This window comes from Phaeobacter sp. PT47_59 (assembly GCF_028890025.1).
Taxonomy (GTDB): Bacteria; Pseudomonadota; Alphaproteobacteria; order Rhodobacterales; family Rhodobacteraceae; genus Phycobacter.
In genome coordinates, this window is sequence record NZ_JARCJL010000024.1 from 1 (window position 1) to 57671 (window position 57671).

53 protein-coding genes (1 of these 53 running past the window's edge) are annotated in these 57671 nt (G+C 60.4%); 34 read left to right on the forward strand and 19 right to left on the reverse strand.

Annotated elements, in window-relative coordinates; all coding sequences use genetic code 11:
• Positions 1–113: 113 nt before the first annotated feature.
• The 9 genes from PXK01_RS17530 to PXK01_RS17570 all read right to left on the reverse strand — a co-directional run bounded on the left by PXK01_RS17530 (position 114) and on the right by PXK01_RS17570 (position 10167).
• A complete protein-coding gene (locus tag PXK01_RS17530; protein WP_028288548.1) occupies positions 114–932 on the reverse strand; it encodes an MBL fold metallo-hydrolase in 819 nt (272 codons plus the stop codon).
• A gap of 201 nt (positions 933–1133) precedes the next feature.
• Positions 1134–1700 carry a biotin transporter BioY gene (locus PXK01_RS17535; protein ID WP_043753595.1) on the reverse strand — a complete coding sequence of 189 codons (567 nt, stop codon included), beginning with the start codon at positions 1698–1700 and terminating at the stop codon, positions 1134–1136.
• A gap of 48 nt (positions 1701–1748) precedes the next feature.
• A complete protein-coding gene (locus PXK01_RS17540) occupies positions 1749–2915 on the reverse strand; it encodes an acyl-CoA dehydrogenase family protein (protein ID WP_036540250.1) in 1167 nt (388 codons plus the stop codon).
• Positions 2912–4927: an acetyl/propionyl/methylcrotonyl-CoA carboxylase subunit alpha gene (locus PXK01_RS17545; protein WP_204114558.1), complete on the reverse strand. Its 2016-nt coding sequence runs from the start codon at positions 4925–4927 to the stop codon at positions 2912–2914. The genes PXK01_RS17540 and PXK01_RS17545 overlap by 4 nt, the downstream gene beginning before the upstream one ends.
• A complete protein-coding gene (locus PXK01_RS17550; protein WP_138424255.1) occupies positions 4912–5706 on the reverse strand; it encodes a crotonase/enoyl-CoA hydratase family protein in 795 nt (264 codons plus the stop codon). Before PXK01_RS17550 ends, PXK01_RS17545 begins: the two co-directional genes overlap by 16 nt.
• Positions 5707–5715: 9 nt before the next feature.
• The gene (locus PXK01_RS17555; protein WP_204114559.1) at positions 5716–7314 is read right to left on the reverse strand and encodes an acyl-CoA carboxylase subunit beta; all 1599 of its coding nucleotides are present in this window, start codon (positions 7312–7314) and stop codon (positions 5716–5718) included.
• Positions 7315–7318: 4 nt separating this feature from the next.
• The gene (locus PXK01_RS17560; protein ID WP_057817049.1) at positions 7319–7948 is read right to left on the reverse strand and encodes a TetR/AcrR family transcriptional regulator; all 630 of its coding nucleotides are present in this window, start codon (positions 7946–7948) and stop codon (positions 7319–7321) included.
• 179 nt (positions 7949–8127) lie between these two features.
• Positions 8128–8958 carry an SDR family NAD(P)-dependent oxidoreductase gene (locus tag PXK01_RS17565; RefSeq protein WP_204114560.1) on the reverse strand — a complete coding sequence of 277 codons (831 nt, stop codon included), beginning with the start codon at positions 8956–8958 and terminating at the stop codon, positions 8128–8130.
• Positions 8959–8982: 24 nt separating this feature from the next.
• Positions 8983–10167, reverse strand: coding sequence for a lipid-transfer protein (locus PXK01_RS17570; RefSeq protein WP_204114561.1), 1185 nt, complete (start codon positions 10165–10167; stop codon positions 8983–8985).
• Between the two features lie 253 nt (positions 10168–10420).
• Here PXK01_RS17570 and PXK01_RS17575 point away from each other — a divergent pair, with 253 nt between their 5' ends.
• On the forward strand, positions 10421–11032 hold the full coding sequence (locus PXK01_RS17575) for an acyltransferase (protein WP_204114562.1): 612 nt from the start codon (positions 10421–10423) through the stop codon (positions 11030–11032).
• Between the two features lie 111 nt (positions 11033–11143).
• Here the strand turns inward: PXK01_RS17575 and PXK01_RS17580 are convergent, their stop codons facing one another.
• Genes PXK01_RS17580 through PXK01_RS17600 form a run of 5 tightly spaced genes read right to left on the reverse strand, consistent with a single transcriptional unit; the run spans position 11144 to position 17345 of the window.
• Complete coding sequence (locus PXK01_RS17580; protein WP_138424259.1) at positions 11144–12751, reverse strand: acyl-CoA carboxylase subunit beta; 1608 nt, start codon at positions 12749–12751, stop codon at positions 11144–11146.
• A 2-nt stretch (positions 12752–12753) separates the two neighbouring features.
• A complete protein-coding gene (locus PXK01_RS17585) occupies positions 12754–13257 on the reverse strand; it encodes an acetyl-CoA carboxylase biotin carboxyl carrier protein subunit (RefSeq protein ID WP_233145717.1) in 504 nt (167 codons plus the stop codon).
• Positions 13257–14726: an acetyl-CoA carboxylase biotin carboxylase subunit gene (locus tag PXK01_RS17590; RefSeq protein WP_043753624.1), complete on the reverse strand. Its 1470-nt coding sequence runs from the start codon at positions 14724–14726 to the stop codon at positions 13257–13259. The genes PXK01_RS17585 and PXK01_RS17590 overlap by 1 nt, the downstream gene beginning before the upstream one ends.
• Before the next feature lie 12 nt (positions 14727–14738).
• Entirely contained in the window at positions 14739–16538 is a 1800-nt protein-coding gene (locus PXK01_RS17595; protein ID WP_043753627.1) for an acyclic terpene utilization AtuA family protein, read from the reverse strand.
• 21 nt (positions 16539–16559) lie between these two features.
• Positions 16560–17345: an enoyl-CoA hydratase-related protein gene (locus tag PXK01_RS17600; RefSeq protein WP_204114563.1), complete on the reverse strand. Its 786-nt coding sequence runs from the start codon at positions 17343–17345 to the stop codon at positions 16560–16562.
• A 134-nt stretch (positions 17346–17479) separates the two neighbouring features.
• Here PXK01_RS17600 and PXK01_RS17605 point away from each other — a divergent pair, with 134 nt between their 5' ends.
• The 6 genes from PXK01_RS17605 to PXK01_RS17630 are packed head-to-tail and all read left to right on the forward strand — an operon-like array spanning position 17480 to position 22463.
• Positions 17480–18694, forward strand: coding sequence for an acyl-CoA dehydrogenase family protein (locus tag PXK01_RS17605; protein ID WP_204114564.1), 1215 nt, complete (start codon positions 17480–17482; stop codon positions 18692–18694).
• A 13-nt stretch (positions 18695–18707) separates the two neighbouring features.
• Positions 18708–19907: an acyl-CoA dehydrogenase family protein gene (locus tag PXK01_RS17610; protein ID WP_204114565.1), complete on the forward strand. Its 1200-nt coding sequence runs from the start codon at positions 18708–18710 to the stop codon at positions 19905–19907.
• A gap of 9 nt (positions 19908–19916) precedes the next feature.
• A complete protein-coding gene (locus PXK01_RS17615) occupies positions 19917–20771 on the forward strand; it encodes an SDR family NAD(P)-dependent oxidoreductase (RefSeq protein ID WP_057796873.1) in 855 nt (284 codons plus the stop codon).
• Positions 20764–21567: an enoyl-CoA hydratase-related protein gene (locus PXK01_RS17620; RefSeq protein ID WP_204114566.1), complete on the forward strand. Its 804-nt coding sequence runs from the start codon at positions 20764–20766 to the stop codon at positions 21565–21567. Before PXK01_RS17615 ends, PXK01_RS17620 begins: the two co-directional genes overlap by 8 nt.
• Before the next feature lie 12 nt (positions 21568–21579).
• A complete protein-coding gene (locus PXK01_RS17625; RefSeq protein ID WP_204114567.1) occupies positions 21580–22062 on the forward strand; it encodes a PaaI family thioesterase in 483 nt (160 codons plus the stop codon).
• A complete protein-coding gene (locus tag PXK01_RS17630; protein WP_204114568.1) occupies positions 22062–22463 on the forward strand; it encodes a PaaI family thioesterase in 402 nt (133 codons plus the stop codon). The genes PXK01_RS17625 and PXK01_RS17630 overlap by 1 nt, the downstream gene beginning before the upstream one ends.
• Here PXK01_RS17630 and PXK01_RS17635 read toward each other — a convergent pair.
• Positions 22445–23845, reverse strand: a complete 1401-nt coding sequence (locus PXK01_RS17635; RefSeq protein WP_274861124.1) for a TetR/AcrR family transcriptional regulator — start codon at positions 23843–23845, stop codon at positions 22445–22447. The genes PXK01_RS17630 and PXK01_RS17635 overlap by 19 nt on opposite strands.
• Positions 23846–23934: 89 nt before the next feature.
• On the opposite strand from PXK01_RS17635, the gene PXK01_RS17640 reads away from it, so the two are divergent.
• The 6 genes from PXK01_RS17640 to PXK01_RS17665 all read left to right on the forward strand — a co-directional run bounded on the left by PXK01_RS17640 (position 23935) and on the right by PXK01_RS17665 (position 29590).
• The gene (locus tag PXK01_RS17640) at positions 23935–24696 is read left to right on the forward strand and encodes a glucose 1-dehydrogenase (RefSeq protein WP_204114570.1); all 762 of its coding nucleotides are present in this window, start codon (positions 23935–23937) and stop codon (positions 24694–24696) included.
• Between the two features lie 113 nt (positions 24697–24809).
• A complete protein-coding gene (locus PXK01_RS17645) occupies positions 24810–26747 on the forward strand; it encodes an AMP-binding protein (RefSeq protein ID WP_204114571.1) in 1938 nt (645 codons plus the stop codon).
• Positions 26744–27598 (forward strand): SDR family oxidoreductase, encoded by an 855-nt coding sequence (locus PXK01_RS17650; RefSeq protein WP_218394044.1) that lies wholly within the window; start codon positions 26744–26746, stop codon positions 27596–27598. The genes PXK01_RS17645 and PXK01_RS17650 overlap by 4 nt, the downstream gene beginning before the upstream one ends.
• Positions 27582–28307 carry an AraC family transcriptional regulator gene (locus PXK01_RS17655; protein WP_028288568.1) on the forward strand — a complete coding sequence of 242 codons (726 nt, stop codon included), beginning with the start codon at positions 27582–27584 and terminating at the stop codon, positions 28305–28307. Before PXK01_RS17650 ends, PXK01_RS17655 begins: the two co-directional genes overlap by 17 nt.
• Positions 28308–28328: 21 nt before the next feature.
• Entirely contained in the window at positions 28329–28784 is a 456-nt protein-coding gene (locus PXK01_RS17660; RefSeq protein ID WP_027264411.1) for a PaaI family thioesterase, read from the forward strand.
• 305 nt (positions 28785–29089) lie between these two features.
• Positions 29090–29590, forward strand: coding sequence for a DNA-3-methyladenine glycosylase I (locus PXK01_RS17665; protein WP_204114573.1), 501 nt, complete (start codon positions 29090–29092; stop codon positions 29588–29590).
• Between the two features lie 87 nt (positions 29591–29677).
• Here the strand turns inward: PXK01_RS17665 and PXK01_RS17670 are convergent, their stop codons facing one another.
• Positions 29678–30106, reverse strand: coding sequence for a MarR family winged helix-turn-helix transcriptional regulator (locus tag PXK01_RS17670; RefSeq protein ID WP_043753647.1), 429 nt, complete (start codon positions 30104–30106; stop codon positions 29678–29680).
• Positions 30107–30204: 98 nt separating this feature from the next.
• Here PXK01_RS17670 and PXK01_RS17675 point away from each other — a divergent pair, with 98 nt between their 5' ends.
• Together PXK01_RS17675 and PXK01_RS17680 are read left to right on the forward strand one after the other, a co-directional pair.
• The gene (locus PXK01_RS17675; protein WP_028288569.1) at positions 30205–30639 is read left to right on the forward strand and encodes a DoxX family protein; all 435 of its coding nucleotides are present in this window, start codon (positions 30205–30207) and stop codon (positions 30637–30639) included.
• Entirely contained in the window at positions 30636–31340 is a 705-nt protein-coding gene (locus PXK01_RS17680) for a glutathione S-transferase family protein (RefSeq protein ID WP_204114574.1), read from the forward strand. Before PXK01_RS17675 ends, PXK01_RS17680 begins: the two co-directional genes overlap by 4 nt.
• A gap of 461 nt (positions 31341–31801) precedes the next feature.
• Here the strand turns inward: PXK01_RS17680 and PXK01_RS17685 are convergent, their stop codons facing one another.
• Positions 31802–33322 carry a class I adenylate-forming enzyme family protein gene (locus PXK01_RS17685; protein ID WP_028288571.1) on the reverse strand — a complete coding sequence of 507 codons (1521 nt, stop codon included), beginning with the start codon at positions 33320–33322 and terminating at the stop codon, positions 31802–31804.
• Between the two features lie 26 nt (positions 33323–33348).
• Complete coding sequence (locus PXK01_RS17690; RefSeq protein ID WP_142494838.1) at positions 33349–35349, reverse strand: NADPH-dependent 2,4-dienoyl-CoA reductase; 2001 nt, start codon at positions 35347–35349, stop codon at positions 33349–33351.
• A gap of 126 nt (positions 35350–35475) precedes the next feature.
• On the opposite strand from PXK01_RS17690, the gene PXK01_RS17695 reads away from it, so the two are divergent.
• From PXK01_RS17695 to PXK01_RS17780, 18 genes are all read left to right on the forward strand, one after another.
• Entirely contained in the window at positions 35476–36657 is a 1182-nt protein-coding gene (locus PXK01_RS17695) for an acyl-CoA dehydrogenase family protein (RefSeq protein WP_028288573.1), read from the forward strand.
• A complete protein-coding gene (locus PXK01_RS17700) occupies positions 36654–37433 on the forward strand; it encodes an enoyl-CoA hydratase/isomerase family protein (RefSeq protein ID WP_028288574.1) in 780 nt (259 codons plus the stop codon). The genes PXK01_RS17695 and PXK01_RS17700 overlap by 4 nt, the downstream gene beginning before the upstream one ends.
• Positions 37434–37442: 9 nt before the next feature.
• Complete coding sequence (locus PXK01_RS17705; RefSeq protein WP_028288575.1) at positions 37443–38603, forward strand: acyl-CoA dehydrogenase family protein; 1161 nt, start codon at positions 37443–37445, stop codon at positions 38601–38603.
• Between the two features lie 39 nt (positions 38604–38642).
• Complete coding sequence (locus PXK01_RS17710; RefSeq protein ID WP_274861125.1) at positions 38643–40022, forward strand: phenylacetate--CoA ligase family protein; 1380 nt, start codon at positions 38643–38645, stop codon at positions 40020–40022.
• Complete coding sequence (locus tag PXK01_RS17715; protein WP_028288577.1) at positions 40019–41626, forward strand: acyl-CoA carboxylase subunit beta; 1608 nt, start codon at positions 40019–40021, stop codon at positions 41624–41626. Before PXK01_RS17710 ends, PXK01_RS17715 begins: the two co-directional genes overlap by 4 nt.
• A 10-nt stretch (positions 41627–41636) precedes the next feature.
• Positions 41637–43643 (forward strand): acetyl/propionyl/methylcrotonyl-CoA carboxylase subunit alpha, encoded by a 2007-nt coding sequence (locus PXK01_RS17720; protein WP_142494836.1) that lies wholly within the window; start codon positions 41637–41639, stop codon positions 43641–43643.
• 4 nt (positions 43644–43647) lie between these two features.
• Positions 43648–44607, forward strand: a complete 960-nt coding sequence (locus PXK01_RS17725) for a hydroxymethylglutaryl-CoA lyase (protein WP_028288579.1) — start codon at positions 43648–43650, stop codon at positions 44605–44607.
• A gap of 12 nt (positions 44608–44619) precedes the next feature.
• Positions 44620–45534, forward strand: a complete 915-nt coding sequence (locus tag PXK01_RS17730; protein ID WP_028288580.1) for an SDR family NAD(P)-dependent oxidoreductase — start codon at positions 44620–44622, stop codon at positions 45532–45534.
• The gene (locus PXK01_RS17735; protein ID WP_100160969.1) at positions 45534–46328 is read left to right on the forward strand and encodes a citryl-CoA lyase; all 795 of its coding nucleotides are present in this window, start codon (positions 45534–45536) and stop codon (positions 46326–46328) included. Before PXK01_RS17730 ends, PXK01_RS17735 begins: the two co-directional genes overlap by 1 nt.
• Positions 46329–46331: 3 nt before the next feature.
• The gene (locus PXK01_RS17740; RefSeq protein WP_028288582.1) at positions 46332–47495 is read left to right on the forward strand and encodes an acyl-CoA dehydrogenase family protein; all 1164 of its coding nucleotides are present in this window, start codon (positions 46332–46334) and stop codon (positions 47493–47495) included.
• A 10-nt stretch (positions 47496–47505) separates the two neighbouring features.
• Complete coding sequence (locus PXK01_RS17745) at positions 47506–48345, forward strand: FAS1-like dehydratase domain-containing protein (protein WP_028288583.1); 840 nt, start codon at positions 47506–47508, stop codon at positions 48343–48345.
• 211 nt (positions 48346–48556) lie between these two features.
• Positions 48557–49336, forward strand: a complete 780-nt coding sequence (locus PXK01_RS17750) for an ABC transporter ATP-binding protein (protein WP_028288584.1) — start codon at positions 48557–48559, stop codon at positions 49334–49336.
• Between the two features lie 46 nt (positions 49337–49382).
• Positions 49383–51338 (forward strand): AMP-binding protein, encoded by a 1956-nt coding sequence (locus PXK01_RS17755; RefSeq protein WP_233145719.1) that lies wholly within the window; start codon positions 49383–49385, stop codon positions 51336–51338.
• Between the two features lie 15 nt (positions 51339–51353).
• Entirely contained in the window at positions 51354–52238 is an 885-nt protein-coding gene (locus PXK01_RS17760) for a branched-chain amino acid ABC transporter permease (RefSeq protein WP_028288586.1), read from the forward strand.
• Between the two features lie 93 nt (positions 52239–52331).
• Positions 52332–53294 (forward strand): branched-chain amino acid ABC transporter permease, encoded by a 963-nt coding sequence (locus tag PXK01_RS17765; protein WP_202076295.1) that lies wholly within the window; start codon positions 52332–52334, stop codon positions 53292–53294.
• 34 nt (positions 53295–53328) lie between these two features.
• The gene (locus PXK01_RS17770) at positions 53329–54567 is read left to right on the forward strand and encodes an ABC transporter substrate-binding protein (RefSeq protein WP_051630972.1); all 1239 of its coding nucleotides are present in this window, start codon (positions 53329–53331) and stop codon (positions 54565–54567) included.
• Positions 54568–54628: 61 nt separating this feature from the next.
• Positions 54629–55420 carry an ABC transporter ATP-binding protein gene (locus PXK01_RS17775; protein ID WP_028288589.1) on the forward strand — a complete coding sequence of 264 codons (792 nt, stop codon included), beginning with the start codon at positions 54629–54631 and terminating at the stop codon, positions 55418–55420.
• A gap of 13 nt (positions 55421–55433) precedes the next feature.
• On the forward strand, positions 55434–56222 hold the full coding sequence (locus tag PXK01_RS17780) for an SDR family NAD(P)-dependent oxidoreductase (protein ID WP_028288590.1): 789 nt from the start codon (positions 55434–55436) through the stop codon (positions 56220–56222).
• A gap of 25 nt (positions 56223–56247) precedes the next feature.
• Here the strand turns inward: PXK01_RS17780 and PXK01_RS17785 are convergent, their stop codons facing one another.
• Positions 56248–57351, reverse strand: a complete 1104-nt coding sequence (locus tag PXK01_RS17785) for a CaiB/BaiF CoA transferase family protein (protein ID WP_036540260.1) — start codon at positions 57349–57351, stop codon at positions 56248–56250.
• A 113-nt stretch (positions 57352–57464) separates the two neighbouring features.
• Here PXK01_RS17785 and PXK01_RS17790 point away from each other — a divergent pair, with 113 nt between their 5' ends.
• Positions 57465–57671: the 5' portion of an enoyl-CoA hydratase/isomerase family protein gene (locus tag PXK01_RS17790; RefSeq protein ID WP_028288592.1), read on the forward strand. 582 nt of this gene lie beyond the right edge of the window; only the first 207 of its 789 coding nucleotides appear in the window; its start codon is at positions 57465–57467; its stop codon lies beyond the right edge, outside the window.

Consider the following 57671-nt stretch of genomic DNA (forward strand, 5'->3'; position numbering starts at 1 on the left):
AGGCTCGGCGCCCGCCAACCGGGCGCAACCCTCGAACGGAGAATGCCGCGGGAGAGGCCACAGACCCAGTCAGTTCAGGGCCCGATCATGGGGTCTAAAGCCGGTAATCTGTCTTATGTTAATTTCCAGACCCCGCCATCTTGTACCACCCGCGACTCAGACAACAGCTTCTCCAGATGCGCCGCAACGTTTCGTCCTGCGGCCATTGCGATTTGTGGGTCGGTTTTCTTGTAGACGGAAGCGGCGATATTCTGGACCGAATCCGGGGTGTTTGAGAGGTGGGCGAGGATCTCCGCCTCGCGACGCATGCGGTTGGAAAGCAACCGTTTGACGTAAGGTTGCGGATCCCGGAGTATAGGTCCGTGCCCCGGAAAGTAGATCCTATCGTCGCGCTCAATCAGCCGCTGTAGCTGCGCGCAGTAGTCGTGCATGTTTCCGTCAGGGGGGCTGACGATCGAACTGTTCCAACTCATAACGTGGTCGCCCGTGAAGAGCACTCCGTCAGGTCTCGCGAAACAAAGGTGGTCGCTCGCGTGACCAGGTGTGTGCAGGACGGTAAGACCGGCAATGACCTGTCCGTCCTCCAGAAACCGGTCAGGTCGAAATGCATCGTCAGGGAATGCCCGTGAGGCATAAACAGGTGCGTCTGTCCGTGCTCGCAGGGCTGGGACGACTCCAAAATGATCAGAATGGTGGTGTGTGAGCAGAATCCCAGATGGTTTGGCCCCCAAATTTTCGATGATTGCCCCGAAATGTGTACTGTCTTCTGCTGGGCCGGGGTCGATTATGAACCGACCATCAGGCGTATCAATGATGTAGCTATTTGTCCCGTGGTAGGTCATCTTTCCGGGATTGTTCGCGACGATCCTCAGAATTCCAGGGGCCAATTCGACTCCCTTCGCGCGGCAAGGCTCCGGCTCTGAGAAAAACATGCTGCTTCTTTTCATTGTGTGCGACCAGGTATTGATTGCGAACAATTTGGTTCGCACAGTTTTGCGCATTGCTCTCGCATGGCGCCGGAAACCTCAGGCTGGCGTCCGATGCCTGTCAAATCCGGCATCGGACTATTTCAACTTACATTGGACCAGGCCCGTATGAGACTGAAACAGTCTGATACAGTCTTGGGCTGGCAGTCACACAGCGCGGCGATTATGGTAAGCAGTATACAGAACTACAGCAATTGTCGCCTTCGTCAGATCCCCGAGAAGGAACGGGTAAAGACCGGCGTTCAGCAACTTTTCGCCATAGCCGACAAAGCCACCCAACCAGAGCAGCCCTGCGCAATACATGACTATCGAACCCAAAAAGACCGCGACAGATGCTCTGAACGCAGGCCGAAGTCCTTGCAGTGCTTGAACAATCCACCCGGCGGCGGCCGCCGCAAGTGCGAAGCCTACCAAGTATCCGCCTGTGGGACCCGCAATATACGCCGGTCCGGCCAGAGCCGGAGGCGTGCCTGCGAAGACCGGCAGGCCAAGCAGACCTTCAAAAAGGTAGGTCACAACAACAAGACTACTGCGCACCGGCCCCAGGAAAAGGCCCAGACCCAAGACAACCAGGGTTTGTGTAGACATGGGAACCGGGTAGAACGGCACCACGATTTTGGCGGATAGTGTCAGAAGAATTGTGCCGACGAGAATTATCGAGATCTCTTGGGTAAGTTTTGCGAGTGTTTGGCTTTGAGTGGTTTCCAGATTCATCTTTTTCGTCCTTGTTTCTGTAGATTGTTAATTTTTTGGATAGTAAGCTCACATGCGCTTGGCGACTTCTTCCAACATGACTTCGCTCGCCCCGCCGCCGATGGCCTGCACACGGGCATCGCGTGACATGCGTTCCACCGGTGTTTCGCGCATATAACCCATACCGCCGTGAAACTGGACGCAGTCATAAAGCACGCTGTTCACCAGTTCGCCGCAATAGGCTTTGACCATCGAGACCTCTTTCACGCAGTCACCGCCCGCGGCATCCAGACCGGCGGCGTGATAGACCAGCTGACGTCCTGCAGCGATCCGCGTCTGACAGTCGGCCAGCCGTTGGCGCACGGCCTGCTTGTCCCACAGAACGCCGCCAAAGGCCCTGCGCTGCTTGACATAATCCACGGTCATGTCCAGCGCGGTTTGCGCTTCGGCACAGGCCATCGCACCCAGCACAATGCGTTCGTTCTGGAAGTTCTTCATTACCGAATAGAAACCGCGGTTGACCTCGCCCAAGACGTTTTCGGCCGGGATACGGACATCTTCGAAGATCAGTTCGGCAGTGTCCGAGCACAGCCAGCCGGTCTTGTTCAACGCCCGTCCGACCGAAAAGCCCGGCGTGCCTTTTTCGACCGCAAATATGGTGATCCCGCGCGACCCCTTGGCATCGGGATCGGTCTTGGCACCGACAAAGTAGAGATCGCCATGCACGCCGTTGGTGATGAACATCTTGGTGCCGTTCAGCACCCAATCCGACCCGTCCCGCACCGCGCGGGAGCGCATGCCCGCCACGTCCGAGCCCGCGCCCGGTTCGGTCACAGCAACGGCGGTGATCATTTCGCCCGAGACGATCGACGGCATCCAGCGCGCCTTCTGTTCGGGCGTGCCGGCGTTTTCCAGATGCGGCGAGGCCATGTCGGTGTGGACCAGAACGGTGGCCGAGAACCCGCCGAAAGTGGATCGCCCGACCTCTTCGGCCAAAACCACGCTGGACATCACGTCCAGCCCCGCGCCGCCATACTGTTCGTCATAGCGCATCCCCAGCACGCCGAGATCACCCATCCGGCGCAGCACGTCGCGGGGTACCTTGCCCTCCTCCTCCCAAGGCTCGGCCTTGGCGGTCACCTCGGCTTCAATGAACCGGCGCAACTGGTTGCGGATCATCTCGAGGTCTTCGTTGAACGGGCCGGTGACCTGAGTAATGCTGTCTTGTCTGGTCATGTGTTTTCCTCTGGATCGAGTTTGATAAGTGGGGCGTGCCCGGCGACCGTATCGCCGGGTGCACAATAGATTTCAGTCACCACGCCCGCGACCGGCGCGGGCAGGCTTTGCAACAGCTTCATGGCCTCAAGCACCACCAGCGTGTCACCGGCTTTGACGCGGTCGCCGAGTGCGACGCGCACCTCGGCCACGGCGCCGGGCATGGGTGCGGACAACAGGTCAGCGACGCCAGACCCGCCGGTGGCACGTTGCAGATGCTGGTCTTCCAGCGTACGCAGGTCTGTCGCGGTCATTCCAGCAGGGGTTTGCAGGTGCACTCGCCAGTGACTCGGCGCGCGCACGACGTAAGCGATGCGCGAAAACGGAACCCCGTCGATGCGTCCGCTCAGACGGCATCCTGTTAAAACGGCACTCTCGACCGTGATGGTCTGGCCGTCCGGTTGAATGGCAGTCAACCCCGACCCGGAGCCGTACATGCGGATCGGTTCGTCTTTGGTTGTGTCCCAATAGAAGGCCGCGCCGGACTGTCCCGCAGGGGCTGTGAGTCGCCATGACCCTAGGCTTTCCCAGGGCGACGCGCCCGCCGGCACGAGACGCAGATGCAGCGCCATCGCGGCAAAGGCCATGTCCCGGGGATCAGCGGACGGTTCAGTCCAGCCGCCTGGAAACATCTCGGGCAGGCCCGAGGTATGGTGACGGAACGCCGCAAAATCCGGGTGTGCCAGTAACGCGCGTTGATAGGCCAGGTTCAGGCCGACGCCGCCGACGGCAAAAGCATCGATCGCGGTGATCGCCCGGCGGATCGCCCCGGTCCGATCCGGCGCGTGGACGATCAGCTTGGCAATCATGGAATCGTAGTGGTGGCCGACGACCGAACCGCACTCTACCCCAGTGTCCAGCCGCACATCCGCAGGCGGCGCCCAAAGGGTGATCTCGCCCGTTTCGGGGTGAAAATTCTCGGCCGGGTTTTCGGCGGCGATGCGGATTTCAATGGCGTGCCCGTCAAACTGCACATCGCCTTGCGTCAGCGCCAGCGGCTCGCCCCGCGCGATGCGCAACTGCCATTCGACCAGATCGATGCCGGTGATCGCCTCGGTCACGGGGTGTTCCACCTGCAACCGGGTATTCATTTCCAGAAAGTAGTATTCACCGCGCCCGGGGTCATAGAGGTATTCCACCGTTCCGGCGGAGCGATAGCCGATCGCCTGCGCCAACCGCACCGCTGCCGCACGCATGCGGTCGCGCACAGCCTCGGGAAGATCGGCGGCGGGGGCTTCTTCGATCAGCTTTTGGTGGTTGCGTTGCAGCGAACAATCGCGGTCGCCCAGATGCAGCACGGTGCCGTGAGTGTCGCCCAGAACCTGCACTTCGACGTGGCGGGCACGGGGCGCATAGCGTTCGAGGAACACCGCCGGATCGCCGAAGGCGCTCTGCGCTTCGGCCCGGGCAGATGCAATCGCTTCGGGTGCGTCGCCCAGATCGGAGACAAGCCGCATCCCGCGTCCGCCGCCGCCGGCGCTGGCCTTGACCAGAAAGGGGGTGCCAAGCGCCTCGGCCTCTTGTAGCAGGCGCGCATCGGACTGATCCTCGCCGCGATAGCCGGGCAGGACGGGCACGCCTGCGGCTTCGGCGGCAGCCTTGGCCTCGATCTTGGAGCCCATCCGCGCGATAGCGTCGGGTTCCGGCCCGATGAACACAAGGCCCGCCGCCTCGACCGCCGCCGCGAAACCGGCATTCTCAGACAGAAAACCATATCCCGGGTGCACCGCACCCGCGCCCGTCGCCCGCGCGGCCTCAAGGATGGCCTCGACGTTCAAATAACTGTCTGACGGGGCGGCCCCACCGATGCAGACGGCATGATCGGCCTCGGCCACGAAGGGCGCGTCGCGGTCCGCGTCCGAAAACACCGCTACGCTTTCCAGCCCCAGTTTGCGGCACCCGCGCTGGATGCGCCGGGCAATCTCGCCCCGGTTGGCGATCAGAACGCGGGTGAAGCTCATTTCACCCGCCATGACGGAACGCCCTTGTTGATGAAGCTGTTGATGCCTTCGATACCTTCCTCCGTCTCCCACGCATCGGCCAGCCGGTCGGCGGTGTAGATCATGTTGGTCTCCAGATCGTGGGACGCGACATAGGCGATCAGCGCCTTGGTATCGGCCACGGCACCCGGCGCGGCCTGAAGGTGATCATGCACCACCCGGTTCACCGTGGCGTCCAAGTCGCCCGGCGCGACAACCTCGGTCAACAGACCGATCCGCTCGGCGCGGGCCGTGTCGAACAACGCCCCCGACAGCATGGTTTCACGCGAATGCACCTTGCCGATGCGGGCCACCACATAAGGCGATATATTCGCGGGCAGAAGGCCCAGTTTGACCTCGGTCAGACCGAAGCGCGCGCCTTCGGCGCCGATGGTGTAGTCGCAGACGGAGATCATGCCGACACCGCCACCGTAGGCCGGGCCGTTGATCCGCCCGATCAAGGGCTTGGGCAGCGTGTCAAGGCGGCGCAACAGCCGCGCCAGCGTGGCGCTTTGTGCGACCCTTTCACTACGGGTTTTCTCGACATTAGAGGCGAACCAGTTGAAATCGCCGCCCGCGCAGAAGCTCTTGCCCGCGCCGGTCAGGACCACAATACGCACATCGTCATCTGCAGCCAGCTTTTCGGCGGCATCGTATAGCTCTGCGATCAATTCGCCATTCAGCGCATTGTGTTTGTCGGGGCGGTTGAGCGTCAGCCTGGCGACGCCACGCGCATCGGTTTCGATAAGGATCGTGTTGTAGGTATTGGTCAACTTGAAGCCTCACATTCTGAATACAGGCGTATGGCGACCGGCTTCGGGCACCGATGTCACGATGGCCAGACACAGGCCAAGGATATCGCGGGTTTGCGCGGGTTCGATCAGCCCGTCATCCCAAAGCCGCGAGGTGGCATAATAGGGATCGGACTGTTCACCGTACTGGGCCCGAACCTGCTCCTCGATTAGCTTCATGTCGGCCTCCATCTTGCCCGGGTCGCCCCCTTTCTGGCGGCGCAGTTCCAGCATCACATTTGTGGCGATGTCGGCAGACATGGTGGCCAGTTCCGCCGTGGGCCAGGCGAAGAGAAAATTCGGGGCGAAACCACGTCCGCACATGCCGTAGTTGCCTGCCCCGTATGAGCCGCCCAAGAGGACCGACAGGCGCGGCACCTTGGCAACCGACATGGCATAGACCAGCTTGGCGCTGTCTTTGGCAATGCCGCCGCGCTCGGCTTCGGTGCCGACCATGAAGCCCGAGATGTTGTGGAGGAACAAAAGCGGGATGTTGCGTTGATCGCACATCGACACGAATTGCGCGCCCTTGAGCGAACTGTCGGACACAAGCGCCCCATTATTTGCGAGAATGCCCACTCGATAGCCGTGAATCCGCGCGGTGCCGCAGACCAGCGTCTCACCCCATCCGGGCTTGAATTCGCGGAATTCGCCGGCGTCGATCATGCGCAGCAGAACCTCGCGCATGTCATAGGGCTGTTTGCGATCGGCGCTGATGACGCCAAGCAGTTCCTCTGGGTTGCGCGCCGGCGGCGCGCAGGTTGCATCGGGACCCATCGGGCGCGACAGGCCCAGTTCGGATACGATGTCGCGCATCAGAGCAAGCGCATGATACTCGTCCTCGGCCAGATGGTCAGACACACCGGAGAAGCGCGAATGCATCTCGGCCCCCCCCAATGTTTCTCCATCAACCTCTTCGTTGATCGCCACCTTGACGATCGAGGGGCCGCCCAGATGGATGCGTGCGTTGCCGCGTACCATGATGACTTCGTCCGACAGGGCCGGGATATAGGCCCCACCGGCCGTGCAGCCTCCAAAGACCGCCGAGATCTGCGGCAGGCCGCTCGCGGACATGTTGGTTTGACGATAAAAGGAATTGCCGAAATGGCGGGCATCGGGGAAAACCCGGTCCTGCTCTGGCAGATAGGCACCGCCGCAATCCACCAGATAGAGGCAGGGCAGCCGGTTCTCGGCTGCGATTTCCTGGGCGCGGATGTGTTTCTGCACGGTTTCGTGATAGAAAGACCCACCCTTCACTGTCGCATCGTTGGCGATCACAACGCAGGGCAGCCCGTGGACGATCCCGATACCGGTCACGATCCCCGCACCGGGCACCTCGCCCCCGTATTGACCGTAGGCGGCAAGCGACGACAGCTCAAGAAACGCAGTGCCCGGATCCACCAGCAGGTCGATCCGTTCGCGGACCAACAGCTTGCTGCGCTTGCGATGCCGCGCGACCATATCGGGGCGGCCGCCAGCCGTTGCTTCGGCGATCCGCGCGCGCAGCGTTTCGACGCGCTCGCTTAGTGCGGCGTGGTTGCGGGTGTAGGTCTCTGATGCGGTCAGCACCGCTGTTTCAAGACGTGCCATGAAGTCAGGTATCCTGTCTTTGGAGTATCCCGTTGAGGAACACATCGGCATAGGTGCGTGACAACGCATCGGCGCTACCGCGGTCCGGGTCGAACCAATCGAGCGTGGCGTTCAATGTACCGATCAGCATCAGGCGCAGGCGACGGATATCGACGTCTTGCTTCAGCGTGCCGTCTTTCTTAAGCTGGGACAGAAGACTGTCCCACTCTGCCTCATAGGCCCTTCGCGTAGGCAAGTTGGCATCCCGGACGGATTGCGGCACCTGCCCGAAAATACGCACATTCGCCGATGTATAATCGCTCACATCAAGAAGTGCGCGCAGATGCGCCCGGATCGCGGCGCGCAGTACCGTTTCGCCGTCGGTATCGGCCCGCAGGTCGGTGATGGCGTCTCTCATGCTCGCGTGAACGACTCGAATCCCTGCATCAAGAACGGCCGCGACGATCTCGTCCTTGGAACCGAAATGATAGTATATGCTACCCGCCTTGATCCCGGCGGCCTCGGCAATTTTTCGGAGCGAAACGGACCCGTAGCCTTGTTCGCGGAAAAGCCGCGCGGCAATGTCCAGCACCCCGTCCCGTCCAACCGCGCTGCGCGATGTCTCGTTGACTTTGATTGCCGTGTTTTGTGCCATAGACTTTCGTATCCCCCAACGCCTAACTAACGCCTGTTAGGTTAATAACTCAAGTGAGTCAATCGTCGTGATCGTGCCAGACTAGAGTTTGCGGAAAATTCCGCATTGGCGACCGCCAAGAGGCCGCCCAGACATTAATGTGCTTGCCCGGACCACGTCATCGGGTCCGGGCAACTGCCTTAGATCACGAAACCGCCACCGCAGATGACGTGCTGGCCTGAAATGAAGTTCGATTCCGGCGCACAGAACAGATAGACGGCACCGGCAGCTTCTTCCGGAGTGCCGACCCGGCCCAGCGGGATCATGCGCTCCATCTGGGACAGGAGATCGGGATTCACGCCGACCTTGATCTCTTTTTCTTCGACCTTGATCGTGCTGTCGCCATCCGCGCTGCCTTCGGTCAAGCGGGTGCGAATCGGGCCGAAGGCGACGGCGTTGACGTTGACCTTATAGCGGCCCCATTCCTTGGCCATCGTCCGGGTGACCCCTAGGATACCGGCCTTAGCGGCGGAATAGTTGATCTGGCCAGCATTGCCGCCGGTCCCTGCGATGGACGAGATGTTGACTACCTTGCGGAACACCTCTTGCCCGGCGGCGGCCTCTTCCTTGGCCTTGGCGCTGATCACCGGCTGGGCAGCGCGCAGGATCTTGAAAGGTGCCGTCAGGTGGACGTCGATGATCGCCTGCCACTGTTCGTCGGACATCTTCTGAACGACGCTATCCCAAGTGTAGCCTGCGTTGTTCACGATGATGTCTAACCCGCCAAAGCTGTCCACGCCGGTCTTGATGAACCGTTCGGCAAAACCGACTTCGGTAACGCTGCCGGCACAGACCACGGCCTCAGCTCCCATTGCGCGCACCGCCTCGGCGGTTTCATTGGCCGGACCGGCGTCCAGATCGTTGATCACCAGCCGGGCCCCTTCCGAGGCCAGTTTGAGAGCGATTTCGCGGCCAATGCCCCGGCCCGAGCCCGAGACCAGCGCCACGCGCCCGTCGAGTTTTCCAGTCATATTGATTCCTCCCGAAAGGCGCTATCAGGCTTTTTCATAAAGCGTGGTGACGCAGGCCCCGCCGAGGCCCAGATTGTGCTGAAGCGCCAGACGTGCGCCATCAACCTGGCGCGCATCTGCCTGGCCGCGAAGCTGCTGAACGAGCTCGGTACATTGCGCTAGGCCGGTCGCCCCAAGCGGATGGCCTTTGGACAAAAGACCGCCCGACGGGTTGGTCACGTATTTTCCGCCGTAGGTGTTGTCGCCATCATCAACGAATTTCGCCGCTTCGCCGCGACCGCAAAGGCCAAGCGCCTCATAGGTGATAAGCTCGTTGTGGGCGAAACAGTCGTGCAGTTCGACCACATCCACGTCCTCGGGCCCGATGCCCGCGTCCTCGTAAACCTGATCGGCGGCGCGCTTGGCCATCGAAAAGCCGACCACTTCGCGCATGTCATGGGCTTCGAAAGTTTCCGGGCCGTCGGTCGTCATGGCCTGCGCCGCGATCCGAACCGAACTGTCCAGTCCGTGCTTGTCGGCGAATTCCTTGGAACAAATGATCGCGGCGGCCGCGCCACAGGTTGGCGGACAGGCCATGAGCTTGGTCATGACGCCGGGCCAGACGACCTGGGCGGCCATGACGTCTTCCGCCGTCACCTTCTGCCGGAACAGGGCAACCGGATTCTTCGCAGCATGTCGGCTGGCCTTGGCGCGGATTTTTGCGAAGGTTTCTAGGGGGGTGCCGAACTCGTCCATATGCGCCTTGCCGGCACCGCCGAAGTACCGCAGCGCCAGCGGGATCTCGGCACTGCCAACCAGTTCGTCGGTTTCATTGTCGAATGCCGCAAACGGGCTGACCCGGTCATGGAACATCGCACCGATTGCGCCAGGCTGCATCTGTTCGAACCCAAGTGCCAGAGCACATTCGACCGCGCCGCTTTCAACTGCCTGCCTGGCCAGGAACAGGGCGGACGATCCGGTCGAGCAGTTGTTGTTCACATTCAGAACCGGGATGCCTGTCATTCCGACATGGTACAAGGCGCGCTGACCGCAGGTGCTGTCGCCATAGACATAGCCCACATAGGCCTGTTGGACTTTATCATAATCCAACCCCGCGTCTGCCAGAGCGGACCGGGTCGCAGCGGTCGCCATCACATCGTAGCTTTCGGATTTTCCCGGCTTCTGGAACGGGACCATCCCAACGCCTGCAACATAGGCTTTGTCTGTCATTTCTCTCTCTCCCTAGTTCGGTCAGGCCACCCTAATCGGTCCGCCAGCCTATTTTCTACCATTTGTTAGATTTTAAATCCCAACCTTGGGAAGTGTCAATATCGCCAAGCTGTGACGTAGGGAGCTTGCGCTATTTTCTAACTTGTGTTTGTTTTCGGGCCACACGCCCTGATCGGCGGCACAATTGAGGGATTCTGGTCCCGGCGCAACCGCTGACAAGCGTTTAGCACTCAGCTTACGAAAGGTGGTCGGAATGGCATACTGTTATGAGTTCAAGGGTTTTATACCCGTCGTGCCCGAGGATACATATGTCCACCCCCAGGCCGTTCTGATCGGAAATGTCATCTTGGGTCATGGATGCTACATCGGCCCCGGAGCAAGCTTGCGGGGCGATTTCGGCAGGATCGTGATCGGGGATGGAGCCAATGTTCAGGACAATTGCATCATCCATTCCTTTCCCGGCCGCGACGCCGTGGTGGAAAGCGACGGCCACATCGGCCATGGCGCGATCCTGCACGGTTGCACAGTGGGCCGGAACGCTCTGGTCGGAATGAATTCCGTCATTATGGATGGTGTAGAGCTTGGGGCGGAATCGATTGTCGGCGCGCAGGCGTTTGTGCGTGGCGAAACCGTGATTCCGGCGCGTTCGATGGTGGTGGGATCGCCGGCAAAGGTGATCCGCGAGGTCAGCGAGAAAGAAATCGCGTGGAAAACGCGCGGCACCGCGGAATACCAGCAACTTGCGCGCGATTGTCTGGCCGGATTGAGGCCGGTCGAGCCGCTGAAGGCGGTCGAGGCAGACCGGCCCGGCATGGCGGCCTCTGACGTCGTCTCCATTCAGGAGGCGCGGCGGACATCGTCCTGACCTGTCCGGGAACCGGACCGGTCAGGACTACTTCAGATTCCGAAAGCGCCAGATGCAAGCGCCTTGACGCGGAACGGCACCCCCCGACCCGGTGTGCCGTCCCTCAAGCCTTTACAGACGGAAGATCCCGTAGTGCGGATCGTCGATCGGTGCATTGAGCGAGGCAGAAATCGACATGCCAAGCGCGTTGCGTGTGTCCGCCGGGTCGAGGATGCCGTCGTCCCACAATTCCGAGGTCGAGGTATAAGCCTCGACATCGCGCTTGTATTTTTCCAGCACCGGTTCGCGGATCGCGGCGATTTCTTCTTCGGTCAGCTCTTTGCCTTCGCGCTGAAGCTGCCGAATCTTGACGTCCGCCATGGTATTTGCGGCCTGATCCGCCCCCATCACGCCGATCTCGGCCTGGGGCCACATGAACAGCGTGCGCGCGTCCCAGGCCCGTCCGCACATCCCGTAGTTGCCGGCCCCGTAAGACGCATTGGCGATTACTGTGAACTTCGGCACGACCGAGCCGCCCTGCGCCATCAGCATCTTGGCGCCATCCTTGGCGATGCCTCGTTCTTCGTATTCGCGGCCCACCATATAGCCGGTGATGTTCTGGAAAAAGACCAGAGGCGTGCGGTTCTGGTTGCACAACTGCATGAAATGCGCTGCCTTGAGCGAACTGTCGTTGAACAGCACCCCGTTGTTGGCAAGGATGCCGACCTTGTAACCCCAGATATGGGCAAAGCCGCACACCATCGTGGTGCCATAGTCCGGCTGGTATTCGTGAAAGCGTGAGCCGTCCACGATCCGGGCCAGAACCTCGCGCATGTCGAACTGGGTTTTCCGGTCTTTTGGAATGATCCCGTAGAGTTCTTTGGGGTCATAGTAAGGCTCTTCATAGGCCGCGGTTTCGATGATCGTTTTCGGCGTGCGCTTCCACTGGCCGACAATCTCGCGGGCCAGTGAAAAGGCGTGTTTTTCGGTCGCGGCGCGATAGTCGCCGGTGCCCGATACCGAGGTGTGCATGACCGCGCCGCCAAGCTCCTGAACACCGACCTCTTCGCCGGTAGCCGCCTTGACCAGCGGGGGACCGCCAAGGAAAATCGCCCCTGTGCCTTCGATGATGATGTTGTAGTCGCTCAGCGTCGGCACATAGGCGCCGCCAGCCGTGCAGTGACCGCCGACCACGGCAATCTGCGGGATATTGGCCTGGCTCAGCTTGACCTGGTTGCGGAACACCCGCCCGCCCAGATACCGGTCGGGAAACACCCCGTGCTGCAGCGGCAGGAAACCGCCCGCGCTGTCACAGATATGGATGACCGGCAGGCGGTTTTCCAGCGCGACATCCAGAAGACGCACGACCTTTTTGACCGTATGTGGATACCAAGCCCCGCCCTTGACGCTAGCGTCGTTGGCGTGGATGGCGACCTCGCGACCCTGCACAATACCGATGCCCGTCACCACAGCGGCGCCAGGCACGGTTCCATCGTATTCGCGACAGGCGGCAAGTGTGGAAAACTCCAAAAACGGAGTGCCGGGGTCCAGCAGCAGTTTCAACCGCTCGCGCACGCCCAGTTTGTTCTGGCGGGCAAGGCGGTCGATATCGCGTTGCGGGCGTTCGAAACGCGCCGCGTGCTGGCGGGCGTGGAATTCCTTCAGCCGTTCAGACATGGCGGCATAGTTTGCCTTGTAGTCGGCGGCATTGGTGTCGATCAGACTTTCAATCCTGCGCATTGTCACTCCTCCTCCGGGGCCAATTGGGCCAGGATGTCTTTCAGACCAAAACTGTCGCCTTCGGCGAATGGCATTTCGGCAACGACCCCGTCGCGCGGGGCCGTCAGTGTGGTTTCCAACTTCATGCTTTCGATCACCAGAAGCGGCTGGCCTTCTTCAACCGCATCGCCGGGTTTAACCGCAACCGACACCACGACACCCGGCATGGGCGCCACCAATCGGTCGTCGCTCGCGCCACCGTCGCTTCCGGCCAGGCGTTCGGCGGGATCAACCCGCCCGACTTCGTAGGTTCGCCCGTCCATGTGCACAAAAGTTGCTTCCGGCCCCACGGCCAGTCGCAATTCGCGCACAACACCCTTGGCCCTCAGCTTGTAACCGCCCGGCAGACCCGTCGGGTCCAATTGGCAGGCAACAGCGCCAGTGGGGGTATTGAGCACGAACCGGCTGCCATCATGACCCAGCCAGCAATCAGTCTCTTCTCCGTCCATCTGAAAAATCCGTTGCATCAGTTTCTCCACCCACCCATCTTGCGGTACATTTCCGGTATCTGCATTACGTCACTCACCAGGCGCTCGTCCGATAGGGCCGCCGCCGCCATCAGCAAGTCAGAGACATCTTCGCCCGGCGCGGTCAGCGTTTCGGATTGTTCAGCCAGGAAGCCAGTTGAAACGTCACCAGAGGCGAAATCCGGATGTGCAAGGATTGCATCCAGGTAACCAGTGTTGGTCGTTACCCCGAGAATCACATAGCTTTGCACCGCGCTCCGGGCACGGGCGATGGCCTGCGCGCGATCCGGGCCATGCACGATCAACTTGGACAACATCGGGTCGAAGTCGGTCGTTACCTTGCCGCCATCCAGAATGCCGCTGTCTACGCGGATCCCCTCGCCCTGGGGTTCGTCCAGCAGCAGGATATTGCCGATCGCGGGGCGAAAATCGGCGGTCGCATCCTCGGCACAGATGCGCAGTTCGATCGAGTGTCCGGTTTGGGGAATATCCGCCTGCACGGCGCTCAGCCCGTCGCCCGCCGCGACACGCAGCTGCTCGGCAACCAGATCAAAGCCGGTTACCATCTCGGTCACCGGATGTTCGACCTGAAGGCGGGTGTTCATTTCCAGGAAATAAAAGGCCCCATCCTGTGCATAGATGAATTCGACAGTCCCTGCCCCGCGGTATTTGACGGCGCGGGCAATTCCGGCAGCGGTCTCGCAGATCTCATCCCGTTGCTCGGGGGTCAGCGCCGGTGACGGCGTTTCCTCGATAATCTTCTGGAACCGGCGCTGGATCGAACATTCACGTTCCCAGAAATGGACCACGTTGCCCTGTCCGTCGCCCATCACCTGCACCTCGATATGGCGCGGGCGTTCGATATAGCGTTCGACGAAAAGCCGCCCGTCGCCGAAATATCGTTCGCCTTCGCGGCGCGCGGTTTCGATTTCGGTCTCCAGCGTGCTGTCCTCGCGTACGACGCGCATGCCCTTGCCGCCACCGCCGGCCGAGGGCTTGATGAGCAGCGGATAGCCAACGGCGCGGGCGCGTTCGACAAAGCTCGCCGGATCATCATCCTCGATGGCCGAGGGGGCGACGGGAAACCCGCGTTCCTCGACGAAGGCGCGGGCGCGGACCTTGTCCCCCATCAGGTCGATGACCTCGGACGTCGGGCCGACAAAGGTCACTCCGGCTTTTTCCAGCGCCGCGACAAAACCGGCATTCTCTGACAGAAAGCCATAGCCGGGATGAACCGCGTCCGCGCCGATCCCTTTGGCGGCTTCGACGATCTGAGGAATATCGAGATAGGCGGCCACGGGCGTCGGGCCGTCGATCATCACGACCTCATCTGCAATCAGATGCGCCGGCCCCTCTTGCTCGGCGACATGACGCAACACGGCAGTCGCAAGCCCGCGGGCCTTAGCGGTGCGCAACACGCGCGCCGCGATCTCGCCCCGATTGGCGACCAGGAGTTTCGAAATGGTCATGGTGTCGTCCTCTTAGTTCCGGGCCGCGGCATTCAGTCCGTCACGTGCGGCCAGATCGGCTGGCACGGGAATTTCGATATCAAGCAGCATCTGCGCGAACCCTTTGCCCTGCGGGTCTATGCGGACCGAAGCGATGCCCCCCCCGCCCAGCGAGTCATGCAGCAGGAAATTCAGCGAATGGCTTCCGGGCAGGTCGAACCGTTCTACCCTGCCGTCGCAGACATGGGCGAAATAGTCCTTCACCACCTCTTCGCTGAGAGCCGAGCGGATATATGGCAGGTAGTCCGGCTTGCGCGCGAGGATGCCGATATTGGCGATGTCCCCCTTGTCGCCCGAGCGGCCCCAGGCCAGATCGACGAGGCGGACCTTGACAACGTCCGGACCGGGCTCGCGGCTATCTGCGGGCGGTGCGGCAGGCGGATCAAGGTGGACTGGCGTGGCGGCCACGCTCACGGGCACATCCTTGCCGTCGACCTCGACCGCGACGGGGGTCTCGGCCTTGCTCTGAAGGAAGGAAAATAGACGGACCACCGGCTGCACCTTTGGCCGTCCGGCGAAGAACCCGGTCAGACCCTGCGCGGTCGAAATCGCCATCGGTGCGATTTCGCCGGCAAAGATGTTCAGCGCGGCGCGATCGTCATGGACCGCGCCGATCTTGAGCACCACCTCGCGGGTCCGGGCGCGCGCATTTGCGCCATAGGCCGCCTCGGCCCCCAGCACCTCGACGCTGACCTGCCGGAAATCTCCCATGTTGCGGTCGCGGAAAATCCGGCGACAGCGGGTCAGGATCGCCTCGGCCACACGTTCGGCCTTGGCGGGTGCGTCAATCGCGGCCAGTGTCAGGGTAGAGACCGCGCGCCAGCCATCGGCATGGGTCGCCGACACCTTGTAGCTGTCGGTGCGCCCAAGCCCCCTGCCGCCCTTGACCAGCACCCGGTCGGGTCCGACCTGTTCCAGGGTGACCCCGGACCAGTCGCAGATCACGTCGGGCAACAGGTAGGCGCGCGGGTCCCCGATTTCATAGAGCATCTGCTCTCCGACTGACCCGGGCACGACCAGCCCGCCGGTGTCAGGCGTCTTGGTCATGATGAAACTGCCGTCTTCGGACACCTCGACGATGGGCATGCCCATATTGTCCCAACCCGGCACGTCCTGCCAGTCGGTGAAGTTGCCGCCGGTTCCCTGGGGGCCGCATTCGATCAGGTGGCCGGCCAGCGATCCCTGGCTGAGCTTGTCCCAGTCATCGTCGCCCCAACCGTATTCATGCATCAGGGGACCAAGCGCGACCGCGCTGTCGGCGCAGCGTCCGGTGATCACGATGTCGGCCCCGGCATCCAGCGCGGCAGCGATGGGGCGGGCACCCAGATAGGCATTCATGCTCCAGATATCATCTGGAAATGCGACACCCGAGAACATTTCCGTCTGACCGTTTTTGCGAATTTCATCGGCCCTAGGCAACAGGTCATCGCCTAGCACGACTCCGATGGACAGATCGATCCCGGCCTGGGCGGCGGCTTTGGCAAGCGCATCGCTGCAGCCACGCGGGTTCACGCCCCCTGCATTGGCAACGACCTTGATCCCTTTTGCCTTGATATCCGACAACCAGGGTGCCAGCGCCTTGACGAAGTCCGGCGCATAGCCCGACTCGGGCGCTTTGGCGCGGGCCCGCGCCATCAGCGACATTGTCACCTCTGCCAGATAGTCAAACACCAGATAGTCGATCTCGCCCTTTGAGACCAGTTGACCGATCGCTTCCGGCGTATCGCCCCAGAAGCCCGACGCGCATCCGATGCGCAGCTTTCGTTCCGACATATTCCTCTCCTCCCCGTTTGATCAGCGGCCCGTCCATTCGGGTTTGCGCTTCTCAATAAAGGCATCAAAGCCTTCGCGCGCGTCTTCGGTCTGCGCCACACGCGGTAACAGTGTTTCTGCAAACCGCATCTGCTGCGGATAGGTCATGTCCTCCATCGCGTGACAGGCGTATTTTCCCAGCCGGATCGCGCTCGGCGACTGCGCGGCGATCTGGGCAACCAGTTCTGCAACCTTGTCGTCCAGCCCCGCGGCATCGGTCACATAGTTGACCAGATTGAACTGCAGGGCTTCCTCGGCCGTCAGAGGAACGCCGGTGATGAACATCTCCATCAGCCTCCGCCGGGGCAGCACGCGCATCATGGGTGGCACGATCGTCATGGGAAACAGACCTACCTTCACTTCCGGCGTTCCGATGCGGGCATGATCCGCCATCACAGCCAGATCGCAGGCACAGATGATGCCCGCTCCCGCCCCCATCGCGACGCCATTGATGCGCGCGATCGTTGGCTTTCGGCACGCCTGTATCGTCTCGAACAACCTTCCGGCAAAATGATCCGGGTCCGCCGGATCCTGAACAAACGGGCCGCCATCCGCCCCCGCCTTGATGTCGCCCCCGGCACAGAAGGCGCGCTCGCCCTCGCCGGTCAGAACGATCACGCGGCAATCGCTGTCCGTCTCGGCAGCACATATGGCGGCCATGATCCCGTCTGCGACCTCACGGTTGAGGGCATTTCGATTGTCAGGACGTCGAATCGTGATACGCACTTCTTTGCCGAGCGCCTGCGATTGAACAACGCTCTCAGTCATTTCCGAAGCTCCCCCCCTGTATTCAGGACACCGCGCTTTCTTACGTCAGGTCGTCAAAAGCTTGGCTTGATCTATTTTCTAACATATGTTTGATTTTGGTCAACACTGCGGACGACATTTTTCGGGAGGATGATATGACCACTCAAAGTGAGGCTATCGCGGCTGATCTGGAAGCCATCAGGGCGAACTATTCTTTGACTGATGAGCAAAGCCAGATCGTCGATCACGTGGATCGGGTATCGCGCGAGGTGCTGCACCCGCTGCAGGCGCGCATGGATGACGAGGAATGGTGGCCCGATGATCTGTTCAAGCAGATGGGCGAGCTGGGCCTGCTGGGGATTACCGCGCCGGAGGAGCTGGGCGGATCGGGGCAGAACGAGTTCACCCAGGCGCTGGTGTCCGAGGTGATTTCGAAGTGGAACCCGGCTGTGGGCCTCTCGCACGGGGCGCATGACAACCTGTGCCTGAATAACCTGCTGCGCAACGGCTCCGAAGAGCAGGTGAAGAAATACGTGCCGGGCCTTTGCTCGGGCGAGCTCGTCGGTGCTTTGGGCCTGACCGAACCGGGTGCGGGATCCGATGCGCTCGGATCCATGGCCACCACTGCCCGCCGCGACGGTGATGATTATGTCATCAACGGCTCGAAGATTTACATCACCAACGGCCCCATTGCCGATGTGATCCTGCTTTATGCCAAAACCGACAAGTCGAAGGGCGCCAAGGGCATTTCTGCTTTCATCATCGAGACGGACAATCCCGGTTTCAAGGTGGCGCAAAAGCTTGACAAAATGGGCTTTCGCGGCTCGCCAACCGGAGAACTGGTGTTTGAGGATTGCCGCGTACCCGCATCCGCCATGGTTGGACCGGAAAACACCGGCGTTTCGGTGGTAATGAGCGGGTTGGATCTGGAGCGTGCTATGGTTGCCTCAGTCTGCGTTGGCATGGCCGAACGCGCCCTGGAACTAGGGCTGGAATACGCCAAGATTCGCGAACAATTCGGCAAACCGATTGCAAGTTTCCAGATGATGCAGTCGAAACTGGCCGAGATCTACACCGAGGTCGAAACCGCGCGCGCATTCGGTTATCGGGCACTGGCCGCCTGTACGGGCCTACCAAAAGGGGCCGGGGGCCGTGGCGAAATCCACAAACTGACCGCGGCGGCCTGTCTTTACGCAGGCGAGGCATTCAACAAGGCGGTGACCGAAGCCTGTCATATTCATGGTGGCTCTGGCTACATGCAGGACACCGAGATCAACCGGCTGTTCCGCGCCAACAAATTGTTGGAGATCGGCGCGGGAACAAGCGAAGTCCGCAAGATCATCATTGCCGAAGAACTTTTGCGCGCCTGAGGGGGACGAGACAATGAACAAGCAACTGCGCAACGACACCGCTCTGCCAACACATTTCATGACGGACGAACAGCAGGCCCTGGCCGATCAGGCCGGCAAGTTCTTCATGTCCGAATTCCACCATCTGAATGCGGAAATGGACGATACTGATGACCTGCCGTCTTCGGTTTTCCCCAAGCTGGGCGAAATGGGCTATCTGGGACTGAACGTGCCGCCGGAATTCGGCGGCGCTGGTTTGGATTTCACCTCGGCCTGCATCATCACCGAACAGCTGTCGCGGGCCTCTGCCGCGATTGGGCTGACTCATGTGGCGCATGACAATTTGTGCGTCAACAACATCTATCGCAACGCCAATGACGATCTGCGCCGAAAATACCTGCCAGGTCTGTGCAACGGAACGCTGATCGGCGCCCTGGGTCTGACCGAACCCGGCGCGGGGTCTGATGCGCTTGGCTCGATGCGGACCACGGCCAAAAAGGATGCCGACGACTACATCCTGAACGGCGCCAAGATCTACATCACCAATGGGCCGATTGCCGATCTGGTGCTGGTCTATGCCAAGACATCGCCCGAAAAAGGGGCCAAGGGCATTTCCGCCTTTATCGTGGAAACCGACACGCCCGGTTTCAAGGTGGCGCAGAAGCTCAACAAGATGGGATTCCGCGGCTCGCCGACGGGCGAACTGGTATTCGAAGATTGCCGTGTTCCGGCCAGAAACATGGTCGGCAAGCTGGATGGCGGGGTTGCCGTTACCATGTCCGGACTTGATCTGGAACGTGCCATCGTCTGTTTCAACGCTCTGGGCATTGCGCAGCGGGCGCTGGATATTTCCATCGACTACGCCAAGACACGCCAGCAATTCGGCAAACCGATCGCCAGTTTTCAGATGGTTCAGGCGATGCTGGCCGACATGTATACGCAGATCGAGGCCGCGCGGAGCCTGTCCTTGCGCACCGCTGCCATGTGTGAAGGCCTCGAAGAGGGCGAAGGCGGGCGCGGCGAAATCCACAAGCTCACCGCTGCGGCGATCTACAAGGCCGCTGAGGCGACATCCTTCGTGCTGGACAAAGCTGTCCAGATTCACGGCGGCTCGGGTTACATGCGTGATACAGAAGTGAACCGGCTGTACCGGACCGGTCGCGTGCTTGAGGTCGGCGCAGGCACCCAGGAGGTTCGCAAACTCATCATTTCTGGCGAATTGCTGAAGAATTAGGGGCGGAACATGAGCGAAGCGAAATCAAGGCGTTACGCGTCGGATCTCATGGCGGGCCAGGTTGCCCTGGTCACGGGGTCCGGATCTGGAATGGGCCGGGCGACGGCGATCGAAATGGCCGCTTGCGGGGCCAGGCTTGCGCTGTTCGCGCGCCGCGAAGAGCCGCTGGAAGAGACCGCCGAAATGATCCGGGCGGCGGGGGGCGAGGCCTTTGTCGTGCCCGGAGACACCCGCGACGAAGACAGTATCGAAGCTGCGATGGGGCGGATCAAGGACCACTATGGGCAGTTGGATGTTTTGGTGAACAATGCCGGCGGCCAGTATATCGCGGCCGCCCGCGATATCACCAACAAGGGCTTCGAAGCCGTGATCCGCAACAACCTGATCGGGTCTTGGCAGATGACCCGGGCAGCGGCGGATCACTTCATGTACGACAATGGTGGATCGGTTGTGTTTGTCACCGCCATCTCGGCGCGCACCGCGCTTACCGGCTTTACACACACCGTCGCCGCCCGCGCCGGTGTAACGGGCATGATGAAAACGCTGGCCGCCGAATGGGGCGAGTACGGCATCCGGCTGAACTGTGTCGCGCCGGGCACGATCAAGACCGATGCGCTTGGCCGCTATCCGATTCCGCCGGAACAGTGGAAAAAGCTGAACCGCTCGGTGCTAAACCGGATGGGGGCGGCCGAGGACATCGCAGGCACGATCATTTTCCTGGCCTCGAAACTTGGCGGTTTCATCACCGGAGAAGACATTTATGTAGACGGCGGTGAGACCTTGCATATGGGTCATGACGCGCGGGACATGATCAACCCCGCGATGTTCGAGAAACGCGAACGGGGAGATGGCAAGAATGAGTAAACACCCAGTCCTTCTGGAGATTTCCGGCAGGATCGCCACGGTTACGCTGAACGATCCCGAGCGGCGCAACCCGGTCACCGGAAACGACATGATCGCTGCCCTTCTGGAGACCTTCGCCAAGGTGCAGGCCGATCCTCAGGTCAGCGTGATGATCCTGACCGGCGCCGACCCGGCCTTTTGTGCCGGCGGCGACATCAAGGAAATGAACGATCCCGACAGCGTGTTCCGCAAGGAGCCGCTGGCGGCGGCGCAGAGCTATGTTGATGGGGTGCAGCGGCTGCCGCTTGCGCTCTACAACATGGATATTCCGACCATCGCCGCAGTCAACGGCCCGGCGGTGGGCGCGGGGTGCGACCTGACCATGATGTGCGACATGCGCATCGCGTCGGAAAAAGCAAGGTTCGGCGAAGTGTTTCTGAATCTCGGAATCATTCCGGGCGATGCGGGCAGCTGGTTCCTGTTGCGTCGTCTGGGCCACCAGAAGGCCGCCGATCTGACCTTCTCAGGGCGCATGGTCGAGGCCAAGGAAGCGCTGGAGCTTGGTATGGTGCTTGAACTTGTGCCTCATGAAAAATTGATGGAACGGGCCCGCGAACGGGCCGCTGTCATCGCCGCGAAACCGCCGCGCGCGGTGCGGGTCGCCAAGCGTCTGATGCGCAATGCCGAACGGATGGACCTGCCGGATTTTCTGAATTCCGCGGCGGCCTATCAGGCGCTCATGCATCAGACCGAAGACCACCACGAGGCGGTTGCTGCGTTCGTCGAAAAACGAAAACCCAATTTCACGGGGCGTTAAAGGAAAGATCGCATGTCAGACATCACCCAAAAGAAGATGGAGCAAATCGCGCAGATGTGGAATGCGCGCGGCAAGGGTCTGATAACGCATATGGCGCTTGAGATCGAAGAGGTCTCGACCGAACGTGTTCGGGTTCGGATGCCGTTCAATCCGGACTTTTGCGTCGATGCGGAACAATCGCTGCTCCACGGTGGTATCCTGACGGCACTTCTGGACAGTGTCTTTGGACTGGCGAACTTTGTTGCCATCGAAGGCGTCAGTACCATGGCCACTCTTGACCTCAGAGTTGATTACCTGCGCCCGGCCCGTTCGCGCGCGGATGTCATCGTTCAAGCGCATTGTTTTCGCAAGACCCGCCACATCGCCTTCAATTCCGGCAGCGTCTGGTTCGCGGGCCATGAGGATGCTGAAATAGCCAGGGGAACCGCCTCGTTTGCATTGACGCGCGGCGAAACCAGCCTGTTTGACGCAATGACAAAAGGAAAAACCTCGTGATGGACGTGCAAACTGTCAATGCCAATGTTTCCCGGGTGCCGTTCTTCCGATTTCTCAACTTTGAGGTCAGAAGTCTAGACAGTCTCCATGCTGAGGCGGAGATGACCTTTGATGACCCCCATATCGGTAACCCGATCATGGAGTACTACCATGGCGGCATAATCGCGAGTTTTATGGAGGCCACTGCCGCCATCGCGGTACAGCCCGATTTCGCCGACGTTCCGGCCAAGCCGATCAACCTGACCGTCGATTACCTCAGACCCGGTGTGAAGGGACCGCTTTTTGCGCGCGCTAACGTCACGCGCAAAGGCAAGCGGATGGCAAGCGTCAGCGTGCTCAGCTGGCAGACGGATCGGGAAAAGGCGGTTGCCGAAGGGCTGTATCACTTCCTTCTGGTCTGACCGGGGCAACCGCTTTCAGGGCTACCTTGTCCTGTGGACGGGGCCGCTTCCCGGTTACAAATGCCTTCCAGTAACAGATAGATGAGCATGCTGGAGAATTCAGGCAGTGATAGATATCCTTCCACTCCTGCCTTGTTCGGGTCGAACCATTCCACCGTCCAGTTTAAGGCACCCAACATCACCTGGCGCAAGGGGACGATCTTGATATCCGACCGTATGGCACCGTCGTCCTGAGCTTCACGGAGTATCCGATCCCAGAGTTTTCCATACTCATGGCGAATACCCCTGTGCCTCTCCCTGAAATGATTGGGGAGCATTCCATAGCTTCTGATATTCGCCGAGGTGAATTCACTTGCCTTGAAGAGGAAATCCAGGTGCGCCCAGATTGCAGTCGCTATCTTGGCGTGATGATCGTACGGGGCATCGAATTTCCGAACGGCGGCTTCGACACCTGATAGCAAGTCCCTCAGTCCGGCGTTTAGAACTTCGTCAACGATCGCTTCTTTGGAGTTGAAATGGTAATAGACGCTGCCCGCTTTCATGTCCGCTTCTTCCGCGATCTTTCTCAGCGTGGTCGCCTTGTAGCCATTGTCCCTCAGAACGCGCGCTGCGGCCTTTAGAATTTCTGCACGGGTCTTAGCCGCCTTGCTGTCGGGATCCGGGGTTTTGGCGGGAGTGGCGGGGCACAGCTTCAAGCCTTCGGTACCCGCCTTGCGATGTGGACACATTCCGTCAAGTATCAGCTTACTCATTCGTTCCGCGAGGATGCGCACCGGATACTTGTCGACATCGTACCATTCTACGGTCCAGTTCATGGCACTCAGGATGAACTGGCGGATCACAGCAGTGGATATGTCGCTTCGAAGGTGGCCGGCGCGTTTGGCGTCATTCAGGAATTTGCCCCAGGCCCCTGCATATGATGCACGCAATTCGCGATGCGGGGCGCGTGTTTCGTCCGACAACATCGGATAGTTCCGAATATTGGCTGACGTGAAGTCGCTGTCGGTCAAGAGATAGGTCAGATGTGTTTCAATCAGCAGTCCGAAAGTCTTGCGAAAATCCTCCGAACTTGTCGGTGCCGACCGAACAATTTCACTGACCGCCTGATATAGTTGACGGACGCCAAGATCGAGAACTTCGCTCAGAATCTGGTCCTTGGATTGAAAATGATAATAAATGCTGCCGGCCTCAATGCCAGCTACCTGCGCGATGTCGCGCATAGTCGTTGCGTGATAGCCTTCATACCGAAAAAGTCGCGCGGCCGCAGCGAGTATGGCTTCGCGGGTCCTCTCCGACTTGCTTAGATCGTCATTCACTATCCTGGTATCTTCAATCTGTCGTGCCATCCAGTGTCGATACTTGTCGTAGATGAGGCTGTCCATTGCAATTAATCTAACAACTGTTAGATTACATCGGAGAGAGTGTCGAATCAAGCTCTTTTCAAGGTGCAACGGAAGAGGAGGACCTCCACATGCGAGGGTTGAGTGGAAAACGGGTCGTCGTGACCGGCGGTGGGAGCGGCATTGGCCGAGCGGTTTGCGAACGGTTCGGCGCGGAGGGTGCCGAAGTCGCCGTTTTCGATCTGAACAAAGCCGGAGCGGATGAAACCGCCAAACTAATCACTGAATCCGGCGGAAAAGCGACTGCATTTCAGGCGGATATCACCGATCGCGCACAGGTCGACAAGGCCGTCGCCGAGTTCGAATCCGGCGGACCGATTGATGTGCTGGTGAACAACGCGGGCTGGGACGTGATCAAACCGTTCCTCGACACCGATCCCGACCTTTGGAAAAAGGTCATCGACATAAATCTTTACGGTCCGCTGAATATGCATCACGCGGTGCTTCCGGGCATGGTCAAGAACGGCGGCGGCCGTGTGGTCAACATCGCGTCCGACGCCGGACGCGTCGGATCATCCGGCGAAGCCGTGTATTCGGCCTGCAAGGGTGGCATCATCTCGTTCACCAAAACCGTAGCGCGCGAACTGGCGCGTAAAGGTATTCAATTGAATGCGGTCGCCCCCGGCCCGACCGATACGCCGCTGTTCGCTCAGGTTGCCGAGGGCGAGGCCGGTCAAAAGATCGCCGAAGGTCTCAAGCGGGCGATTCCGATGAAGCGTCTTGCGCAGCCGACGGATTACCCTGGCATCATCTGCTTCCTGTCGTCGGACGACGCAGGGTTCATTACCGGCCAGGTGATTTCGGTTTCGGGCGGCCTGTCCATGCACGGTTAAAACGCTGGCAGCAGCGCCGGACTCAAGGCGCTGCTGCCATACCGTGCCAAGAGTTACCTCCCCGACTGGCCGCGCCTTATATGCGGCCCTTTTTCATTCTAGAAAGGTTGCGAATGTTTCAGCCAGGCTCTGACATCCAGCGGACAAGCACGCTGACCGCATTTCTGAGGGGCTGCGGCATTGACAGTTACGAGGAACTCGTCCGCCGTTCGAATGAAGACCCAGACTGGTTCTTGGGGCAGATCATTGACCATGCCGGGATACGGTTCGCGCGGCCCTACAGCCGGTTGCGAGATATCTCCGAAGGGCCCGAATCGATCCGGTGGGCCGTCGGGAGTACTTTGAATCTGACGGAAACCTGTCTTGACGCCCGAATTGCCGATGGCTTGGGCGACAAGGTCGCAATCGACTGGGTCGGCGAAGACGGAAGCCGCCGCCGCTGGACCTATTCCGACCTTACCGCCGAAGCCTCCCGCGTCGCCTCGGCCCTTGCCACGCGCGGTGTAAGGCCCGGTCAGGCGGTGGGCATCTATATGCCGATGATCCCCGAAATCGAGGCCGCGCTTCTGGGTATTGCCCGGCTGGGCGCGGTTGCGGTGCCGCTGTTTTCCGGTTTTGCGCCCCATGCCATCGTATCGCGCCTGAACGACGCGGATGCCGTGGCGGTGTTGACGGCGGATGCCACACCCCGGCGAGGCAAGCCGGTCTGGATGGAAGCGACCCTTGCCCAAGCTTTGACCGACGTACCATCGGTTCATACCGTGATCAGCCTGCGACGGTTCGGCGATGCGGTGGCCGATCCGGCCCGCGATCTGGACTGGACCGAAACAGTGGGCCGCGCCAGTCCGGAGTTTGCCGCCGTTCCCGTCAGTGCCGATGACACCTTTCTCATCGCCTATACATCGGGCACCACCGGGCGGCCCAAGGGTGTCGTGCATACCCATTTGGGCGTGCAGGCCAAGGCCACGGCCGATTTCCTGCTTTGCCTCGACATGAAACGGGATGACCGGCACCTCTGGATGACCGACATGGGGTGGGTCATGGGACCGCTCACCCTTTTATCGGTGCTCTTGTCCGGTTCGACTCTGGTGCTGGCCGAGGGCGCACCATCAATGCCCGGCGATCCCTTCAGGCTGCTGCGTCTTGCGTCCGAGATGGAGGTCACGCATCTCGGCGTGGCCCCGACCCTGGTACGGCAGTTCATGACGCAGGATACTGAATCTTTGTCGGGCTACGACTTGTCGTCCCTGCGCATCGTCGCCTCGACCGGCGAGCCCTGGACCGAGGATGCCTGGCTCTGGCAGCTCGATCATATCTGTCGCCGCCGCGCCGTGCCGCTGAACATCTCGGGCGGGACCGAGCTTTTTGGCGCGATCCTGACCTCGACCGTGCTGCACGAGCTCAAGCCCGGCGGATTTTCGGCCCAGGCCCTGGGTGTCGGGGCCAAGGTTCTGCGCCAGGACGGCAGCGAAGCCGCACCGGGCGAGGTCGGCGAACTGGTCGTGACCCAGCCGCCTCTGGGTCTGACCCCGGCCATCAGGGGGGACCGCGATCGCTACCTTGACACCTACTGGTCCACCTTCCCCGGCCTCTGGCGGCACGGCGACTGGGTGCGCTGCGATCCGGACGGGACATGGTATATCCTGGGCCGGTCGGACGACACGCTGAACATCGCCGGCAAACGCATCGGCCCGCCCGAGATCGAGGCGGCCCTGACCGAAACCGGAGAGGTGGTGGACGCCGCGGCCATCGCGGCACCTGATGACATCAAGGGCGTGGCTGTCGTCTGCGTCTGCGTGGCGGCACCAAATGTGTCGCCGGACGCGGAGCTCGTGAACCGGCTCAAGGATCGTGTCGGGGAGATCGTCTCGAAACCCTTCCGCCCGCGCGAGATCCACTTTGTCGAAGCGCTGCCCAAGACCCGCAGCATGAAAACCATGCGCCGTGTCGTGCGCGCCGCCTTTCTCGGTGAAGATCCAGGCGATCTGTCGTCGATCAGCAACCCGGAAACCATTCAGCCCATCGCAGACCTGCAAAAGGAAAAGTCATGATCACTGTTTTCGGAGCCACGGGCACGACTGGTGCGCCCCTCGTCGACACGCTTCTGGCAAAAGGCGCGACCGTGCGCGCTGTCACCAGCGACCTCTCAAAGTTAGACGCGCTAAAGGCCAAAGGATGCGAGGCGGTCGTCGCGGATTTCACGGACCCTGCCGCGCTGGCGCGGGCCTGTGACGGGGCAGAAAAGATATACCTGGTCACGCCTGCCCATCTGAACATGCGCCAGTGGAAGGCGAACGTGATCGAGGCGGCCAAGGCCGCGGGCGTGCGCCATATCGTTGTGGCCACGGGGCTTGGCGCGTCGCCCAAGGCGGGGCTGACCTTTGGAAAGTGGCATTCCGAAACCCAGGAGCTGCTGAAGCAAAGCGGCCTTGACTGGACCTTTGTCCAGCCGACCTATTTCATGCAGAACCTGCTGTGGCAGGCCGGTAACATTGCAAAGGACGCCGTGTACTATGACGATCTGGGCGGCCCCGTGGCCTGGATCGACGCCCGCGACATCGCGGATGTCGCCGCCGAGGCGCTGACCGCTCCGGGTTACGAAGGCAAGGCTCTTGGTCTGACCGGGCCCGAAGCTCTTACCGGAGAAGATATCGCCGCCCTCCTGTCCAGGGTGACCGGGCGCACTGTCTCCTGCGCACCCCTGCCGGCCGAAAATGCCAAGGCGGGCATGGTGGCTGGCGGAATGCAGGACGAGGTCGCCAGAGCCATGGTCGAATTGGCTTCCATCGCGCCCAAGGGCTACCTTGCCGGCATCGAGACCACGGTCAGCGATGTGATGGGACGCCCGGCGCGCCGATTTGCCGATTTCGTCGCCGAGAACCGGGATGCTTTCGTCAAGTAACCTGATGGCGGCGCCGCTTTATCTCGAACTGGCGCCGCCTGAGGAAGCGGCCAAACAGATCGACCATTTGTTCGTGTTCCGCGATACCGGTGTGCTGAGCGGTGGTGGACGCGGGCGGTTCGCAACCGACCTCTTTACCCTTTCGGTAACGCGCGACGACAGCGGCGGCGGGCGCGTATCGCTGGCAGAACCGCGCCCCTATTTTTCGCCCCGCCCAAGGCCATTCCAGGGTGTCGTGGCCGGGCTGCGACTGTCGTCACGACCGCAGCGATTTCCCGACTCCAAAGGGCTGGACATGCTGGCCTCAGAACTGGCCCGGGTTCAGACCGGGGACGATGACCTGCCTGCGCTCATCGCGGTGCTTGACGGCCTTGCGAGAGACCTGCGCTTTGCCGCACCACCCGGAGCTTACAGCGACCGGACCAAACGTCGAAAGGTGCGGGCGGAAACCGGCGTGTCGCGGCGGCGGCTTGCGACCTTGCGACGCTTTCGCCGGGCTCTCGGGCAGCTTGCGTCAAAGACCCTGCCGCTGAGCGATCTGGCGCTGGACGCCGGATATTACGATCAATCTCACTTGTCCGCCGCTTGCCGGATCTTCGCCGGCAAACCGCCCGGCGCGTTGCGCGCTCTGTCTATTCCGCGTCGTTTTGACCTTTCGCTACAAGATACGCGCCTCAAAGACCGCCTAAGATTGGTCATTGACGAATGAAATCGAAGAGGAAGACCCGCCATGACACAATTCAAACCGAAAAACCCCGACTATGACGCACGCGTGCGCAACAGTTTCGATCGCCAGAAGGTGATGAACACGTTGGGGATCAGCATTGCCGAGTTGTTACCCGGCCGCATCGTTCTGGAAATGGCACATCAGGTTGCACTGACCCAGCAGCATGGGTTTTTGCATGCCGGAATCGTGTCGACAGCGCTGGACAGCGCCTGCGGATACGCGGCCTTTTCGCTGATGCCAGCGGACGCGGCAGTGTTGACGGCCGAATTCAAGATCAACCTACTCAACCCGGCGGACGGCGAACGGTTTCGCTTCGTCGCTGACGTGGTGAAACCAGGCAGGACGCTGACCATATGCGAGGCGCGTGCCTATGCCGTGAAGGGCCAGGATGAAAAGCTCGTCGCAACGATGACCGGAACGCTCATGGCGCTGATCGGGCGGGCGGGGGTCGCGGACTGAGCGCAACCCGGCCGCAGCACATCCGATCCGGGCGGCCGGGCCGATTATTCAGACAGCTGGATCAGCTGTTCCAGCGGCTCGCGACCTCGGCCAACCGTTTCCCGTAGGCGCGCGCGGTATCCAGATCGCCGCCAGCAGGTTCAGACCTGTCAAGCGGTAATGTTAGCTTTTAGCAGTGCGGTCGCCGATTGTCCGTCGTCAGGGTTTTTCGGAGAGCTGAGACTGTATCGTAACGGAGGATCTGGTTCGGTTTCTGTTCAAGTTTATGCGGCAGCGGCCTGATGCTGCAACCGTAATTGGAACGGATGGACGCCCACGGTGCCGATGGGCTGCCGTCACGCCGGAGTTTCCAGTCAGGGCTGAGCTGGCGCACCATTCTGGCCAAGCGCGAGAACTTTCGTGCTGCCTTCGCCGGGTTCGACTTTCGGGGAGTTGCGAACTTTGACGACAACGACATTGAGCGCCTACTTGCCGATGAAGGAATTGTTCGCTATCGAGGCAAGATCGAAGCCGTGATCAACAACGCTCGCCGTACTTTCGAGGTCGTCCAAGAGGAAGGCTCCTTCGCCGCATTCATCTGGCTATATGAACCTGCCAAGGACGACGCACTGCCACAAATGCGGTCCAAATCAACAGCGTCCGAGACCCTTTCCAAAGACCTACGAAAGCTTGGCTTCAAATTCGTGGGACCGACCACCGTATATGCATTCATGCCGGCCATGGGATGTATCAACGATCACGCAGAAGTCTGTTGGATGCGAAAGGACGTCGAAACAGCCCGAAATACCCTTCGCACACCGACATAGGCAACTGTCGGCCAATTAACGTGAAAAAAATCAAGGCCACTTAGCGTGGAAAGTCACAGACAGGTTTCGCGTCAGTCGACCGAGACTTCAGAGCCTTGAGAGTAGCGTGGCCAATTGAGCGGCGTCTTTGGGTTTCAGCTTTGCGCCGATCCTTTCCGACAGAACCCGTTCATAGATCGGCCACATCGCCCTCCTGACAGATTTACCCTTTTCAGAGATAGAAATGTTTTGACCTCGCCCATCTTCCGAGCAGTCCCGTCGGTCCACCAGCCCTGCTTTCACCATGCGGTCCAGCAACCGCGATGTACCGTATTGGGGTAACAATATCCGGTCTTTGAGTTCGAATGGACGGAGTCCGTCCGGGCCTGCCTTCTCGAGTTCGAGAAGCGCGTCATACCATGCAAGTGGCGGGTATCCTGCCGATTTCAGAGACGATTCGACAGCCTCAAGCAAAACGCGGCTTTTAGTCATGAGGGCTGTCCAGGCGGCCTCAGTAGCATGGTCAATCTCGTTCATATCCAGCACCTATCATGTGCATGCAAGTGCATCAACCTTGACGTCGCATGTAACGCGCTATATATAGATGCAAATGCATCGACATATGGGATCATATCATGTCAAAATCGCACCTCACAGAATTTGGGATATTCCTGCTCCGTATAGCACTCGGTATCATGTTCCTGGCGCACAGCCTGTTTCTCAAGCTCTTCATTTTCACACTTCCCGGAACGGCGCAGTTCTTCATTTCGATCGGGCTGCCCGGCTGGTTTGCTTATATGGTATTTGCAGTCGAGGCGATTGCCGGTGCCTTTTTGGTCCTCGGCATACAGGCGCGGTGGGTCGCGTCGGCGACCGTGCCCATCCTGGCCGGAGCGACCTGGGCTCACTCCGGAAACGGCTGGATGTTCGGATACGAGAACGGCGGGTGGGAATACCCGGCCTATCTGACGCTGCTTGCCATCGTGCAAGGGCTTCTGGGCGACGGCCGTTTCGCCCTCAGCCCTTCCTTCGCGCCCGGTAACGTGCAGATGGAGGGAGAGACAACATGAGCCTCCACCTCATTAGCCATGCGGCCTGCCCATATGTGCAGCGCGCGGCGATCTCGCTCACTGAGAAAGGTGTCACGTTCGAGAGAACTGACATCGATCTTTCGAACAAGCCCGACTGGTTTCTTGCCATATCTCCGCTGGGCAAGACGCCTGTCCTGGTTGTGGACGGGACGCCGATTTTCGAATCTGCGGTTATCCTCGAATATCTTGAGGATACACAACCCCACGCGCTTCATCCGCACGACGCTCTTGATCGCGCCCGCCACCGTGCCTGGATTGAATTTGGATCTGCTGTCTTGAACGACATTGCGGGGTTCTACTCGGCGCCGAACGAGAAAGCGTTGGAAGAAAAAGTGGCGGCGCTCCGCGCAAAGTTCCTTCGGCTGGACGCGGAGCTTGGGGAGGGACCATGGTTCGATGGCCACCGGTTCAGCCTCGTCGATGTCGTATTCGGCCCGGTCTTCCGCTATTTCGACGTTTTTGACACCATCGGAGAGTTTGGCGTCTTCACAGGGCTTGCCCGTGTAAGGGCCTGGCGACATGAACTGGAGCGTCGGGTTTCTGTGAAGAATGCCGTCAGTGAAGATTACCCGACCCTTCTGCGTGACTTCATCAGACGGCGCAATTCTTACCTGTCCCAGATCATGCAGACAGGAGGGCCGAAGAAGACAGTTACACAGGTGCGATCGGCTGACCGCTGATCACTTGATATCGTTTTGTCGGGCCGCAGTACAGAACCGGACGTTTGAGGTCGCTTGGCGAATGTCCGCTTTGTCCCGCACATCGGATAGTCGCCGACTTTCCCTTGAAGGCCCGCAGCAGCCCCAACCGGCAATTGCCGGCAGTCCATGCCCGTCCGTGCGATGCGCAGGGTTACTGCTGCCCCCACAGCGAAACCGGGAACAAACCACCGATCGCATTGATGAATGGCTCAGGGATCTACGAATCCTCCTGAGCTCAAACACCCGGAAAACCCTAGCCGTGTAGTCCGACAGAGGGCTGCGCATCAATCGCGGGTCAATCTATCCCAGATGGTGGATCACTTTCAGGGGGTTACTCCAAAGGGCGGGGATAAGAAGCTCGTGGCAACGAGGATAAGAACGCTTTTATCGCTATTGGGGCGAACTGGCGTGGCTGGCTGACGATCGGGTCAGAGCGAAAATTAATCTGCGAGCCGGGCTTCGAGGATATGCCGCTGGATCTTGCCGCTGGTCGATCTGGGAAAATCCTCGAACGCGATGAAGCGAATTTCGCGTGGTCGCTTATAGCCAGCGAGGCTTTCGCGGCACAAGTTCAGCAGCGCCTCGGCATCCGGCCCGTCATCGTCACAGGCGACAAAGGCCACCGGGCTTTCCCCCCATTTCGCGTCGAAGGCCCTTACCACGGCGGCATCGATCACATCGGGATGAGAAAGAAGCACACGTTCGATTTCCGCCGGATAGACGTTTTCACCTCCGGTCTTGATCAGGTATTTCGCCCGATCCACAAAGTCGACGGTGCCGTCCGCATTGCGCCGGAACAGATCGCCCATGTGGAAAAAGCCGTTGCGAAAGTCACGGGCATTGGTGTCGTCGGCGTTCCAGTACCCGGAAAACAGCGTCGGACCCCGAAGCGCCATTTCGCCCGGCGTTCCATCGGGGACTTCGCGGTCGTCGGGATCGACCAGCCGCACCTCGCAAAAGGCGCTGATGCGCTTGGACAGCCGGTCCGGGGTCACACCCGGCGCGATCAGATCGGCGGTTCCCGGCGGCAGGCCGGTTTCGGTCGCCCCGAAGGAATTCAGATAGGGCGTGTCCAGAAGACCGGTCAGTTCCGCGATCTGATGCGGCGGCACCAGATCAGCCATTGCGCCGCAAACCTTGATCCCCTTCAGCGGCAAAGGGTTGGCGTGCCGTTCGTTAATAAAAGCCTCCAGTGCCCCGGGCATCATCACGAACCAGCCGATCCTGTGGCGTGACAGCGCCTCGTTGATGACGGCGGGCTGCAGCCCGTCCACCATCACCACGGTCCCACCCCGCAGGATCGTTGCCAGCGCATGATCGGTGGAGGCCATGTGGAACATCGGCGCCCAGGCGATGAACCCGTCGCCGGGATCCAGCGCCAGCTGGGCCGCAAAAACCATGGATCGGGCGATATGCGCGCGGTGGCTGATATGCGCCCCCTTGGGCAGGCCCGTGGTCCCCGAGGTATAGAGGATCGTCAGACCGGCCTCGGGGTCGTCAACCATGGTTCCGGTGCGCGGGTCCGGCTCGACCCCGGCAATGGCCGTTTCCAGGTCTGGCCCGACGGTTAGACAGGGTGTCGACGCGACGGCGCGGTAAGCTTCTGAAAGTTCCGGTTCGACAACCGCGAGAACCGGCTCGACCAGATCGATGCAGTGCCGCAGTTCATCGGGGGCAAGCCGCCAGTTCAGACAGGCGACGATCGCGCCGATTCCCGCTGCTGCAAGTTCGACCTCCAGGTATTCTGAGCGGTTATGCGACAGGATCGCGATCCTGTCTCCGGGCGCCACGCCTCGTGCCAGAAAGACAGCCGCCAGACGATCGACCCGCTCCAGCAGTTCTGCATAGGTCAGTTTCCTGCTGCCGTCCTCGATGGCGAGGGCGCGGGCGCAGTCATGTGCGCGGGTTCGAAAGATCGAATACAGATCAGCGCGCCCCGCGCGGATGACGCCGGTCAGCATAGTTTCCCCCTTGCCCGAGCCTCGGTTCAGAGATCCTGCGCCAGGCGCACGCCCTCATCAATGGCGCGCAGCGCATCCAGTTCGGCGGCCTCCTTTGCCCCGCCGATCATCGTAACCAGGACGCCGCGCGCTACAACCTCTTTGGCCAGGGCCCGTTCCGGTTCCTGACCGGTGCACAGCACAATTGTATCGGCTGCGATGACCGTCGGGTTTCCGTCCGCGACGATGTGCAGCCCCGCATCGTCGATATGTTCATAGGTCACCCCGCCCATTGCCTCGACCCCATGTTTGCGCAGCGCGTTGCGCAGGATCCACCCTGTCGAAACACCAAGCCCCGCGCCCGGTTTAGCGGTCTTGCGCTGCAGCATGACGACCTTGCGGCGCGACGGCTTCGGTGCCAGAGGGTCGCCCGCCAGGGCACCCGAGGAGACAAATTCGGGGTCCACTCCCCAGGTTTCGCAAAAGACGTCGGAATTCGCGGTCTCGGCGGGTTTGGTCACTAGGAACTCGGCCACATCATGACCGATGCCCCCCGCCCCCATCACCACGACACGGTCGCCCGCCTCGCGGTCACCGGACAGAATTTCGGCGTAGGTCGCGACGCTGGGATGGTCGATACCCGGCAGGTCGGGAATGCGCGGCGTGACCCCGGTGGCGATGACCACATGGTCAAATCCCTCAAGATCGCTCGCCTCTGCCCGCTGTCCCAGACGCTGCGTGACCCCGTGTTTCTGCATCTGACCGGCATAATACCGCAGGGTTTCGTCGAATTCGTCCTTGCCTGGTGCGGCGCGGGCCAGATTCAGCTGACCGCCCAATTTGTCCTGCGCTTCGAACAGGGTGACATCGTGGCCCAGCCGTGCCGCCTCGGCGGCTGTGGCCATGCCCGCGGCACCACCGCCAACGACGGCCACTTTCTTTGGCGTGTCGGTTGGCGTATCCCGGAATTCCGTTTCACGCCCGGCCCTTGGATTGACCAGACATCCGACCGGCCGGTCCGAAAAAATGAAATCCAGGCAGGCCTGGTTGCAGGCAATGCAGGTGTTGATCTCGTCTGCGCGGCCCTCGCGCGTCTTTTTCACGAAATGCGGATCGGCCAGAAACGGGCGCGCCATCGAGATCATGTCCGCATCGCCAGAGGCAAGTATGTCTTCTGCAAGCTGGGGTGTGTTGATCCGGTTCGAGGCGACTACCGGGATCGACACCGCCGCTTTGACGTTGGCTGCCGCCTTGCGCCAGGCACCGCGCGGCACCGGGTAGGCGATCGTCGGCACGCGGGCCTCATGCCAGCCGATGCCGGTGTTCAGGATATCCGCACCCGCAGCCTCGATCTTGCGGGCCAGTGCGGCAATTTCATCGGCGGGCGCGCCGCCCTCGACCAGATCGGCCGCCGAAATCCGGTAGATGACCAGAAAGTCGGGGCCGCAACGTTCGCGCACCGCGCGCACGATATCGACCGGGAATCGGTGGCGGTTCGCGGCGCTGCCGCCCCAGTCGTCTTGGCGCTTGTTGGTGTGGGTGACGGTGAATTCGTTGATCAGGTATCCCTCGGACCCCATGATCTCGACGCCATCAAAGCCTGCGGCCAGCGCATTGGCGGCCGCCACGGCAAAATCCTCGATGGTACGGAGAATGTCGGCTTCGGTCATTTCACGCGGGATGAAACGGTTGATCGGGGCGCGGATCGGCGACGGGGCCACACACCCTTCGATCTTGGCATAGCGCCCGGCGTGGAGGAGTTGCGCGCAGATCAGGCTGCCTTCGGCCTGCACCGCCTCGCAGATCGGGCGCAGGTCAAGCGCTTCTTCCGGGTCATCGATTCTCGGACCTTCTGGATCGAATATGCCCTCGGCATTGGGCGAAAACCCGCCGGTGACCAGAATCGCCGCCTCCCCCCGCGCCCGCTCAGAGTAAAAAGCGATCTGTTTAGCTATGCCGTCAGGCTCGGTTTCCAACCGCGTGTGCATCGACCCCATGATGACACGATTTCGCAATGTATGCTGGCCTGCGCGGATGGGCGAGAGCATGGTTTCAAAGCTTCCATCTGGTCTATTTTTCACTTTGGTTCTCCTCCTCAAAACTGCACTTGATATACATTCTAACATTTGTTAGATTTTTGGAAAGAAGATTTTCGCTCACGAGGAGGAGCACCGATGCAATTCCAGCCTACAGACGATCAGAAGGCGTTTCGCGAGACCGCAAAGCGCTTCGCAACTGAAAGGCTTTCGCCCACATATCAAGAACGCGCCAGCGGCCATACATTCGACCGTGCGCTGATCAAGGAGATGGGCGCACTGGGGCTGATCGGGGCCGATCTGCCCGAGGAATTCGGGGGTCTCGGCGAAAGCTCTGTCACGTCAGGGCTGATCGTCGAAGAGATCGCCTATGCCGATTTCAACGCAAGTTACGTGCAGCTTCTGGGCTCTCTCATGGGCGGAATGGTTGCCAAACATGCCTCCAAGGACATCGCGTCGGAATGGGTGCCCAAGGTTGTTTCGGGTGATGCGGTCATTGGCCTGGGCCTGACAGAGCCGCGCGGCGGTTCGGATGCGGCGAACCTGATTCTGAGGGCCGAGAAATCCGGCAACGGCTGGCGGCTGAACGGTGAAAAGACATCCATGAGTTTTGCCAGTCAGGCGGATGCGGCGGTCGTCTTTGCCCGTACCGGCGATCCTGACGGCGGCTCACGCGGGGTCAGCGCCTTTTTCGTCGATCTGAACCAGGAAGGCATCAAGCGCACCCATTTTGACGACATCGGCACCAAGCCTGTCGGGCGCGGCTCGGTTTTCTTTGACGATGTTTTCGTGCCGGCTGAAAACATGATGGCGGAACAGGACCGTGCCTTTGGCACGATCATGGCGGGCTTCGACTATTCCCGCGCACTGATCGGGCTGGAGTGCCTGGGGGCCGCGCAAGCGTCGGTGGATGAAACCTGGGCCTACGTTCAGGAGCGCGAGGCATTCGGAGCCCCGATCGTGCAGTATCAGGGTGTCAGCTTTCCCTTGGCCGAGGCCGAGACCCAACTGACCATGATGCGCCAGCTTTGCTATTACACGCTGGACCTGCGCGACCGTGGCCTGCCCCACACCTCTCAGGCCGCCATGTGCAAATGGTACCTGCCCAAAACCGCCTGCGAGATCCTGCACCAGTGCCTGATCCTGCACGGACATTACGGCTACACCACCGACCTGCCCCACCACCAGCGCTACAACGATGTGCTCGGCTTGCAGATCGGTGACGGCACCGCGCAGATCCAGAAGCTGGTGATCGCCCGCGAGAAGGTCGGTCGCATGGCGCTGCAGTATGACAAGAAGGCGAAGGGAGCCTCGAAATGAGCGACCCCATCCTCGTCACTTCCGAGGGCAACACCGGCATCATCGAACTGGCCCGCCCCGAGAAATTCAATTGCCTGTCACTTGAGGTGCATGAGCGTATTTCTGTCGCGCGTGCGGAATTCGAGGCGAACCCCGCTATTCGGGCGATCCTCATCCGGGCGCAGGGCAAGCACTTTTGCACCGGTGCCGATCTGGTGGAAGTGAAAGGTAAATTGAACGATCCCGCCGCGCTGGACCATTTCATCGCCTTTGGCATGAAAAACCTGCGTGCGCTCGAAACCTCCTCCCTCCCTGTCGTAGTCGCAGTGCAGGGGTTGTGTCTGGCCGGCGGGATCGAACTGATGCTGGCCTGCGACGTGTGCTTTGCGGCCGAAAGCGCCCAGTTTGGCGATCAGCATGCGCAATTCGGGCTGATTCCCGGTTGGGGTGGCTCGCAGCGGCTGACGCGGTTGATGGGGCAGCGCCGGGCGCTCGACCTGATGTTCTCGGCCCGCTGGCTCAAGTCGGACGAGGCCAAAGAGGCCGGCCTGGTCAACTACATCGTGCCGGATGCGGACCTGCACAAGATCTCGCTGGAATACTGCCAGAAGATCGCCACCCGCTCGCGTCCCGGCATCGCCGAGATGAAGCGGTTGGCGCGCGAAGGTGCGGACCTTGGTATCGACCAGCAGATGCGGCTTGAGCGCGATGCCGCGGTGCGTGCACTGCCCAGCGATGACGTGGCCGAGGGCCTCGACGCATTCGAGAACCGGCGCGCCCCCGAATTCAAGGCCTGAGGACGAAACATGGATTTCATTTTGAACGACGAACAACGCCAGATTTACGAGTATGGCGGCCAGCTGGCGCAGAAATACGACAATGCGTATTGGCTGGACCACGCGCGCAGGCATGAGTTCCCGCACGAGATGTTCAAGCAGATTGCCGATGACGGTTTCCTGGGCATCATGGTGCCCGAGGAATTCGGCGGCGCGGGCCTTGGTATGACTGAAATGGCCCTGTTCATGGAGGGCACCGCCAATCACGGCATTCCGCTTTTGATGATGGTGGTCGGGCCGACCATGTCGCTGGCCCATATCGCCAGCCACGGGAGCGAGTTCCACAAGAAAGAACTGCTGCCGGCCGCCTGCCGCGGTGATATCCAGTTCTGTTTCGCGATCACCGAACCGGGGGCCGGGTCGAACACGATGAAGGCCACTACGCTGGCCAAGCGTCGAGGCAACCGGTTCAGCCTGTCGGGCGAAAAGACCTTCATCACCGGGGCCGAAGTGGCCGACTACTGCCTCGTGGTGGCGCGGACCAAACCGCATACCGAGGTCAGCCGCAAGACCGACGGCTTTACCCTGTTCGCCGTGGATCTGAAGAAAAAAGGCGTCCACAAGCAGCGGGTGAAGATCTCGATCCCCCTGCCCGAGGAGCAGTGGACACTGTTCTTCGACGATGTGGATCTCGGCCCCGAGGATGTGGTCGGCGAGGTGGACGAAGGGTTCTCGATCCTGTTCGACAGCCTCAACCCCGAGCGTATTATCCTGGCCGCCTTGTGCTGCGGCATCGGCCGGTTCGCCCTGAACAAGGGCGTGGCCTATGCCTCCGAGCGCAATGTGTTCGGCCAACCCATCGGTGCGCACCAGGGCGTGCAGCATCCGATGGCCAAGGCGCATACGGCAGTCGAAATGGCCAGTCTGATGACCCGGCGCGCGGCATGGGAGTTCGACAACAAGCTGCCTGCCGGTGCGTCGTCGAACATGGCGAAATATGCCGCCGCCGAAGCCGGGATCGAAGCGGTCGACGCGGCGCTTCAGGCGCATGGTGGATCGGGCTTTACCGAAGATACGGGACTTTACGAAATGTACCCGCTGGTCCGCCTGCTGCGCACAGCGCCGGTGAACCGCGAACTGTGCCTGAGCTTTATCGGCGAAAAGGTCATGGGCCTGCCACGATCCTATTGATCGCCACGGCTAGGAACGGAGAACGACATGCAATTTGGAATGCGCTTCCGGCGGGAAGATGCCGCCGACAAGGTAAATGATCGCTTCTGGCACGCGATCGAGGGCACGCCGCTCGACGAGGTGCGCCGTATTCAGGAAGAGCGACTGCGCGATCAGATGGCCTATCTCAAGGCAAACTCGACTTTCTATCAGGAGAAGTTCGCGAAAGCCGGTGTGGAATTCGACGATATCCGCACCATCGAAGACCTGCAGAAACTGCCCTATACCTACAAGACCGAGATCCGCGAAAGCCTGGCCGCCGATCCGCCGTTCGGCAAACACCGCGCCGCGCCCATGTACGAGATCATCCAAATGCAGGCATCGTCGGGCACGACCGGCAGCCCCTCATATGTGGCCCTGACCGAATCCGACGCCGAAATGTGGCACGAGATGACGGCACGCTGTTTCTTTGCCAATGGCGTGCGGCCGGGCGACATGGTGCTGCACGCGTTTTCGCTCGCCAAGGGCTTTGTCGGCGGCATCCCCGTGATGCAGGGATTGCAGTACATGGGCACGATCGATGTCCCGGTGGGCGCCGATGGCGGTGCGGAACGGCTGCTGCGCGCCTGCGCCGACACCCGCACGCGTTGCGTGGTCGGCGCCCCGAACTTTGTGCTGCACCTGGCCGAAAAGGCTCCCGAGGTACTTGGCTGCAAGGCCAGCGAACTGGGTATCGAGCGCGTGATCGTCGGCGGCGAACCCGGCGGCGGCATTCCCGCAATTCGGGCAAAGATCGAAAAGGCCTGGGGTGCGAAATGCACCGAGATGCTGGGCGGCACCGATCTGGGCGTGACATACTGGGCCGAGTGCGACGCCCAGTCGGGTATGCACATGGTCAACATGGATTATGTCCTGACCGAGCTGCTCGACCCGGAGAGCGGCAGGATCATTCCCTGGAAAAAAGGCGCAGAAGGCGAGATGGTCTATACCGCGCTCGGCCGCCAGGCGAGCCCGCTCGTGCGGTTCCGGTCAGGCGATTATATCGAAGTGATCGATACCGAATGCTCCTGCGGCCGCACCGGACCGAAGATCCGCTGCACCGGCCGCACCGACGACATGCTGATCGTGCGCGGGGCCAATGTCTTCCCGTCGGCGATCAACAGCATCGTTACCGAAATGGTGCCGGACACCAACGGCGTCATGCGCATCGTGGCCGATTTCGAGGGCCATACCACGCAGGGCGCGCTGACGGTGATTGTCGAACGGGGCCCCGATCGCGATCCGGCCGATGACGTCACCCTCAAAAAGAAAATTGAGCAGCGGCTTCGCGACTCCTTGGTCTTCAAGGCCGACGTTCACCTGGTTGCGGCCGACACTTTCGAAAAACCTGGCGCCGCTAAGGTCGCCTTCGTTCTCAGGAAATATCCAGACCTGCCATGACTAGAATGAAATCCCTTCTCGACAGCGGGTCGGACGACTTCCGCGCCAACGACGTGTCTTACCGCGAAAAGGTCGATGAACTACATGCCCTCCGGCTCTTACAGCGCGTCGGCGGCCCCGAAATGGCGCGCAAACGTCATGTGGACAAAGGCAAAATCCTGCCGCGCGAACGGATCGAACGGCTGATCGACCCGGGCACACCATTTCTGGAACTCGGCGAGTTGGCCGGACTGAATATGCACAAGGGAGTTCCACCCGGCGCCGGCATCATTACCGGTATTGGCGTGATCGAAGGCCGTCAGTGCATGATCATCGCCAATGATGCCACCGTAAAGGGCGGCACCTATTTCGGGATCACCTGCCGCAAACACGTCCGGGCACAGAAAATTGCCTGGAAAAACCGCCTGCCCGTCATCACCCTCGTGGACTCCGGCGGTGCCTTCCTGCCCGACCAGGCCAACCTTTTCCCCGACGAAGGCCAGTTCGGCTCCATCTTTCACCAACAGATCGGCATGTCTGGCGATGGTGTGCCGCAAATCGCCGTGGTCATGGGGCCCTGCACCGCGGGTGGTGCCTATATCCCCGCGCTCTGTGACGAAGTGGTGATCGTGCGCGGTCAGGGCTTTATGTATCTGGGCGGACCGGAATTGACCTTTGCCGCAACCGGCGAAAAGGTCGAAGCCGAAGAACTGGGTGGCGGCAAGATGCATTCGTCCGTTTCCGGTGTGACCGACCATTTGGCCGAAGATGACGCCCACGCTCTGGCCATCACGCGCGAAATTGTCAGCCATCTTGGCGAAAAACCCCAACCCCGCAAGACGCCCGAAACGCCCCGTGCGCCCGCCTACCCGGTCGAAGAGATTTATGGGCTCATCAGCCGCGACCCCAAGGTGCCGACCGACAACCGCGAAATCGTGGCTCGGTTGGTCGATGAGAGCGATTTTCACGAATTCAAGCCGCTTTATGGCGACACGATCATGACCGGCTGGGGGCGCATCCACGGCCACGAGGTCGGGATCATCGCCAATACAGGCGTGCTTTTCGTCGAAGCCGCGCTGAAGGCGACGCATTTCATCAATCTCTGCGTCCAGCGTGATATTCCGCTGCTGTTCCTGGCCGATGTGAACGGCTTCATGGTGGGCCGCGAGGTCGAGCAGATGGGCATTGCCAAGGCTGGCGCCAAGATGATCACGGCCATGTCTTCGGCCCGGGTGCCGAAATTCACAATCATCACCGGTGGCTCTTACGGGGCCGGATACCTGGCGATGCTGGGCCGCCCGTTCCAGCCGGACGCAATGTTCGCCTGGCCGACGGGACGGTCGGCAATCATGGGGCCGGAACAGGCCGCCAGCGTGCTGGCTCAGGTCCGCGCGCAGATCAACGAACGCGAAGGCAAAAGCTGGACCCCCGAGGAGGAGGAAGCCTTCAAGGCACCGATCCGCAAGGAATACGAAGATTTTCAGGGAGCCTATAATTTTGCTTCCAACCTTTGGATCGACAGCGTGATCGAGCCCTGTGAGACCCGTGACGTCATGGCGCTGATGCTGGATGTGACATCGCGCAGACCCAAGGTCGATACCAACTTCGGCGTGTTCAGGATGTGAGGAGCGAACCGTGAAAATCAAAACGCTTCTGATCGCCAACCGCGGCGAAATTGCCTGCCGGATCGCGCGCACCGCGCGGGCCAGCGGTATCACCCCTGTCGGCGTGCATTCGCAGGCCGATGCCAATGCCCTGCATGTCCGCGAGATCGGCAAATCTGTCTGTATCGGTGCCGGGCCTGCATCCGAGAGCTATCTGAAAATCGACGCGGTGATTGCCGCTGCGCAATCAGTGGGCGCGGATGCGATCCATCCCGGTTATGGCTTTCTGGCCGAAAACCCCGATTTTGCTCGTTCGGTCGAAGCCGCCGGCATGATCTTCATGGGGCCGACGCCGGAAACGCTTGAACGTTTCGGCGACAAGGCCAGCGCCAAAGAGGCCGCCGTGGCGGCCAGCGTCCCGGTGATTTCGGGCGCCGAAGGTGCGCGGTCCGATCCCGAGCAGATTGCCGAGGAGGTGCGCCAAATGGGCCTGCCGGTGCTGCTCAAGGCGGTCGGCGGCGGTGGTGGGCGCGGACAACGGCTCGTCACTGACGAGACCACGCTGGTCGAGGACATCGAAGGCGCGCTGCGCGAAGCAAAATCCACCTTCGGCTCCGAAGGGCTGCTGTTGGAGCGTTTCCTGCCCGAGGCGCGCCATGTTGAAGTGCAGATCGCAGGTGACGGCAAGGGCCATGTGGTGCATCTGTTCGAACGCGATTGCACGCTTCAGCGCCGCCACCAGAAGGTCATCGAGGAAGCCCCGGCCTGGGGTCTGCCCCGAACGCTTCTGGACGACATCGCACGCGACGCGGTGCGCTTGGGCGAAACGCTGGACTATCGCGGGCTGGGCACGGTCGAATTTCTGGTCGCGGGTGGCGAGTATTTCTTCCTTGAGGTGAACCCGCGCATTCAGGTGGAACATCCCGTCACCGAAGCGATCACCGGGCTGGACCTTGTCGCGCTTCACCTGCGGATTGCCGAAGGCGCGGGCCTTGGACTGGTGCAGGACGATCTGACGATCAACGGCCACGCGGTCGAGGCGCGGCTTTACGCCGAAGATCCGGCGATGCAATTCGCCCCGTCGACGGGCACGCTCTCCACGCTCAGCCTGCCATCGGGCCTGCGCATCGACAGCGGCGTCGAAGAAGGCGATGCCGTCACGCCCTACTACGACCCGATGATCGCCAAGCTGATCGTGCACGCGCCCGACCGGGAAACCGCATTGGCACGTCTGGCCACGGCGCTTGATCATGTCGCGGTCGAAGGTGTCGAGACCAATCGCGCCTTTCTAACGGCGCTGGCGCGAAACCATGAATTCGAACGGATGCAGGTGCATACCCGCTGGATCGACGGCAGGCTGGATGAGCTGACACAGGCACCCGGCCTGACCCGCCCAGATCTGTGGAAGGCGACCGCTGCCATTCTCTTCGTGACCCAGTCGCGCAGCGACACAGACGCCAATCCCTGGACCAACCGTGATGCCTTTACCGGCTGGCGGCTTGGACTGGGCGGCGATGCGATTGAAGCGGGGCAGCGCGTGACGCTTACCGATTCTGACGAGGTATCCGAAGAACTGCGCGTCAGTCCAGTCAAACCGGGTGCCAAGTACACCATCCATTCGGAGAAAGGCGAGGCGCTGATACTGTCGGCACGTGAACTGACCCCGGGCCGTTGGCGTGTCGGCGAAGGCGACACCGTCCATCTGATCGACGCGCGCCTGCACGCGGGCGTGATCGAACTGGATACGCCCGAAGGCCGCCTGGTCTTTCGGCCCGCCGCGCCCCTTGCCTTTGCCGGCGGCGATGCCGCGGCGGATCGCGCCGTGACCTCTCCGCTGACCGGCATGATTGTCGAAATCAAGGTCTCCGATGGTCAGAGCGTGGCCGAAGGCGACGTGGTCGCGGTCATGGAATCCATGAAACTCGAAATCTCGATCCGGGCGGCCGCGGCCGGGATCGCCAGCAATATATCCGTCTCGAATGGGGACATGGTCGATCGCGGCCAGGTCATCGCCGAGATCCTGCCATCCGAGGAGTGATGAAATGAGCGACTTTCCCAAATTCGTAGAATTTCGTGAAGAAGGCCCGCGTGAGGGTTTTCAGATCGAAAAGAAGATTTACCCGATCGAAGAGCGGATCGAACTGATCGACATGCTCAGCGAAACCGGCTTGAAACGCATTCAGGTCGGCAGCTTTGTCAGCCCGAAATACGTTCCTCAGATGGCGGACACCGGCGAGTTGTTCCAGCGTATCAAGCGCAAACCGGGCGTGAACTACACATCGCTGTGGCTGAACGACAAAGGGTTTCGCAAGGCCCTGACCGCGCATGAGGTCGATATCGACCCGCGTCTGCTGTTCTATCCTTCCGAAGCATTCGCCCAATCGAACAACAATTGTTCCTCGGCCGAGATGCGGGAAAAACAACGTGACTGGGTCCGTCTTTACAAGGAAGAGGGATATACCGTCGACGCGGCCTATGTGATGACCGCTTTCGGCTGCAACCTCGAGGGCCCCATCCCCCAAGAACGCATCTTGGACGATTTCCGCTTTATCCTTCAGCTATGCGAAGAAGAGAACATCCCCGTGCCGATCCTCGTGGTCGCCGACACCATGGGTTGGGGAAACCCCGAGGCGGTCAAACGGATGATCGGCGCCCTGCGCGAATTGGCGCCCGAGGCGCGCATCGGTATGCACATCCATGACACACGTGGGCTGGGGATCGCCAACGTTTATGCGGCCCTGTCGATGGGCGTGGACATGTTCGAAAGCTCCGTCGCCGGTCTTGGCGGCTGTCCTTTCGCGGGCCACGGCCACGCGCGCGCCGCAGGAAATGTCTGCACCGAGGATGCAGTGTTCCTGTGTCACGAGCTCGGCATCGAAACCGGCATTGATCTGGACAAGCTGATCGCAGCGGCGGTCAAAGCAGAAGAGATCATCGGTGTGCCGCTCATGGGCCGGGTCATGCACACCGGCGGGTTGGACAAATACCGCAAGTCACTCTGAGGGAGCAAGAAGATGACAAAAGCACTTGACGGAAAGGTCGTTCTGGTCACCGGGGCCGGCGGTGGGATCGGGCGTGATATCGCCTTGATGGCAGCTACCGAAGGCGCCGCCGTGGTGGTCAATGATCTGGGCGCATCCCTGAAAGGCACCGGTCAGACAGAAACTGCGGCGCAGAAAGTCGTCGAAGAGATCAGGGCCGCTGGGGGCGATGCCATTGCCGATGGCGGCTCTGTCACCGATCCCGATGCCGCGCGCGCGATGATCGAAGCCGGGGTCAAGGAATTCGGTCGCATCGACGCGGTGGTAAACAACGCCGGCATTCTGCGCGACGGTTACTTCCACAAGATGACCTATGAGGATTTCGACGCGGTGGTGAAGGTCCATCTTTATGGTGCCTTCAATACCAGCCGCGCGGCCGCCGACTATTTCCGCGAACAGGAAAGCGGCGCGCTCGTGCACATGACCTCGACCTCGGGGCTGATCGGCAATTTTGCCCAGGCGAACTACTCTGCCGCGAAGCTGGGCATCGCGGCCTTCTCAAAATCTGTTGCGCTTGATCTCAAGCGCTGGAACGTGCGGTCAAACTGCATCGCGCCCTTCGCCTGGAGCCGGATGATCTCGTCGATCAAGACAGACACCCCGGAACAGGTGGCACGGGTCGAAAAGATCAAGGAGATGACACCGGCCAAGGTTGCACCGATGGCCTGTTTCCTGATGAGCGACCGCGCGGCTGACGTGTCAGGACAGATCTTTGCGGTTCGCAAGAACGAGATCTTCCTGTTCAACCAGCCCCGCCCGGTGCGGTCGGTTCATTCCGGTGATGGCTGGACCGCCGATGAAATCGCCGATCGCGCCATTCCCGCGCTCAAATCGCAGTTCACGCCGCTCGAAGTTTCGGCGGATGTCTTTTCATGGGATCCGGTCTAATGGGAAAACGCAAAGAAAAAATCAGCTCCAGCATTGCCTGGAGCACCCCTGACAAGATCAGCGTGCGTGGCCTCGACCTGCCCAACGAGATCCTGGGCCACATGAACCTCGGCGATCTGGCGTTCCTGCAACTGACGGGCCGCAAGGCCACACCCGAGGAAAGCCGGGTGTTCAACGCCATCGTCATTACCCTGGTCGAACATGGTATCACGCCCTCGGCCCTGGCGGCGCGGATGACCTATATGGGGGCGCCGGAATCGCTTCAGGCGGCTGTGGCGGCTGGCTTGTGTGGGCTGGGCACCGTCTTTGTCGGTTCTATGGAAGGTGCCTCGAAAATGCTTTACGAGGCACTGCCACAGGACAAGTTGGGCACCGGTGTCGATCTGGATGCGCTGGCCGTCGAGACGGTAGAAAAATTCCGCGCCCGCAAGATGATCGTGCCGGGGCTCGGACATCCGGTGCACAAACCGGTCGATCCGCGCACCCCGCGCCTGTTCCAGATCGCTGCCGAGAACGGCAAGTCCGGTGAATACATCGAGTTGATCCAGAAAATTCAGGCCGTTGCCGAAGAAAAATCGGGTAAGATGCTGCCGATTAACGCCACTGGTGCGATCGGAGCGATCTGCTGTGAATTCGGCTTTCCCTGGAAGATCGTGCGGGGCTTTGGCGTCATGGCGCGCGCCATCGGCCTGGTCGGTCATATCCTCGAAGAGAGCGAAAACCCGATCTCCTATGAATTGTGGCAGCGCGCCGAAGAGGAAATCCTCGAAACCTCCGGCCCGGGAGCGGCTTGAACGATGCAGACGTCAGCCCCAGACACTCACACCGATCTGCGCGATGCCTTGCGCGCACTTTGCGCGCAGTTTCCGCCAGAGTATCATCGCAAGTTCGGCGAAGACGAAACCTACCCCGAGGAATTCGTCGATGCGCTGACCCGCGAGGGCTGGCTTGCCGCGATGATCCCAGAGGAATACGGTGGCTCGGGTCTGGGGTTGACCGAAGCCTCGATCATCATGGAGGAGGTGAACCGCTGCGGCGGAAACGCGGGCCATTGCCACGGGCAGATGTATAACATGGGCACGCTGCTGCGGCATGGTTCGGATGAGCAAAAGCAGACATACCTGCCCGGTATTGCCAGCGGCGCGTTGCGCCTGCAATCCATGGCCGTGACCGAACCGACAACCGGGACCGACACCACCAAACTGAAGACCATCGCAGTCAAGAAGGGTGACCGGTATGAGATCAATGGCCAGAAGGTCTGGATCAGCCGTATCCAGCATTCTGACCTGATGATCTTGCTGGCCCGCACTACGCCGCTGAGCGAGGTCAAGAAAAAGTCGCAGGGCCTGTCGATCTTTATGGTCGATCTGAAAGAGGCAATCGGCAACGGGATGGAGGTCCGCCCCATCGCCAACATGCCCGGCCACGAAACCAATGAAGTGTTTTTCGACAACCTGGAAATCCCCGCCGAGAACCTGATCGGCACCGAGGGGCGCGGGTTTTACCATATTCTTGACGGGCTGAACGCCGAACGGACCCTGATTGCGGCGGAATGCATCGGTGATGGATACTGGTTCGTTGACAAGGCCCGCGCCTATGCCGGCGACCGCGTGGTCTTTGACCGTCCCATCGGCCAGAACCAAGGTGTGCAATTCCCTATCGCCAGGTCCTATGTGAACATCGAGGCCGCCAATCTGATGCGCTTTGAAGCCTGCAGGCGGTTCGATGCCGGACTGGATTGTGGTGCACAGGCGAACATGGCCAAGCTGCTGGCTTCGGAAGCCAGCTGGGAAGCGGCCAATGCCTGCATCCAGACCCACGGCGGCTTCGGTTTCGCACGGGAGTACGATGTTGAGCGCAAGTTTCGCGAGGCGCGCCTCTATCAGGTCGCCCCGATCTCGACCAACCTGATCCTCTCCTATGTCGGCGAACATATCCTCGGCATGCCCCGATCCTTCTGAGGCCAGAAACATGGGTGAGATCGACCTTGACGCGCTGGCGCCCTGGCTGGGACGCACCGAGACCAAGGAAGATGTTCTGACGCAGGGGCTGATCGACAAATTCCGCGCCACGCTCGGTCCGCATCTTTGGGACGAAGCCGGCGATGTCCCGCTGGGGGTTCATTGGTGCCTTGCCCTTGATACCGTGCCAGCTGCCGCCCTGTCAGAAGACGGCCACGCCGCGAGGGGTGGATTTCTGCCCCCTGTTCTGCTGCCCGCCCGCATGTGGGCTGGCGGCGATGTTACGCATATCGCGCCGCTGAAAATCGGCGAAACCATCACCCGACGCTCTTCGATCAGGAATATTGTGGCCAAGCAGGGCCGTAGTGGACCATTGGTCTTTGTGACCGTCGAACATGAGTATCTGAGTGGCAACCGGCTTTGTATCCGGGAGCAGCAAACGATCGTTTATCGTGAGATTTCCACCCCCCGCACGGGCGAGAGCGCAGCTGACGCGGGTGACCCCAACACGCTTAGATCGACGCTGACACCGGATCCTGTTCTTCTGTTTCGCTATTCGGCGCTGACGTTCAATGCCCATCGCATTCACTATGATTACGTCTACGCCACCGAAACCGAAGCCTATTCCGGACTTGTTGTGCATGGCCCATTGCAGGCCACGCTGCTTCTGAATCTGGCGGCGGGTGCGTTGAAAACATCGCCCCACCGGTTTTCGTTCCGTGGCCTCGCGCCACTCACCCTGCCCTGCGAATTGCAACTGCACAATGAAGGGACCGGCACCTCCGGGACAGTCTGGTGTCAGGATCAAAAAGGTCTTCGAAGCTTTTCCGCAGAGTACGCGGCCGTCTGATCGGTCTTCTTCGGTAGCGAATTCAGTTGTTGACCAATTTTTCTAACATCTGTTAGGCTTCGCGGAGAGACTTGGTAAATAAACCAGGCAAACCTCTGAATTTAGAGGTGGGAGGAGGAACAATGCGAGGAAAACTCGTAACCAACGAAAAACCGTGCGGTCAGGCTATGCGCGCCTCCATGAGGTGTGGGGCAAAAGCACGGGCCGCAACATGACCACGAATAACGGGCACGTATCCTCACCGCTTGCGGTGCGTGGTGCAACTTTGAAATTTGGCGGTGTGACCGCGCTCGACGATGTGAGCATTTCTGTGGCCGACGATGAATTGCTTGCAATTATCGGACCGAACGGAGCCGGAAAAACATCACTTCTAAACGTGACTGCGGGCTTCTACCGTCCGCAGAAGGGCCGTGTCGAATTGTCCGGGCAGGACGTGACCGGCCTGCGTGTTGACCAGATCGCCCGGCGCGGTCTGGCGCGGACGTTTCAGGGCACCCATCTTTTTGCCGGGCAGACGGTGGTGGAAAACATTATGATCGGCCGCCACATGCTGATGAAATCGAATGTAGTCCAGGCTTTTTTCCAGTTCGGTCCCGTGATGCGCGAGGAATCGGAACATCGTGAAGCCGCAGAGGAGATCATCGATTTTCTCGAGATCGAGGCAATCCGCAACCGGCCCGTGGGCACGTTGGGGTATGGGTTGCGCAAGCGTGTCGATCTGGGCCGTGCATTGGCGCAGGAACCGTCGATCCTGCTGATGGATGAACCGATGGCCGGCATGAACTCGGAGGAAAAAGAAGACCTGGCGCGCTTCATTCTCGATGTGCGCGAGGCGCGCAAGATTCCGGTAGTTCTGGTGGAGCACGACATGGGCGTCGTGATGGACCTTGCCGACCGGATCGTGGTGCTGGATTTCGGGCGGGTCATCGCTGAAGGCACCCCGGAAGAAATCCAGAAGGACCCGGCTGTCATAAAGGCATATCTGGGGTAGCGGCATGGTCAAACAACGGACAGCAATGGTCTTTTCGGACCCAGCAGTGACACATAGCGAAACCCTGCCGCAGGTTTTGCTCGCGCGAGCGACATCCACACCGACCAACCTCGCCGAACGGCACAAGCGCCTGGGCATCTGGCGTGAATTCACCTGGGCCGATGTTCTTGACAGGGTTCGCGCCCTGGCTCTCGGGTTGGAGAACCTGGGCTTGTCGGCTGGCGAATCCGTCATGATGATTGGCGAAAACGAACCCGAACATTTCTGGGCTGAATACGCCGTCCAGTCGTTAGGCGGCAAAGTCCTGTCTGTCTATCCGGATCAAAACGCTGAAGAGATTCTGTATCTGGCCGAAGACTCGCAAACGCGGATTTTTCTGGCACAGGATCAGGAGCAGGTCGATAAATGCATCGAGATTGCGGGCAAGTACTCGGGCGCCCTGGCGGTCGTTTACTGGGACGATTCCGGTCTGTGGGGCTATGATCATCCCCTGTTGCATTCGTTTGAAAGTGTGAGCGCGGCCGGGCGTCAGATCCACGCCAAGGAACCCGCCAGATTTGAAGAACACGTAAAACGTGGACGGGCGGACGATACCGCCTTGCTGTCCTATACCTCGGGTACCACGGGAAAACCCAAGGGCGTTGTCATCAGCCATCGCTACCTGTTCGACAATTGCTCGCGGGTGATGGGGGCAATCGAAATCGCGCCGGGCACCGAATACCTGACCTACATTTCGCCGGCCTGGGTCACGGAACAGATTTTCGGCCTGTCGATCGGTTTGATCGCGCCCATGGTCGTCAACTTCCCCGAAGGCCCTGAAGACGTACTGACCAACATTCGCGAACTGGCGGTCGACGCACTGGTGTTCAGCCCGCGCCAGTGGGAAAATCTCGCCTCCATCGTTCAGGCCCGGATGCTGGGGGCGGGTAAAATCCGCAATGCGATGTACAACTGGGGTATGAAGGTCGGCCACGACGTTTATGTGGAACGGCTGGAGGGGCGTAGCCCCAGCCTTGCCGCACGCCTGCAGCTTCCCTTTGCCGAAGCTCTGGTGCTGCATCACCTGCGCGACAATCTTGGCCTTGGTAAGGCCAAAAACGCAATGAGCGGCGGCGCCCTGATGGCACCTGACGTCTTTCGTATGTTCCACGCGATGGGGGTTAAGCTGCGCAACGTGTATGGCGCGACCGAAATCGGCCTTCTGACCGCGCATGTCGGCGAAAGCTATCAGCTGGAAACCAGCGGCAGCTGGATGCAAAGCAACACGAACTACGGCGAACCGCTGGAATACAGGGTCTCGGACGAAGGGGAGCTTCAGGTGCGTGGCGGATCGGGCTTCGGTGGCTATCACGGCAAGCCCGAAAAGACCGCAGAGGAATTGACCGAAGACGGTTGGTACAAGACCGGTGACGCGGTGTCGATGACCGACGACGGCGAGCTTTTGTTCTTTGACCGTGTCAAGGATATGCGCCGCCTGGCAAATGGGCACAGCTATCCGCCGCAATTCATCGAAACGCGGTTGCGGTATAGCCCCTTCATCAAGGATCTCATGACCTTGGGCGACGAAACCCGGAGCTTCGTCAGCGCGCTTATCAATATCGATATGGAAGTTCTCGGGCGTTGGGCGGAAGAGAACAAGATCAGCTTTTCGACCTACACCGATCTCTCGCAGAAACCCGAAGTTCTGGACCTTATCAAAGGCGAAGTGGCGCGCATCAATGCGCTCCTGCCCGAAGGCTCGCGCGTGGCACGTTTTGCGAATTTTCCCAAGGAACTCGACCCGGATGAAGGCGAGTTGACCCGCAGCCGAAAGCTTCGCCGGGCCTTTCTGGAGGAACGGTATGCCAAGCTCGTCGAGGCGATCTATGCTGGCGATGACGAGACAGATCTCGAAATCGCTGTGACCTATCAGGACGGCCGTCAAGGCGTTCTCAAGACCACGGTTCGCGTGTCGGATGTTGAAAACGCATCGAAGGCTGCCAAGCGGCAGTCCAAATCTTAAAGGAGGTCGGCGACAATGGTCTATTTCATCAATGACATCATTACCGGGGCTTTGATCGGCCTTCTGTATTCGCTGGTGGCCATGGGCTTTGTTGTGATTTACCGCGCCAGCAAGGTGTTCAACTTCGCGCAGGGCGAGCTTGTGATCATCGGCGGGTTCATCGTCTGGTTCACAACGATGCAAGCGGGGCTTAGCCTTTGGTTGTCGATACCCCTTTCGCTGGTTCTGGCCGGGCTGGTCGGGTACGCAATCGAACGGATTTTCCTGACAAAGCTGATCGGTGAATCGGTTTTCTCGATGGTCATGGTCACCGTCGGCCTTTTGATCCTGCTGCGCGGTTTGGTGCTGCTTGTGTTCGGTCCCGCGGTAAGACCCTTCCCGATCATTTTTCCGCTGAAACCCTTGTTCCTCGGCGATATGTTGATCCCGATGAACCTCCTGATAGGTGGGATCATCACCATTGTCGCGGCCGTCGGCCTGTCGTGGTTCTTCAACCGGACCCGGTCCGGCCTCCGTATGACCGCTGTGGCGGAGGACCACGTCGTAGCTTCCTCGATGGGCATTTCGGTGAAAGGCTCGATTGCCGTTGCCTGGGTTCTCGGGGCAATCCTGTCCACAATTGGTGCGATGATCTTTCTCAGCGGCAAATCGCTGACCTTCCTGGCCTCGGATATCGGGTTCGCGGCCCTGCCGGTGGCGCTCTTTGCCGGGCTGGAATCCATCGGCGGGCTTATCCTGGCAGGAATAATCATCGGCATCGCGCAGAGCTTGACCACCAACTACCTTGATCCGTTGATCGGTGGCTCGCTCGGCAGTGTCGTTCCATATATCATAATGCTTGCCATTCTGCTGATCCGGCCGACCGGCCTGTTCGGCTGGCGCACAATCGAACGGGTGTAATCCATGGATCCTTCTGGCGTATTCCCGACAAGCTATCGCAGTGACAGACGTTTGATCCGAACGCGCTGGCAGTTTCTGGCCCTCGTCGTATTCATGGCTCTACTGCTGTTGGCGCCTTACCTGGTGAGCAGCCGTATCATCGCTATCCTGAATATGATGATGATCAGCGCCGTCATCGCCGTCGGGCTTCAGATCTGCACCGGCTATGCGGGCCAGATCAACCTGGGTCAGGCGGCGTTCATGGGGGTCGGCGCCTATACGGCCTCGATACTGGCCTCGAAGACCGGCCTTACGTTTCTGCTGACCATTCCTCTGGCCGGGCTCTCGGCTGCGCTGTTCGGCTTTCTCTTTGGCTTGACCGCGGCGCGGATCAAGGGGTTCTATCTGGCACTGACCACGATTGCAGCTCAGTTCCTGTTCCACTTTGCCGTATTGAACCTGCCGTCAACCTGGCTGGGTGGATCGAACGGTATCACCGTGCCCCCGGCCGAGCTTTTCGGGCAGCGATTTGTCAGCGAATCTTCGCAGTTCTATCTGAATTTCGCCGTGACCGCGATCATGGTGGCGGGCGCGTTCGGGATCGTTCGGTCACGCTTCGGCCGTGCCTTCGTGGCGGTCAGGGATGATGACGTGGCCGCGGGTATAATGGGGATCAATGTCGCGGCCACAAAGGCAAATGCCTTCCTGATCGGCGCTTTCTATGCGGGCGTCGGCGGGGCGCTTTGGGCCTATCTGATCCGCTTCGTGGGGGTAGACCAGTTCACCCTGTTTCACTCGATCTTCTTCGTCGCGATGATCATCGTCGGCGGGATGGGTTCAATCGTGGGGGCCCTGATCGGCGTCTTCATTATCCGCATCATCCAGGAAATTATCGCGACGGTCGGCCCCAATATCGCCGACTCGGTATCATTCCTTGGCGGTGACATCGTGTTCGCTGGCATGAATGTCGTTCTTGGCGGCGTGATCGCATTGTTTATGATCCTCGAACCCAAGGGGCTGATGCACCGCTGGAACATCCTGAAGTCGTCATACCGTATCTGGCCGTTTCCTTACTGAGAAATAGAGCGGCTCTAAACCTGGGAGGAAGAATATGACTTACCAATCGAATCGAGGTCTTCGCGGCTTACTGGCAGCGGCTGCCTTGGCGGCCGCGGCGACCATGCCTTTGAAGGCGCAGGCCGAAGAGACCTATAATCTGGCCCTGCTGTCGGACTTTTCCGGCCCTTATGCTGACATCATGCCCATCCTGGCAGGCGGACGCGAAGCTGTGTTCACCTGGTGGAATGAAACCCGCGGCAAGGAACTTGGCGTCACGCTGAACTACAAAAACTACGAAACCCGCTATGACGCGGCACAGGTGGCAAGTCTCTGGCCCGGGATCAAATCGGAACTGGACCCGATTGCGGTTGTCGGCCTCGGCGGGCCTGACGTCGCGGCCCTTTCCGAACGCCTGCCGGAAGACAAAATCCCGATGTTCATGGCCACAGCGGCCTACGGTTTTGCCTGGCAACCGGATGCCTGGATTTTCAACCCACGTCCGACCTATTCGCACGAAAGTGTCGGCTTTCTAAACTGGATGCGTGAACAGCGCGGAGGAGACGAACCGCTCAAGGTTGCGATCCTCGCCTCCGAAGCATCGCCTGCCTATGTCGACATGGCAAAGGGCCTTGAACTCTATGCCGAAGAGCACCCCGAGGAGATCGACCTCGTCGAGGTCATCTATACCGAAGTTCAACCCACCGATCTGACGGGGCAAATGCGCCGCGTTGTACGAGCCGGGGCCGAGGCGCTGGTAATCCAAACGAACACCTCTATCGTGGTTGCCGCGAAACGTGGGCTGCAGGCCAACGGGGCGAACATCCCGATCATGATGAGTTCGCATAACGGGCTTCCAGCCTCGGGTGGCGCGCTTGGCGGGCTTGAGCAAATGGAGGGGGACTTTGAAGCCTACGGCATGGCGATTGCGGCCGATGAGGACACTCCCGCGCGACAATTCTACGAGACATTGGTTGCCGATTACGGACTCGAAGCACCTTGGAACGTCGTGACCGCAATGGGCGTATCTCAGGGTCTCTATACCGTGACCGTGATCGATCACGCGATCGAGGCGAACGGCGCCGAGGGCCTGACCGGAGAGATGGTACGTGAGGCGCTTTTTGCCAAACCGATCACCACCGAAGAAACCCATGGGTTCCTGCCGACCTTGTCCTTTACGCCAGAAGCACCGTTCCCATTGGAAGGCCTCAAAGTGAATGTGGGCACCGTCAAAGATGGGAAAATCACCATCGCGGCAACGGGTGTCGACGTTCCGCAAGTTGAGAAATGGTGAATTAATCCGGGCGCCGCAGTCGCGGCGCCCGTTCTGATCCTTAGCCCCGGGCAATATGACCATGCTGGAACTCAACAACGTAGAGGTGACATATTCCGACGTCATCCTGGCGCTCAAAGGCGTGTCCATGACAGTCCGTGCGGGACAATGTGTTGCTCTGCTCGGTGGCAATGGCGCAGGAAAAAGCACGACGCTTAAAGCCATCTCGGGAACGCTCAAATCCGAGGATGGAACCGTTTCGGCGGGGTCCATCGTTCTGGACGGAACTCCCATTCAGAACATGGAAGCCTCGGAAGTCGTGAAGAACGGTCTCATCCATGTGATGGAAGGGCGGCGCGTTTTGCGGCATCTGACGTCAGAGCAAAACCTGATCGTCGGCGGGCACATGGTGCCCAACTCCGCCGAGCTGAAAAAGCGCTTGGACCATGTTTACACCTTGATGCCCCGGCTTGCGGACCTGCGCAACCGCACCTCTGGCTTCATGTCTGGTGGCGAACAACAACTGCTGCTGATCGGCCGGGCCATGATGGCCAGCCCCAAGATCATCGCGATCGACGAACCGTCGTTGGGATTGGCCCCGATGATGATCCGGGATGTTTATGAAGTGCTCAAGCAGCTCAAGTCAGAAGGCACGACCTTCTTCCTGGTCGAACAAAACAGCGCCGCGGCGCTATCGATCGCCGACTATGCCTATGTGATGGAGAACGGCCGGATCGTGATGGACGGCCCTGCCGACAAGCTCGCTGACAACGAGGACATCAAGGAATTCTATCTCGGCGTCACCGCATCGGGCGAGCGCAAAAGCTATCGAGATATCAAACACTATCGCCGCCGGAAGAGATGGCTGGGCTGAGGAGAAGGAATTCATGAGCACCATCCTGGATATCAAGGGCCGCACCGCGCTGGTGACCGGCGCCGGACAGGGCGTGGGCCGGCAGGTCGCGCTTTATCTGGCGGAACATGGCGCAGGCGCTGTTGTGATCAATGATTTTCACGCCGATCGGGCGGAAAGCGTTGCCGCAGAAGTTGAAGCAGCTGGCGCCAAGGCATTGCCAATCGCCTTTGACGTCTCGAACTTCGAGGCGGTCGGCGCAGCTTTCGCCGAGGCGCAATCCGCGTTCGGCGGCGTGGATATCCTGGTCAACAACGCCGGGAACGCGGGGCCGACCTCGCGGCTCGATGATCTGGTGCCCTTCTGGGACTCAGACCCATCGGAATGGAAGCGCTGGATGGCGACCAATTTCGACGGCGTGTTGAACTGCACCCGTCACGCAATGCCCCTGATGGTCAAGGGCGGCTATGGGCGCATCGTGACAGTCATCTCCGACGCGGGCCGCGTGGGCGAGCCGCATCTGGCGGTCTACTCCGGCGCCAAGGCCGGCGCGGCCGGCTTCATGCGGGCAATTGCAAAAGCCGGTGGTCGGTTCGGGATCACCGCGAATTGCGTCGCCTTGGGGGGCACAAGAACTCCGGCTGTCGCCGACCTGATCCCGGATGCAGAGACCGAGAAGCGGGCATTGTCGCAATACGTGATCCGCCGTCTGGGCGAGCCGGAAGACCCCGCCGGAATGATCCTGTTCCTCTGCTCGGATGCTGCCAGCTGGATCACCGGTCAAACTTATCCGGTGAATGGCGGGTATTCTTTTGCCTGCTAGAGCCGCCATCGGACGGCTGCCGCCTCTAGTTGGAGCTGTCCGAAAAAACGCTGTCATTATCTGCCCCGAGCTCGGGGGGCAGATCCGGTATCGCGGTTTCGAAACCATCGAATTTCAACGGCTGGACAATAAAAGTCTCGGCCTTGCCGCCGTCATGCGTAATCTTGCGCAGCAGCTGGCGCGCACGCACATGGGGGTCGTCCAACGTTTCGACCAGGGAATTGACCGGACCCCATGGCACCCCCGCCTTATCCAGAAGGTCGCCCCATTCGGCGCGCGTCTTGTTGACCAAAATCGCCGCGATTTCTTCGCGCAGCGCGGCCTTGCGGGCGACACGGTCGCGGCCTGTCAACGGCGCAAGATCCGCCCTGTTGATCACATCGCAGAACGGTTTCCAGAACCAGTCCTCATGCGCGATGGACAAGGTCAAGAGCTTGCCGTCTTTGCAGGTGAACACGCCATAGCCCGGCTCGGCGATAAATTCGCCCAGCGGTGTTCCATTGGCGGCGGGAACGAGGAATGCGGTCAACATCGAAACCACCGCATCCGACATGGACACGTCCACGTAACGCCCCTGCCCTGTGCGCTGGCTCGACACCACCGCCGACAGGATTGCGATCGCCGCGAACAACGCCGCGCCAACATCCGCAAGGGGGATCGGCGGCACAGGGCCGGGCTGCTTTGCATCGGCCTGATCGGCCAGCAAACCGCCAACCCCTTCATAGCTCAGGTCATGGCCAGCCCTGTCACGATAGGGGCCGTCCTGCCCGTAACCCGAAATCGATACATAAACCAGCCGCGAGTTGACACTACGCATGTCCTCGAAACCGGCACCCAAGGCCGCAAGCTTGCCAGGGCGGAACCCTTCGACGATGACATCCGATTCCTTGGCCAGTTCGCGAAACCGTGCCAGCCCCTCGGCCGATTTCAGATCCAACGCAACGCTGCGCTTGCCTCGGTTCAGTGCCCGGAACAAGGGCGGAAATTGCCGGGCCGGATCGCCGACACCCGGTCGTTCGATCATGATCACCTCGGCTCCCATGTCGGACAACAGCATTGTGGCATAGGGACCGGGAAACTGTTCGGCAAGGCTGAGAATTTTCAGGCCGGCCAGGGGTGCAGTGCTCATATCAATCTCCAGCTCTTTTGTTTTCCACGTGCGGGTCCGCCCGAGTGCAGCGCAAATCGCCGCAAAAGACAAGGCGAAAAACCAATAATATGTATAATTATCAGGAGCTTAGCATGAGTGAAGCAAAGCAGACGCTATTCGTTGAGCGGGTCGCAAAAACTGAATGGATTACCTTCCAGCGCACCGAACAGCTCAACGCAATGTCAACGCAGATGCTGCGCGAGATGGCGGCAGCACTGGAATCGGCGCTGGCCGACGATGGGGTGCGTACAATTGTCCTGACCGGCTCTGGCCGGGCATTCTGCGCCGGTGCCGATCTG

Coding starts and splice junctions, on each gene's coding strand:
- PXK01_RS17530 (WP_028288548.1), bottom strand. CDS start 932: ATGTTTTTCTCAGAGCCGGAGCCTTGCCGCGCGAAGGGAGTCGAATTG.
- PXK01_RS17535 (WP_043753595.1), bottom strand. CDS start 1,700: ATGAATCTGGAAACCACTCAAAGCCAAACACTCGCAAAACTTACCCAA.
- PXK01_RS17540 (WP_036540250.1), bottom strand. CDS start 2,915: ATGACCAGACAAGACAGCATTACTCAGGTCACCGGCCCGTTCAACGAA.
- PXK01_RS17545 (WP_204114558.1), bottom strand. CDS start 4,927: ATGGCGGGTGAAATGAGCTTCACCCGCGTTCTGATCGCCAACCGGGGC.
- PXK01_RS17555 (WP_204114559.1), bottom strand. CDS start 7,314: ATGGCACGTCTTGAAACAGCGGTGCTGACCGCATCAGAGACCTACACC.
- PXK01_RS17560 (WP_057817049.1), bottom strand. CDS start 7,948: ATGGCACAAAACACGGCAATCAAAGTCAACGAGACATCGCGCAGCGCG.
- PXK01_RS17565 (WP_204114560.1), bottom strand. CDS start 8,958: ATGACTGGAAAACTCGACGGGCGCGTGGCGCTGGTCTCGGGCTCGGGC.
- PXK01_RS17570 (WP_204114561.1), bottom strand. CDS start 10,167: ATGACAGACAAAGCCTATGTTGCAGGCGTTGGGATGGTCCCGTTCCAG.
- PXK01_RS17575 (WP_204114562.1), top strand. CDS start 10,421: ATGGCATACTGTTATGAGTTCAAGGGTTTTATACCCGTCGTGCCCGAG.
- PXK01_RS17580 (WP_138424259.1), bottom strand. CDS start 12,751: ATGCGCAGGATTGAAAGTCTGATCGACACCAATGCCGCCGACTACAAG.
- PXK01_RS17585 (WP_233145717.1), bottom strand. CDS start 13,257: ATGCAACGGATTTTTCAGATGGACGGAGAAGAGACTGATTGCTGGCTG.
- PXK01_RS17590 (WP_043753624.1), bottom strand. CDS start 14,726: ATGACCATTTCGAAACTCCTGGTCGCCAATCGGGGCGAGATCGCGGCG.
- PXK01_RS17595 (WP_043753627.1), bottom strand. CDS start 16,538: ATGTCGGAACGAAAGCTGCGCATCGGATGCGCGTCGGGCTTCTGGGGC.
- PXK01_RS17600 (WP_204114563.1), bottom strand. CDS start 17,345: ATGACTGAGAGCGTTGTTCAATCGCAGGCGCTCGGCAAAGAAGTGCGT.
- PXK01_RS17605 (WP_204114564.1), top strand. CDS start 17,480: ATGACCACTCAAAGTGAGGCTATCGCGGCTGATCTGGAAGCCATCAGG.
- PXK01_RS17610 (WP_204114565.1), top strand. CDS start 18,708: ATGAACAAGCAACTGCGCAACGACACCGCTCTGCCAACACATTTCATG.
- PXK01_RS17615 (WP_057796873.1), top strand. CDS start 19,917: ATGAGCGAAGCGAAATCAAGGCGTTACGCGTCGGATCTCATGGCGGGC.
- PXK01_RS17620 (WP_204114566.1), top strand. CDS start 20,764: ATGAGTAAACACCCAGTCCTTCTGGAGATTTCCGGCAGGATCGCCACG.
- PXK01_RS17625 (WP_204114567.1), top strand. CDS start 21,580: ATGTCAGACATCACCCAAAAGAAGATGGAGCAAATCGCGCAGATGTGG.
- PXK01_RS17630 (WP_204114568.1), top strand. CDS start 22,062: ATGGACGTGCAAACTGTCAATGCCAATGTTTCCCGGGTGCCGTTCTTC.
- PXK01_RS17635 (WP_274861124.1), bottom strand. CDS start 23,845: ATGGACAGCCTCATCTACGACAAGTATCGACACTGGATGGCACGACAG.
- PXK01_RS17640 (WP_204114570.1), top strand. CDS start 23,935: ATGCGAGGGTTGAGTGGAAAACGGGTCGTCGTGACCGGCGGTGGGAGC.
- PXK01_RS17645 (WP_204114571.1), top strand. CDS start 24,810: ATGTTTCAGCCAGGCTCTGACATCCAGCGGACAAGCACGCTGACCGCA.
- PXK01_RS17650 (WP_218394044.1), top strand. CDS start 26,744: ATGATCACTGTTTTCGGAGCCACGGGCACGACTGGTGCGCCCCTCGTC.
- PXK01_RS17655 (WP_028288568.1), top strand. CDS start 27,582: ATGCTTTCGTCAAGTAACCTGATGGCGGCGCCGCTTTATCTCGAACTG.
- PXK01_RS17660 (WP_027264411.1), top strand. CDS start 28,329: ATGACACAATTCAAACCGAAAAACCCCGACTATGACGCACGCGTGCGC.
- PXK01_RS17665 (WP_204114573.1), top strand. CDS start 29,090: ATGGACGCCCACGGTGCCGATGGGCTGCCGTCACGCCGGAGTTTCCAG.
- PXK01_RS17670 (WP_043753647.1), bottom strand. CDS start 30,106: ATGAACGAGATTGACCATGCTACTGAGGCCGCCTGGACAGCCCTCATG.
- PXK01_RS17675 (WP_028288569.1), top strand. CDS start 30,205: ATGTCAAAATCGCACCTCACAGAATTTGGGATATTCCTGCTCCGTATA.
- PXK01_RS17680 (WP_204114574.1), top strand. CDS start 30,636: ATGAGCCTCCACCTCATTAGCCATGCGGCCTGCCCATATGTGCAGCGC.
- PXK01_RS17685 (WP_028288571.1), bottom strand. CDS start 33,322: ATGCTGACCGGCGTCATCCGCGCGGGGCGCGCTGATCTGTATTCGATC.
- PXK01_RS17690 (WP_142494838.1), bottom strand. CDS start 35,349: ATGCTCTCGCCCATCCGCGCAGGCCAGCATACATTGCGAAATCGTGTC.
- PXK01_RS17695 (WP_028288573.1), top strand. CDS start 35,476: ATGCAATTCCAGCCTACAGACGATCAGAAGGCGTTTCGCGAGACCGCA.
- PXK01_RS17700 (WP_028288574.1), top strand. CDS start 36,654: ATGAGCGACCCCATCCTCGTCACTTCCGAGGGCAACACCGGCATCATC.
- PXK01_RS17705 (WP_028288575.1), top strand. CDS start 37,443: ATGGATTTCATTTTGAACGACGAACAACGCCAGATTTACGAGTATGGC.
- PXK01_RS17710 (WP_274861125.1), top strand. CDS start 38,643: ATGCGCTTCCGGCGGGAAGATGCCGCCGACAAGGTAAATGATCGCTTC.
- PXK01_RS17715 (WP_028288577.1), top strand. CDS start 40,019: ATGACTAGAATGAAATCCCTTCTCGACAGCGGGTCGGACGACTTCCGC.
- PXK01_RS17725 (WP_028288579.1), top strand. CDS start 43,648: ATGAGCGACTTTCCCAAATTCGTAGAATTTCGTGAAGAAGGCCCGCGT.
- PXK01_RS17730 (WP_028288580.1), top strand. CDS start 44,620: ATGACAAAAGCACTTGACGGAAAGGTCGTTCTGGTCACCGGGGCCGGC.
- PXK01_RS17735 (WP_100160969.1), top strand. CDS start 45,534: ATGGGAAAACGCAAAGAAAAAATCAGCTCCAGCATTGCCTGGAGCACC.
- PXK01_RS17740 (WP_028288582.1), top strand. CDS start 46,332: ATGCAGACGTCAGCCCCAGACACTCACACCGATCTGCGCGATGCCTTG.
- PXK01_RS17745 (WP_028288583.1), top strand. CDS start 47,506: ATGGGTGAGATCGACCTTGACGCGCTGGCGCCCTGGCTGGGACGCACC.
- PXK01_RS17750 (WP_028288584.1), top strand. CDS start 48,557: ATGACCACGAATAACGGGCACGTATCCTCACCGCTTGCGGTGCGTGGT.
- PXK01_RS17760 (WP_028288586.1), top strand. CDS start 51,354: ATGGTCTATTTCATCAATGACATCATTACCGGGGCTTTGATCGGCCTT.
- PXK01_RS17765 (WP_202076295.1), top strand. CDS start 52,332: ATGGCTCTACTGCTGTTGGCGCCTTACCTGGTGAGCAGCCGTATCATC.
- PXK01_RS17770 (WP_051630972.1), top strand. CDS start 53,329: ATGACTTACCAATCGAATCGAGGTCTTCGCGGCTTACTGGCAGCGGCT.
- PXK01_RS17775 (WP_028288589.1), top strand. CDS start 54,629: ATGCTGGAACTCAACAACGTAGAGGTGACATATTCCGACGTCATCCTG.
- PXK01_RS17780 (WP_028288590.1), top strand. CDS start 55,434: ATGAGCACCATCCTGGATATCAAGGGCCGCACCGCGCTGGTGACCGGC.
- PXK01_RS17785 (WP_036540260.1), bottom strand. CDS start 57,351: ATGAGCACTGCACCCCTGGCCGGCCTGAAAATTCTCAGCCTTGCCGAA.